This is a genomic window from Vibrio sp. 10N.261.46.E11 (assembly GCF_041472735.1).
Taxonomy (GTDB): Bacteria; Pseudomonadota; Gammaproteobacteria; order Enterobacterales; family Vibrionaceae; genus Vibrio.
In genome coordinates this window covers 1-48,310 of record NZ_JBFRQW010000028.1, presented here as the reverse complement: position 1 = coordinate 48,310, position 48,310 = coordinate 1, and the positions used below count along the sequence as shown (strand labels likewise).

Annotated in this window: 39 protein-coding genes, 1 other RNA gene and 1 pseudogene; 23 read left to right on the top strand and 18 right to left on the bottom strand. The window is 44.7% G+C overall.

Features of this window, described 5'->3' with window-relative positions:
• Positions 1-285 precede the first annotated feature (285 nt).
• Positions 286-652: a transfer-messenger RNA gene (ssrA, locus tag AB4407_RS09870) on the bottom strand.
• Between the two features lie 66 nt (positions 653-718).
• The gene (smpB, locus tag AB4407_RS09865; protein ID WP_004735156.1) at positions 719-1,204 is read right to left on the bottom strand and encodes an SsrA-binding protein SmpB; all 486 of its coding nucleotides are present in this window, start codon (positions 1,202-1,204) and stop codon (positions 719-721) included.
• 119 nt (positions 1,205-1,323) lie between these two features.
• Here smpB and AB4407_RS09860 point away from each other — a divergent pair, with 119 nt between their 5' ends.
• The gene (locus AB4407_RS09860; protein WP_004735157.1) at positions 1,324-1,752 is read left to right on the top strand and encodes an SRPBCC family protein; all 429 of its coding nucleotides are present in this window, start codon (positions 1,324-1,326) and stop codon (positions 1,750-1,752) included.
• Between the two features lie 3 nt (positions 1,753-1,755).
• Positions 1,756-2,067 carry an RnfH family protein gene (locus AB4407_RS09855; RefSeq protein ID WP_009848325.1) on the top strand — a complete coding sequence of 104 codons (312 nt, stop codon included), beginning with the start codon at positions 1,756-1,758 and terminating at the stop codon, positions 2,065-2,067.
• Between the two features lie 198 nt (positions 2,068-2,265).
• On the opposite strand, the gene bamE is transcribed toward AB4407_RS09855, so the two are convergent.
• The 3 genes from bamE to nadK form a co-directional block, all read right to left on the bottom strand.
• Positions 2,266-2,625, bottom strand: a complete 360-nt coding sequence (gene bamE, locus AB4407_RS09850; protein ID WP_009848326.1) for an outer membrane protein assembly factor BamE — start codon at positions 2,623-2,625, stop codon at positions 2,266-2,268.
• A 167-nt stretch (positions 2,626-2,792) separates the two neighbouring features.
• Positions 2,793-4,457 carry a DNA repair protein RecN gene (gene recN, locus AB4407_RS09845; RefSeq protein WP_372120429.1) on the bottom strand — a complete coding sequence of 555 codons (1,665 nt, stop codon included), beginning with the start codon at positions 4,455-4,457 and terminating at the stop codon, positions 2,793-2,795.
• A gap of 291 nt (positions 4,458-4,748) precedes the next feature.
• Positions 4,749-5,633, bottom strand: coding sequence for an NAD(+) kinase (gene nadK / locus AB4407_RS09840; protein ID WP_009848328.1), 885 nt, complete (start codon positions 5,631-5,633; stop codon positions 4,749-4,751).
• Between the two features lie 143 nt (positions 5,634-5,776).
• Here nadK and grpE point away from each other — a divergent pair, with 143 nt between their 5' ends.
• From grpE to dnaJ, 4 genes are all read left to right on the top strand, one after another.
• Positions 5,777-6,358, top strand: coding sequence for a nucleotide exchange factor GrpE (gene grpE, locus AB4407_RS09835; protein ID WP_009848329.1), 582 nt, complete (start codon positions 5,777-5,779; stop codon positions 6,356-6,358).
• Between the two features lie 388 nt (positions 6,359-6,746).
• The gene (locus AB4407_RS09830; protein WP_372120428.1) at positions 6,747-8,021 is read left to right on the top strand and encodes a dicarboxylate/amino acid:cation symporter; all 1,275 of its coding nucleotides are present in this window, start codon (positions 6,747-6,749) and stop codon (positions 8,019-8,021) included.
• Positions 8,022-8,479: 458 nt separating this feature from the next.
• Positions 8,480-10,393 carry a molecular chaperone DnaK gene (gene dnaK, locus AB4407_RS09825; RefSeq protein WP_372120427.1) on the top strand — a complete coding sequence of 638 codons (1,914 nt, stop codon included), beginning with the start codon at positions 8,480-8,482 and terminating at the stop codon, positions 10,391-10,393.
• Positions 10,394-10,677: 284 nt separating this feature from the next.
• Complete coding sequence (gene dnaJ, locus AB4407_RS09820; protein ID WP_372120426.1) at positions 10,678-11,823, top strand: molecular chaperone DnaJ; 1,146 nt, start codon at positions 10,678-10,680, stop codon at positions 11,821-11,823.
• Positions 11,824-12,129: 306 nt separating this feature from the next.
• Here the strand turns inward: dnaJ and AB4407_RS09815 are convergent, their stop codons facing one another.
• Positions 12,130-12,612 carry a type IV pilin protein gene (locus tag AB4407_RS09815; RefSeq protein ID WP_372120425.1) on the bottom strand — a complete coding sequence of 161 codons (483 nt, stop codon included), beginning with the start codon at positions 12,610-12,612 and terminating at the stop codon, positions 12,130-12,132.
• A gap of 51 nt (positions 12,613-12,663) precedes the next feature.
• Here AB4407_RS09815 and AB4407_RS09810 point away from each other — a divergent pair, with 51 nt between their 5' ends.
• The 7 genes and pseudogenes from AB4407_RS09810 to tadA all read left to right on the top strand — a co-directional run bounded on the left by AB4407_RS09810 (position 12,664) and on the right by tadA (position 18,913).
• Complete coding sequence (locus tag AB4407_RS09810; protein ID WP_372120424.1) at positions 12,664-13,170, top strand: GspH/FimT family pseudopilin; 507 nt, start codon at positions 12,664-12,666, stop codon at positions 13,168-13,170.
• Complete coding sequence (locus AB4407_RS09805) at positions 13,151-13,783, top strand: PilW family protein (protein ID WP_372120423.1); 633 nt, start codon at positions 13,151-13,153, stop codon at positions 13,781-13,783. The genes AB4407_RS09810 and AB4407_RS09805 overlap by 20 nt, the downstream gene beginning before the upstream one ends.
• Positions 13,780-15,090 carry a hypothetical protein gene (locus tag AB4407_RS09800; RefSeq protein ID WP_372120422.1) on the top strand — a complete coding sequence of 437 codons (1,311 nt, stop codon included), beginning with the start codon at positions 13,780-13,782 and terminating at the stop codon, positions 15,088-15,090. The genes AB4407_RS09805 and AB4407_RS09800 overlap by 4 nt, the downstream gene beginning before the upstream one ends.
• Positions 15,080-15,529, top strand: coding sequence for a prepilin-type N-terminal cleavage/methylation domain-containing protein (locus tag AB4407_RS09795; RefSeq protein WP_372120421.1), 450 nt, complete (start codon positions 15,080-15,082; stop codon positions 15,527-15,529). The genes AB4407_RS09800 and AB4407_RS09795 overlap by 11 nt, the downstream gene beginning before the upstream one ends.
• A gap of 296 nt (positions 15,530-15,825) precedes the next feature.
• Positions 15,826-17,388 carry an AbgT family transporter gene (locus AB4407_RS09790; RefSeq protein ID WP_012603342.1) on the top strand — a complete coding sequence of 521 codons (1,563 nt, stop codon included), beginning with the start codon at positions 15,826-15,828 and terminating at the stop codon, positions 17,386-17,388.
• Between the two features lie 220 nt (positions 17,389-17,608).
• Positions 17,609-18,219 (top strand): annotated as a pseudogene (locus tag AB4407_RS09785) (CNNM domain-containing protein).
• A gap of 73 nt (positions 18,220-18,292) precedes the next feature.
• Positions 18,293-18,913, top strand: coding sequence for a tRNA adenosine(34) deaminase TadA (tadA, locus tag AB4407_RS09780; RefSeq protein ID WP_372120420.1), 621 nt, complete (start codon positions 18,293-18,295; stop codon positions 18,911-18,913).
• A gap of 61 nt (positions 18,914-18,974) precedes the next feature.
• On the opposite strand, the gene AB4407_RS09775 is transcribed toward tadA, so the two are convergent.
• Together AB4407_RS09775 and mltF are read right to left on the bottom strand one after the other, a co-directional pair.
• Positions 18,975-19,109: a hypothetical protein gene (locus AB4407_RS09775; protein WP_372120419.1), complete on the bottom strand. Its 135-nt coding sequence runs from the start codon at positions 19,107-19,109 to the stop codon at positions 18,975-18,977.
• Between the two features lie 291 nt (positions 19,110-19,400).
• Positions 19,401-20,969 (bottom strand): membrane-bound lytic murein transglycosylase MltF, encoded by a 1,569-nt coding sequence (gene mltF / locus AB4407_RS09770; protein WP_372120418.1) that lies wholly within the window; start codon positions 20,967-20,969, stop codon positions 19,401-19,403.
• Between the two features lie 329 nt (positions 20,970-21,298).
• Between mltF and purL the strand changes: the two genes are divergently transcribed.
• Positions 21,299-25,243 (top strand): phosphoribosylformylglycinamidine synthase, encoded by a 3,945-nt coding sequence (gene purL / locus AB4407_RS09765; RefSeq protein ID WP_372120417.1) that lies wholly within the window; start codon positions 21,299-21,301, stop codon positions 25,241-25,243.
• Between the two features lie 269 nt (positions 25,244-25,512).
• Here purL and AB4407_RS09760 read toward each other — a convergent pair whose 3' ends face one another.
• The 6 genes from AB4407_RS09760 to AB4407_RS09735 form a co-directional block, all read right to left on the bottom strand.
• Positions 25,513-26,088, bottom strand: coding sequence for a hypothetical protein (locus AB4407_RS09760; protein WP_372120416.1), 576 nt, complete (start codon positions 26,086-26,088; stop codon positions 25,513-25,515).
• Positions 26,049-26,231 (bottom strand): hypothetical protein, encoded by a 183-nt coding sequence (locus AB4407_RS09755; protein ID WP_372120415.1) that lies wholly within the window; start codon positions 26,229-26,231, stop codon positions 26,049-26,051. Before AB4407_RS09755 ends, AB4407_RS09760 begins: the two co-directional genes overlap by 40 nt.
• A gap of 93 nt (positions 26,232-26,324) precedes the next feature.
• Entirely contained in the window at positions 26,325-26,573 is a 249-nt protein-coding gene (locus AB4407_RS09750) for a hypothetical protein (RefSeq protein ID WP_372120414.1), read from the bottom strand.
• A 253-nt stretch (positions 26,574-26,826) separates the two neighbouring features.
• The gene (gene dapD, locus AB4407_RS09745) at positions 26,827-27,858 is read right to left on the bottom strand and encodes a 2,3,4,5-tetrahydropyridine-2,6-dicarboxylate N-succinyltransferase (protein WP_017110231.1); all 1,032 of its coding nucleotides are present in this window, start codon (positions 27,856-27,858) and stop codon (positions 26,827-26,829) included.
• Positions 27,859-28,223: 365 nt separating this feature from the next.
• A complete protein-coding gene (locus AB4407_RS09740) occupies positions 28,224-28,517 on the bottom strand; it encodes a YebG family protein (RefSeq protein ID WP_004735185.1) in 294 nt (97 codons plus the stop codon).
• Between the two features lie 89 nt (positions 28,518-28,606).
• A complete protein-coding gene (locus tag AB4407_RS09735; RefSeq protein ID WP_372120413.1) occupies positions 28,607-29,503 on the bottom strand; it encodes a LysR family transcriptional regulator in 897 nt (298 codons plus the stop codon).
• A 206-nt stretch (positions 29,504-29,709) separates the two neighbouring features.
• On the opposite strand from AB4407_RS09735, the gene AB4407_RS09730 reads away from it, so the two are divergent.
• The 5 genes from AB4407_RS09730 to recD all read left to right on the top strand — a co-directional run bounded on the left by AB4407_RS09730 (position 29,710) and on the right by recD (position 40,607).
• Positions 29,710-30,660: a TDT family transporter gene (locus AB4407_RS09730; RefSeq protein ID WP_372120430.1), complete on the top strand. Its 951-nt coding sequence runs from the start codon at positions 29,710-29,712 to the stop codon at positions 30,658-30,660.
• 127 nt (positions 30,661-30,787) lie between these two features.
• Positions 30,788-34,264 carry an exodeoxyribonuclease V subunit gamma gene (gene recC, locus AB4407_RS09725; protein ID WP_372120412.1) on the top strand — a complete coding sequence of 1,159 codons (3,477 nt, stop codon included), beginning with the start codon at positions 30,788-30,790 and terminating at the stop codon, positions 34,262-34,264.
• Positions 34,265-34,447: a hypothetical protein gene (locus AB4407_RS09720; protein ID WP_372120411.1), complete on the top strand. Its 183-nt coding sequence runs from the start codon at positions 34,265-34,267 to the stop codon at positions 34,445-34,447.
• Between the two features lie 260 nt (positions 34,448-34,707).
• Positions 34,708-38,382, top strand: coding sequence for an exodeoxyribonuclease V subunit beta (gene recB / locus AB4407_RS09715; protein ID WP_372120410.1), 3,675 nt, complete (start codon positions 34,708-34,710; stop codon positions 38,380-38,382).
• The gene (recD, locus tag AB4407_RS09710) at positions 38,382-40,607 is read left to right on the top strand and encodes an exodeoxyribonuclease V subunit alpha (RefSeq protein ID WP_372120409.1); all 2,226 of its coding nucleotides are present in this window, start codon (positions 38,382-38,384) and stop codon (positions 40,605-40,607) included. The genes recB and recD overlap by 1 nt, the downstream gene beginning before the upstream one ends.
• A 101-nt stretch (positions 40,608-40,708) precedes the next feature.
• Here recD and AB4407_RS09705 read toward each other — a convergent pair whose 3' ends face one another.
• Positions 40,709-40,900: a hypothetical protein gene (locus AB4407_RS09705; RefSeq protein WP_009848356.1), complete on the bottom strand. Its 192-nt coding sequence runs from the start codon at positions 40,898-40,900 to the stop codon at positions 40,709-40,711.
• A gap of 281 nt (positions 40,901-41,181) precedes the next feature.
• A complete protein-coding gene (gene argA / locus AB4407_RS09700) occupies positions 41,182-42,519 on the bottom strand; it encodes an amino-acid N-acetyltransferase (protein WP_372120408.1) in 1,338 nt (445 codons plus the stop codon).
• A gap of 161 nt (positions 42,520-42,680) precedes the next feature.
• On the opposite strand from argA, the gene AB4407_RS09695 reads away from it, so the two are divergent.
• The 4 genes from AB4407_RS09695 to csdE all read left to right on the top strand — a co-directional run bounded on the left by AB4407_RS09695 (position 42,681) and on the right by csdE (position 45,936).
• Positions 42,681-43,154 (top strand): DUF2850 domain-containing protein, encoded by a 474-nt coding sequence (locus AB4407_RS09695; RefSeq protein ID WP_139684155.1) that lies wholly within the window; start codon positions 42,681-42,683, stop codon positions 43,152-43,154.
• Between the two features lie 244 nt (positions 43,155-43,398).
• Positions 43,399-44,511 carry a murein transglycosylase A gene (gene mltA / locus AB4407_RS09690; protein ID WP_009848359.1) on the top strand — a complete coding sequence of 371 codons (1,113 nt, stop codon included), beginning with the start codon at positions 43,399-43,401 and terminating at the stop codon, positions 44,509-44,511.
• 113 nt (positions 44,512-44,624) lie between these two features.
• Positions 44,625-45,434, top strand: coding sequence for a tRNA cyclic N6-threonylcarbamoyladenosine(37) synthase TcdA (gene tcdA / locus AB4407_RS09685; RefSeq protein WP_017059899.1), 810 nt, complete (start codon positions 44,625-44,627; stop codon positions 45,432-45,434).
• A gap of 73 nt (positions 45,435-45,507) precedes the next feature.
• The gene (gene csdE / locus AB4407_RS09680; protein WP_372120407.1) at positions 45,508-45,936 is read left to right on the top strand and encodes a cysteine desulfurase sulfur acceptor subunit CsdE; all 429 of its coding nucleotides are present in this window, start codon (positions 45,508-45,510) and stop codon (positions 45,934-45,936) included.
• A gap of 83 nt (positions 45,937-46,019) precedes the next feature.
• On the opposite strand, the gene csdA is transcribed toward csdE, so the two are convergent.
• Together csdA and panE are read right to left on the bottom strand one after the other, a co-directional pair.
• Complete coding sequence (gene csdA / locus AB4407_RS09675; RefSeq protein ID WP_372120406.1) at positions 46,020-47,231, bottom strand: cysteine desulfurase CsdA; 1,212 nt, start codon at positions 47,229-47,231, stop codon at positions 46,020-46,022.
• Positions 47,232-47,318: 87 nt separating this feature from the next.
• The gene (gene panE / locus AB4407_RS09670; protein ID WP_372120405.1) at positions 47,319-48,212 is read right to left on the bottom strand and encodes a 2-dehydropantoate 2-reductase; all 894 of its coding nucleotides are present in this window, start codon (positions 48,210-48,212) and stop codon (positions 47,319-47,321) included.
• Positions 48,213-48,310 lie beyond the last annotated feature (98 nt).

The following is a 48,310-nucleotide window of genomic DNA, read 5'->3' as shown; positions in this document are numbered from 1 at the left end:
AATACCAATTCCGTTAATTTTGTGATCTAATGTGATTTCTTAAAAGGAGTCCTTATGAAGCATGATTTTCCGAGTCTGATTAATTCCACATCCAATGCTCGACTTAGAATGCGTTATTTATCCGTTTCTCATTTTGTTGACGGTAAAAGCAGAGTCATCTCACTCCGCTTTAGAGATTGGCTAAGACTGATAAGCTAATTAACGGAATTGGTATAATAGCATAATTAATGATTATAAATACAAAAAGGGCGATAACTCAGTGAGTTACCGCCCTTTCCAAACGTTTGGTGGAGCTGGCGGGAGTTGAACCCGCGTCCAAAAATCATTCATCATTGGTACTACATGCTTAGTCGATCTTTAATTTCACCAGCAACCTGCGAACCGACACGCTAGTTAAAGGCTAACCTGAATTATAATTCGCGCTTTTCCTCTCAGGTGGGAGAAGCCACGCTAGCTAGTTTGGGTTTGATCTCTTATTGGTCCCCGTCTTACGAGCGGAAGCTAGGGTAAGAGAGCTCTGAGCAGGTTATTAAGCTGCTAGTGCGTAGTTTTCGTCGTTTGCGACTATTTTTTTGCGGCTTTTAACGTGGCCAACCGCCCCACGGCATGCACCTCAGACTTCAAAATTCCTGTCGAATCCTAAATCAGCCCCAAGTGTTATTTGCATAGTACCAGAAAAGCTTACCCTGTCTAGCACTGTGCGTTTAAGTGCTTAAAATTAACGCAAATTACTCTTCATAATTCGTGCTTTATCTCTCGCCCAATCTTTTTCTTTCATATCAGTACGTTTATCGTGCAGCTTTTTACCTTTCGCTACGCCAACTTTAATCTTCGCCCAAGAGCGAGACCAGTAAAGTGCGGTTGCGACAAGTGTCATGCCTTCACGGTTAATACGACCGATAAGGTTATCGAGTTCTTTTCTCGACATAAGGAGTTTACGAATACGTGTTGGGTTCGCCACGATATGAGTACTCGCTTGAGTTAGCGGAGTGATCGTCATACCACTGATGAATGCTTCGCCGTCTCGGATGTAGACGTAGCTTTCTGCGATATTGGTTTTGCCTTCACGTAGGGATTTTACTTCCCAGCCTTGTAGCTCAAGCCCCGCTTCTATCTCATCATCGATGAAATATTCGTGGCGAGCTTTCTTGTTAAGCGCAATGGTATTACTACCGGCTTTTGATTTTGATTTATTCTTTGCCATAATGGCCTCATTATACGGATTGCGCCCTAGTTGGGGAATCCTTTTTATTTGCGCTCTGGCCCAATACAATTAAAATTGCAGTTTGTGTTAATGTAACGCTGTCTTTAACAGGAGTCTATATGCCAAAGGTTACTCGTTCAGCATTAGTGTCGTTTAGTGCCGACCAGATGTTCAGCTTGGTCAATGATGTTGCTCGTTATCACGAGTTTTTGCCAGGGTGTTCTGGTTCACGTGTGATCGAATCTTCAGATTCAACTATGGTAGCTTCAGTTGATGTCTCTAAAGCGGGTATCAGCAAAACATTTACCACATCGAACCGCTTAGCGGATGGCGCTGAGATCTTGATGGAGCTGGTGGACGGCCCGTTCAAGAAGCTGCAGGGTGGTTGGTACTTTACTCCGCTTGATGAGCAAGCTTGTAAGGTTGAACTTAAGCTAGAGTTTGAGTTCTCTAGCCGAATGATTGAAATGGCATTTGGTAAGGTTTTCAATGAGCTGACGAGTAATATGGTCAGTGCTTTTACTCAGCGCGCGAAACAGGTCTACTAAGCCATGACTATTGAATCGGATATGATCCACGTAGAGGTTGTGTTTGCACTTCCGCATGAACAGCGTGTGTTTACCTTGGTAGTGAACAAGCACGCGACCGTTGAAGAGATCATTGCGCAGTCTGGTGTTTTGGAATTGTATCCAGAGATCGACTTAGCAAAAAACAAGGTTGGCGTATTTAGCCGCAATGTTAAGCTAGATGCGACGGTTCGCGATAAAGATCGTATCGAAATCTACCGAGCATTGTTAGCTGATCCAAAAGAGATCCGCCGTAAGCGTGCTGAGCAAGCGAAAGCAGCCGCAGCTAAATCGTAGTGCTAAAAAAATTCTACTAAGAAGAGAGCTCGCAATGTTGGCGAGCTTTTTTGTGCCGTTGGTTAGACACGCAGCTAATTTGTTAGCGAATATTAAAAAGCCTGCTCGTGTTAGCAGGCTTTTGCGATTCATACTTTGTCGACTGATAGCTTTGTCGACTGATAGCTTTATCGGCTGAGAGTTTTGTTGACTGGAAAGCTAGCGAAGGCTTTCGAAGAACTCATCACTGGCTTCAAAATCACCATTGATCGTGACTAGAGTGCCCGTAGCATCAAAGTTTACGACAAGGTTTTTCTGAATAGGGTCGTTGTGACCTTTCTGATGGTGGTAAATGTAGTACCACGTATCTGGGTAGCCATTTTCGATAAGCATAGGTGAGCCCATAACGTAACGAACTTGTGTTTTTGTCATGCCAAACTTGAGCTGGTCGACAGCTTCTTGTTCAACATAGTTACCCTGATTGATGTCAATTCGATAAACCAACTTCTCTAGTAGAGAGCAACCGGTCAACATTGTTAGTGCAAGTGGAACTGCAACTAACCACTTTTTAATTCGCATAGTTTGAGATCTTTCTTCGCTAAAATACTGCCTGATAATAAACAAGCTCCAGCAAGAAGTAAAAAGCTCCTTGCGCTTTGAGCTTGTTATGACTGGCAATTTTGAATTAAGTTGCAAAATTGCCAAGAATTTTCGGTAAAATATCAGAAAGTTGCTGAATATGTAACCTAAGCTGCGATTAATAGCTCTTTTGCGTTGGCAAGCGTCGATTCGGTAATTTGGCTGCCACCAAGCAGTCGAGCAAGCTCAGAGACGCGTTGTTGTTGATCCAAGGTATGCATCTGGGTCTCTGTTTTACCTGATTTCGTGTTCTTCGCTACAAACAGCTGTTGGTGACCGCAACCGGCAACTTGAGGTAAATGCGTCACACACATCACTTGCGTAGATTCGCCCAGTTTTCGAAGCATTTTTCCGACAACCGCAGCGGTTGGCCCACTGATACCCACATCGACTTCATCGAAAATCAGGCTTGGTGTATCCACTTTTTGTGCGGTGATCACCTGAATCGCTAATGAGATTCGTGATAACTCACCACCAGAGGCCACTTTAGCAATGGGCTGCATTGGTTGGCCTGGGTTGGTCGAAACAATGAAGGTCACGTTATCCATACCCAATGGAGAAGGGTGTGTGTTGGTGTTGTTCACTTCAATGGCAAATTGCGCTTTTTCCATGCTCAGTTCGTGCATGCTTTGCGTGATCAGCTTGTTGAGTTCTTTTGCGTAACGAGTTCGAGATTTATGAAGTTTCTCTGATTTAGCCACAAACGATTGGTATTGGTTTTCTACCTCGTTGGCTAATTCTTCCAACTTTTCATCAGAGCAATCCAGCGCTTCAACTTGTTGTAATAAGTCTTGATGGTGCTTATAAAGCTCTTCTGGCAACACGTGGTGTTTACGAGACATTGACATCACTTTTGAGAAGCGTTCTTCAACGTAAGCCATACGACCGGGATCAACATCAATGCTGTCTAGGTATGTTCTTAACTCGTTGTTGGTTTCTTCAATCTGAATAATGGCTTCAGAAAGCAAGTTTGGTAACTCAGCCAATCTTTCATCGAGCTCCGCTAACTGAATTAAGGAGTTATTGGCCGATTGCAGAATACCAAGCGCATTAACTTCTTCGCCTTCATAAATAAGCTCGATAGCTTGTTGGCAGGTTGTGGCCAGTTCTCCGCTATTGGAGAGGCGCTTATGCTCTTGTTCGAGGTCTTCATATTCTTCCTCCCCAATAGACAGCTCATTTAACTCTTTGATTTGGTATTCAAGAAGTTGTTTTTGAGCTTGGTTTTGCTGGCTATTTTCACGTAACTCTTTTAAGTGGTTATCGGCTTGTCGCCAGGCTTGGTAAGCATTACGTGTCGATTTCAATAGGTTCAAGTGACCTGCGTATTGATCAAGCATGGCCATTTGGTAATCGCTTTTCATCAACTGATGGTGCGCGTGTTGACCATGAATGTTGATCAATAGTTGCCCTAGCGATTTTAATTGTGAAAGAGGCACGGGACTGCCGTTGATGAATGCGCGAGAACGACCTTCTTTAGAGATGGTTCTGCGTAGGATGCATTCACCGCCATCAAGCAGTTCATTGTCTTCTAACCAGCGGGTAGCATGCAGATTGTTCTCAAGTAAAAAAGCGGCACTGACTTCGGTTTTTTCTTCACCTTGTCGAACCATTCCTGCATCAGATCTTCCTCCAAGACACAAGCCTAAAGCGTCGATAGCGATAGATTTACCTGCACCAGTTTCTCCGGTGATTGTTGTCATGCCTTTAGAGAGTTCTAGCTGTAAAGACTTAACAATAGCGAAATTATTAACACTTAGATGAGCCAGCATTTTTATTTACCTGTATAACTGAACAACACTGTATATAAGCTCAGTATATACTGTTTCTTTATACAGTAAAGTCAGCAGGTGAAAATTTTTTGTGACCGATCTCAGAATTGAGCGCGTCCGTAGATAACTGAAACCGCTATAGATTCCCAACTCGGTCGTTCTTCCCTATCGAGAGTGACGGTATAAGCAAATTGACAAGAAGCGAGAGCCGACGGGCTTTTTACTGGTAACAAAAAAGGCTGACGAATGTCGTCAGCCTTTCATAATTCGGTTATTACTAGAGTTGTTTGTCTAGAACAACTTACTCGACCAGCCTAGTTTGTTACGCAGAACATGGTAGTAGTTGTAGTCTTTAGGGTGGATAAGCTTGAGCACATTCGGGCTTTGGTAAATGTGGATCTCATCGCCAGGGGAAACCGGTAGCGAGATTTGACCATCGCAACTGACTTCCTGAGTTCCGCGGTTATCAGGCGATACAATCAGCTTGATACGACGCTTTCCATCCACCACAAGTGGGCGGCTTGAAAGGGTGTGCGGGAACATCGGTACTAATGAAATTGCATTTAAGCTTGATGACAGGATAGGGCCACCACCAGAAAGCGAATAGGCGGTTGAACCTGTCGGTGTTGAGACGATCAAGCCATCAGAACGCTGTGAGAAGGCGAAGCTGTCATCGATATACACTTCGAACTCGATCATATGTGCAACTTGACCTGGGTGAAGTACCGCTTCGTTGAGTGCGGCGTTGTGGCTTTTTATTTGGCCATGACGATGAATTTCAGTTTCAAGTAAGAAGCGCTCTTCTTCCATGAATTCACCCTTGAGTACATCAGTAAGCGCGCTCTGGAAGTTTTCAGGATTCAGATCGGTAAGGAAACCGAGATTACCTCGGTTTACGCCAATCACTGAAATATCGAAACGTGACAAGATTCTAGCGGCACCGAGCATATTTCCGTCGCCACCCACCACAATGGCGAGATCGGCGCGTTTACCTAATTCAATTAGGCTAGAAAAATGTTCTTGTGGGATATCGTCTAAAATTGTAGCGAGTCTGTCATCCACAAACACTTGATAACCCTCAGTACTTAACCACTGATAGAGCTCTCTATGAGTCTGAATTGCTTGCTGATCTCGAGGTTTACCAATAATGGCGATGACTTCAAATGGCTTTTTCATAACGTTTCCAAACGAATTAGGCTTGAATCAAAATTCTTCATCCCCATAATAAAGGCAAGTTGAACGTCTATGCGAGTGTTTTATATCAATTTGGGGTGCAAACACACCTGTCACTTGCATTGAAAACGAATTCTGGAGAGATCATGAGCAACGAAGAAAACAAAGTAACGGAAGAAGAGCTAGATCAAATCATTGCTGAAGCTGAGAAAGTTGAAGAAGCTGAATTAAATGAAGAGTCTGTTGATGAGCAAGAAGCAAAAATCGCTCAACTAGAAGCTGCACTACTTTCTAGCGAATCTAAAGTGAAAGAGCAGCAAGATTCTGTTCTTCGCGCAAAAGCTGAAGTTGAAAACATGCGTCGCCGTAGCGAGCAAGAAATTGATAAGGCGCGTAAATTCGCTTTGAACAAGTTTGCTGAAGGTCTACTTCCTGTCATCGACAACCTAGAGCGTGCAATGCAAGCGGCAGATGCTGAAAACGAAGTGGTTAAGCCACTGTTTGAAGGTGTTGAGCTAACGCACAAAACGTTCGTAGACACAGTTGCTAAGTTTGGTCTTAAAGAGATCAACCCTGAAGGTGAAGTGTTCAACCCTGAATTCCACCAAGCGATGTCTATCCAAGAAAGTCCAGATCACGAATCAAACACGGTTATGTTCGTAATGCAAAAAGGTTACGAGTTAAACGGTCGTGTGGTTCGTCCTGCGATGGTTATGGTTGCTAAGTAATGACGTGTTACTTAGCCAAGTGATTGAGTCGCGCATTGACTGAGCAAGTCGCGGCGACAAAATAAATCACTGGTTTACGAAAAATGAAAAGAGAGGCATATGCCTCTCTTTTTTTGTGCCTATAACTTGAGACCCCACGTAAATAGTCATCAAAACCGCATTAAGAATGTTGTTCCTTTTATATTACCCAGAACAATTATTTAGAGTTTTATATTATGAAACTGGTTGTTAATGAAGAAATGTTTTGATGTCACACTTGTAATTTTTTTGTAAATAAATGCTTTTAATTGTTATCTTTGTATGTAAAATCCACTGCGATATAGCGATTTGACTCGCATATATAACTATAAAAGTACAAATTTCAAACACAACAAACTGGAGAAGAACGATGGATAAATCGCTCTCAAGTAAGATTTTTGTAGGCTTGTTTGCCGGCCTACTTATTGGTACTGCTATTCAGTACCTATTCAACGGTATTGCAGTATTTGATACTTACCTGCTAGGTCTAGCAGAAGGTGTCGGTGGTATGTTTGTCTCTTTGATCAAACTATTGGTTGTTCCACTGGTATACGTATCTATCGTTTGCGGAATTGTTGAATTGAAAGACATTCGTTCTTTCGGTCGCCTAGGTGGTAAAACTTTTGCTCTTTACATTATCAACACCATCATCGCGATTTCTGCAGCCCTAACTGTTGGCCTTATTTTCCAACCGGGTGCTGGCGCAGATTTAGCCGGAACGATTTCTGAGACAGTTCAACTAACAACAACTGAAACTCCAGATATCTTCTCTCTTGTTGTGAACATCGTTCCTAGCAACCCTGTAGAAGCATTTGCAAGTGGCGATATGCTACAGATTATCTTCATGGCAATTTTGACTGGTCTTGCTATTCAGGCTCTTGATTCACGTGGCGGTCCAGCGATCAAAACGTTCAAGATGGCTAACGAAATCATGATGAAGCTTATCGGCCTAGTAATGAGCTTGGCGCCATTTGGTGTATTCGCTCTGATGATTCAATTAGGTGCGACACTGAACGCTGAGACACTGATGTCTGTAGCGGGCTACGTAGCGCTTGTTGTTGCAATGCTAGTGTTCTGGATTTTCTTCTTCTACCCAATGATGGTTGGTATTGCGACAGGTATTACGCCTAAGCAATTCCTACGCGCAACCCGTGAGCAAATCCTTTTCTCACTATCGACGGCAAGTTCGAACGCGACTATCCCAGTAACAATGCGCACTCTAACTGAAAAGCTTGGTGTATCAAGATCTGTGGCTGGTTTCGGTGTTCCACTGGGTGCGACAATGAACATGTCAGGTGTCTCTATCTACATCGCACTAGCGACAATGTTCGTAGCAAACGCATTCGGTCAACCAATCAACACGGCTGACATCTTTACTCTTGGTCTAACTATCTTGCTACTGTCTATCGGTGCTGGTGGTGTTCCTGGTGGTGGTGTTGTAATGGTCGGTGTTTTATTGCACCAACTAGGTTTACCACCAGAAGGTCTTGCAATCATTGCTGCTGTTGACCGTATCAACGATATGTTCTGTACTTCTTCTAACGTAGTGGGTGATACTGCGGTTAACACTATCGTTGCGAAGTCTGAAGGCGAAATCGGCGTTGAATCAAACGAAGAAGCTGAGCTGAAAAAAGCAGAAGCATAATCAGAGATTCTTTCCTCTATAGATAAAATCTAAGTTGAAAGCCTGAATTGATAAACGGAGCCCAAGCGGCTCCGTTTTTTATTGGGAAGGAGATTTTTTCATCTTGCTTTAACTGAGCGTTGATGGCTATTCGAGGGGGATTTTCCTAGCTAGCCTTCATAAAAAAACAGAAACAAGATTGTGCATAACGGTGGATCATCGAATATTGATAACCCCAATTATGAGGCTCATGTAAGGTAATGATATGTATTCGCACCTAATCATTCCTTTTATTAAAATAAATATAAAAAAATCCATTTTCACCCTTGAAAAGGCTTCTTGAGCCCTTATCTATGGTGCATACGAAAGCAAATTACATTTGCACTTTAATTTTGTGTATTAGGGTTGAATCCCTGATTCCCACCCCCACATATGTGGGTATAGCAAAAACTAAATAATATATATTCGGAGATGGCCTGATGGGTAAAATCATTGGTATTGATTTAGGTACTACTAACTCTTGTGTTGCTGTTCTTGACGGCGACAAACCACGCGTAATTGAAAATGCTGAAGGCGAACGCACAACTGCATCAGTAATCGCATACACAGAAGGCGAAACGCTAGTTGGTCAACCTGCGAAACGTCAAGCTGTTACTAACCCTCAAAACACACTATTCGCTATCAAGCGTCTAATCGGTCGTCGTTTTGAAGATGAAGAAGTTCAACGCGATATCGAAATCATGCCTTTCAACATCATTAAGGCTGACAACGGTGATGCATGGGTTGAAGCGCAAGGCCAAAAAATGGCTGCTCCTCAAGTATCTGCTGAAGTTCTTAAAAAGATGAAGAAAACAGCTGAAGACTTCCTAGGCGAAGAAGTAACTGGCGCAGTTGTAACTGTTCCTGCCTACTTCAACGATGCTCAACGTCAAGCAACGAAAGATGCTGGCCGTATCGCTGGTCTAGATGTTAAACGTATCATCAATGAACCTACTGCTGCTGCTCTGGCTTACGGCCTAGACAAGCAAGGTGGTGATCGCACTATCGCTGTATACGACCTTGGTGGTGGTACATTCGATATCTCTATCATCGAAATCGATGAAGTAGAAGGCGAGAAGACTTTCGAAGTTCTTTCAACTAACGGTGATACTCACCTTGGTGGTGAAGATTTCGATAACCGCATGATCAACTACCTAGTAGATGAGTTCAAGAAAGAGCAAGGTATCGACCTTAAAGCTGATCCACTAGCAATGCAGCGTGTTAAAGAAGCAGCAGAAAAAGCGAAAATCGAGCTTTCTTCTACTACTCAAACTGACGTAAACCTACCTTACGTTACTGCTGATGCGACTGGTCCTAAGCACATGAACATCAAAGTGACTCGTGCGAAGCTTGAGTCTCTAGTTGAAGACCTAGTTCAACGTTCTCTTGAGCCACTAAAAGTAGCTCTAGCTGACGCAGACCTATCTGTAGGCGAAATCACTGACGTTATCCTAGTGGGTGGTCAGACTCGTATGCCTATGGTTCAAGCTAAAGTAACTGAATTCTTCGGTAAAGAGCCACGTAAAGACGTGAACCCTGACGAAGCTGTTGCAATGGGTGCTGCTGTTCAAGGTGGTGTACTAGCTGGTGACGTTAAAGACGTTCTACTACTAGACGTTACTCCTCTATCTTTCGGTATCGAAACGATGGGCGGCGTGATGACTAAGCTTATCGAGAAAAACACAACTATCCCTACTAAAGCGGATCAAGTGTTCTCTACAGCTGAAGACAACCAAAACGCAGTAACTATCCACGTTCTTCAAGGTGAGCGTAAGCAAGCGACTTACAACAAGTCTCTTGGTCAGTTCAACCTAGAAGGTATCCAACCAGCACCACGTGGCATGCCACAAATCGAAGTAACATTCGACCTAGATGCTGATGGTATCCTGAACGTATCTGCTAAAGATAAAGCGACTGGTAAAGAGCAGAAGATCACTATCCAAGCATCAGGCGGCCTGTCTGAGGAAGAGATCGAAGCAATGGTACAAGAAGCAGAAGCTAACAAAGAAGCGGACAAAAAGTTCGAAGAGCTAGTAACTGCACGTAACCAAGCTGACCAAATGATTCACGGCACTAAGAAGCAAGTAGAAGAAGCTGGTGAAGCTCTACCTGCAGACGAGAAAGAGAAGATCGAAGCTGCTATCACGGCACTAGAAGAAGTTAAGTCTGGTAACGACAAAGAAGCTATCGACGCTAAAGTTCAAGAACTTATGCAAGCAGCTCAAAAGCTAATGGAAATCGCTCAACAACAAGCTCAAGCACAGCAAGCTGGAGCTGAAGCGGGTGAGCAACCTAAGCAAGACGACGATGTGGTAGACGCGGAGTTTGAAGAAGTTAAAGACGACAAAAAATAATTTCGTCGCAGAGTAGCCTGATTTCGTTGTCTGAAGTGCTCACCTACTAGCGTAGGCTCCGCGCTTCTTCCTAGAACTCAAGCTATCTGCTTAGAAATTTGTCTCGAAGACTTATTAATACGGGCGTCAGAGGTAACTCTCACGCCCGTAAATTTGTATTTAGACTTGTCGATCTAGATAATAGCTTTATTCGGCGTTTCAGCCGGCAGAACTTTTATCTAGATTGATACACAGACTACTGAAGTGATCATTCGGTAGTAGCAATTATTTTGGTGACCTAGAACATGTCAAAACGTGATTTTTACGAAGTATTAGGCGTAAGCCGCGATGCATCAGAGCGCGATATTAAGAAAGCGTACAAACGCTTAGCGATGAAATTCCACCCGGACCGTAACCAAGGTGACGCTGACGCTCCCGAAAAGTTTAAAGAAGTAAAAGTAGCGTACGAGATCCTAACCGATCCTCAAAAGAAAGCAGCGTACGATCAATACGGTCATGCAGCCTTTGAACAAGGTGGTATGGGCGGCGGCGGTGGTTTCGGCGGTGGTCAAGGTGACTTCGGCGATATCTTCGGTGACGTATTTGGTGACATCTTCGGCGGTGGTCGTCGTGGTGGCGGTCAAGCGCGTGCACAGCGTGGTTCTGATTTACGTTACAACATGGAGCTTTCTCTAGAAGAAGCGGTTCGTGGTGTATCTAAAGAGATTGAAGTACCAACACTGGTTGAATGTGATATTTGTGATGGTAGTGGTGCGAAGAAAGGTTCTTCGGCACAAACGTGTGGCACTTGTCATGGCCATGGCCAAGTACAAATGCGTCAAGGTTTCTTTGCGGTTCAACAGACTTGTCCTACTTGTAATGGTAAAGGCAAGATCATTAAAGACCCATGTAACTCATGCCACGGTCAAGGCCGTAAGCAGAAGACGAAAACACTTAACGTTAAAATCCCTGCAGGTGTTGATACTGGTGACCGTATTCGTCTATCTGGCGAAGGTGAAGCAGGGGAGCACGGTGCTCCAGCTGGCGACTTGTACGTACAAGTACACGTAAAAGAGCACAACATCTTTGAGCGTGACGGCAACAACCTTTACTGTGAAGTGCCAGTAAGTTTCTCTATGGCTGCTCTAGGCGGTGAAGTTGAAGTTCCAACACTGGATGGCCGTGTAAACCTTAAAGTGCCAGAAGAGACACAAACGGGCCGTATGTTCCGTATGCGTGGCAAAGGTGTGAAAGGCGTTCGTGGCGGCGGTGTAGGTGACCTAATCGTTAAGCTAGTGGTTGAAACACCGGTTAAGCTAAGCTCTCGTCAGAAAGAACTTCTGCGTGAATTCGAAGAAACATGTTGTGGTGAAGCGGCAAGCAAGCACAAGCCAAAATCTGAAGGTTTCTTCAGCGGCGTGAAAAACTTCTTCGATGATCTAACTAAGTAATCAGTACAGTTATTTGATAGCTTAAGTTACTAATAAAAAATAAAAACCTGCTCATGTAGCAGGTTTTTTGTGTCTGAAGATAGTGTTTTCAAAGTGATGTTAAACCTTTGGCTTCAGATTTTACGCGGCTTCTGATTTCTACATTATACCAATCGTAGTAAATAACTGGTCAGCCTAGCTAGTTAAAACACTCGATAACTGCGTTGTGATTTTTGATTGTAGAATAACTACTTATCAGAAAATCACGCCTTGTTCTCAAGCCTTTCTCCTGCGCTATTTCTGATCACTTACTTACTGTGATTGGTATTACTTCCAACACGCTTGAGGCACAGAAACTCCTGAGTGATGTAGCTCCAGAATATCAGTCGGTGAGTCTAAACAGCCATCATTTGTCTGTGGTCCATGTGGCTCTGCTTGAATGGAGTATGAGGTACTGCTAGCCGAAATTGTTAGTGTGTACCTGCTTGTATCGGTATCGCAAAACGCGCACGTTCCTCCTGAAACTATGTTTCCAGCAGCCGTGGCATAATTTCCGGCGTAAGCACTCTCAAGTTCAAGTTGAATTTTTGCCATATCTGCTATCGCTGTCATTCGATGCGATTTTAAAACATGGCTTGTGTAGCTTGGATAAGCTATTGCACTGAGTACCCCTACAATGGCAACAGCGATCAATAATTCGATCAGTGTCATTCCTTTCATACTTAAATTGTTGTTGTTACATCTTTTTATTCGAATCTTCACGAGTAGTTTCCTTTCATAACCCTGTCCATTTTTCTCGGGTGGTAGCATCGGTGCAAGATTAAATATGATTACGCACCTGATTACATAGGAATTTGGGAAATGACTCGCGGGTTTACTTTATTAGAGCTGTTAATAACGGTGTCGATACTGTCGATATTGGTAGCGACGGCTGCCCCGAGTTTTAGTTCAGTCACCCAAACAGTCAAGATACAGCGCCTTGCTGGAGAGTTGAATGGTTTCTTAGTACAGGCAAAGTCTGAGTCTGTGAAAAGAAATCAAAAACTCTGGGTACATTTCTCGACGGCTAAAAATGAAGAGCAATCTACGGGGGAGTGGACAGTATGGTTGAAGCCTACGGAAGATCTATCTGGTGATACATTGCTGATGTTGTCGGGAGAACCGTTTCGAGATTTATCGTTTTCTCATAACTATACAGGCTCAAAAATCAGCTTTGAAAGTGTAAGAGGGAGGCCTGCCAGAGGTTCGATTTACTTGGCTCCTAAAAGAGCTTCAACCGACCGGCTTTTGATTAAACTATCTAGCCCTCCGGGGCGAATTAAAGTGTGCGGCGAATCAGGCGCTCAGTATGGTTACTATGCTTGCTAAGGCCTGCAGCAGAAGCTTGCGAAAGCAAAAGGGTGCATCTCTCATTGAACTGATGGTCACCTCCGTTATTGGTGTATTTGCGATTGCTATTATCGGCAGCGTATTTATGACGGGGCACAGAATAGCTAGAGATAAAGGCATTGAGCTATTGCTGCTGCAAAACCTTACGAGCACGATGCAGGTAATGAAAGAAGATATTCAACGAGCAGGCTACGATGGTTCAAATGGTGAATCCCTGAAGCTGTTAGGTGCCGTTAACACGATTCATGTTAGCGGTGGTGTTGAGGTGGGGTTCGTCTATTTCAAAGAGGGATCAACTGACGGAAAAAACTACAGGAATATCGTGTATAAAAAGGAGGGGACTCGATTGAAAGTTTGTGAAAAGGGCGTTCTTACTCCAGGGAACATTTTAGCTCATGATCAAGTTACCTCATGCTACTCACTTTTCGACGATAGCATTATCTCCGTTGACGATTTATCAATATCCTCACAAGTGTTGAGCAAAAATGGGGTGAGCACTACGCTCACTGATTTGAATATTGTTGCGTCAATTCCGAGTGCAGGGATCTCTAAAGGCGTCGCTATAACCGTTAAGCAAAGGAATTGGCAATGACCTCGGTAAAGCAGCAAGCTGGAGTGGCTACGTTGTTAATCACATCTGTTTTAGTGTTGAGTGCTTTAATTGTTACGTTGGGCACCTATCGCAGTGTTTTTCATCAAATTAAGGTCGCGCAGAATGAAGTTCAAGTCCGCAAAGCTCATTGGAACGCCGAGGCTGGGTTGGAGTGTGGTTTTACCTATATAGCTGAAAATGATCTCACGGCTATTCCCAATGATTTAATGAATCACTGTCAGCTGTCGAAAGTCCTTACATTGAAATCAGATAACCTAACACCGAATATATTGGTGTCGAGTGCTCACTATTTATCTCTGAACAAAGAGATAAATTTTAACAATTCGTCGGGGCTAGGGGCGATGCAAACCAATTCGAGTTTGGAGTTTATTTCTGATCACAATATCGATATTACCCCAGATATTAGTCTTACCGCGGTCGGTGGTATTAACGAATGTGTGTCTGTTCGGTTCTTAGATAGCGTGATCTATAAAAACCAAGGCGGCGGGCGTTTGAAGACAATCACACCCACGGGCGGTCTCCCTCCTTTTCCTACCTTTGAGTCTTGCCAACCGACAACCGATATTAACCGCAATGCAACTATTGATTCAGTGGGGTCATTGCCTTCAAATGCTTTTCAATCAGATTTCAAATTTGACCCAGCCATCGATACTTTCTCAAATTACTTTGGGGTATCTAAAACGTCAGAAAATATTGACCAGATTAAGCGTGATTATCATGTGATTGACCTCATTGACAGGACTACATCTCCCCCCAAGCACACTGATTTAGTCAATGGAAAGTATCAAGGCAATAAGTGTAGCCAAGCGATTAATAATGCCTTTGCTAGTGGCAAAGATAAGGTATGGGTGATCGGTGATTGCGTGGTCTATCACCCGCCCATTAATGTGGTAGAACCTATCCCCGGTGTTATTACTCCGCGTTCGTTAGTGATTCAAGATGGCATCGTTGCGAACGGTAATGCAAGTGTGTTTGATGGTTCCTTTTATCACCTAAATGATATGAGTATATACGACGAACCAGCCTCCCCTGATGTAGATACCGACCTATTGAGCGGCTTATGGGCCAAAGTTCCAAATACGATACCTATCGCCGGCTTAGTGCAGAGCAATTCGGTTTATATTGGATTTGCTTCTTTTTTCCCCAAGGGAGGGATGTTCTTTGATTCAGTTGGCGGACTATCGACAATTCAAGGTTCGATTAACTTAGATTACACAGGCGAATACAACCCCCATAGTGTTCCTTTGAAAGCCGAATGGAAAAAGGGATCATGGAATGACTTATAAAAATTCAGGTTTTAGCTTGATAGAGGTTCTGATCTCTTTCCTATTGATCGGTATCGCTTCGCTAGGGCTGGTTAAACTACAGGTCTATGCAGAACAAAAATCGGATTACGCGCTGCACAGTGTAGAGGCGCTTCATTTTGCTGAAAGGCAGATGGAGTATTATCGAACTCGTGTATCGGATATGGGGGGAGCTGTAGGATTAATCCTTTTTACGGATCTCAATCAAGCGGACTACTGTCGCAATGCGACAAGTTCGGATCCTTTATCGGGTTTGTCGGGCTCTGGGTATACGATGACCTGTGAAGTGACAAATGCCAGTGGTTCCTTGTCTCATGCTCTGAAAAACATTACGGTGACTGTTGCTTGGCAAGACCGTATGAACCGTGCACAAAGCATTTACCTCGAAACTATGCTCTCCAAATACAGTGAGTTTGATTGATCTATTAAGCAAACGTTTACTGCATGCCAAGCCCTACGCTTCTCCCTTCTGATGGTTTGTCACTCCTCGGACATTGTTTACGTGCCAGTTAAAACTCTGCATATGGAATGATGTTTTTTTGTTTTTATATTGTTGCTGTTGTACGGCATTTTTGCAAAATATGTCTCCATTTATGGAAAATGATGTGGAACCTTGTGCTTTTTAACAGCGACTTTAATAGAATATGTGCTGTACCAATAGGCCATGGTCAAAACTTATATTAGGCCTAAACAAACAACATCACATATGGAGTTACCATGAGTAACCAAGCCGTAAAAAAAGCACCATCGACTGAGAAAATCAGTGGTATGGATCGCTTTCTAAACTTCATTGAACGCGCCGGCAACAAAATTCCAGATCCAGCAATTTTGTTCTTCTGGGCTCTAGTTATTGTATGGGTAGCATCTGCACTTTTGTCGAACCTTTCATTCGACCTAATCAACCCTCAAACGGGTGCTGCTCTAGAAGTTAACAACCTACTTACTGGTGAAGCGCTTGCTAGCTTCCTAGCGAATATGGTTACCACGTTCACAGGCTTCGCGCCGCTAGGCATCGTACTTGTTGCTATGCTAGGTGTTGGCGTTGCAGATTCTTCAGGCTTCATTACGACTGGCCTTAAGAAGATGCTTAACTTCACGCCAGCTAAGCTACTAACGCCAATGCTAATCCTTGTTGCTATCGTGTCTCACACAGCAGCAGATGCAGGTTACGTTCTAGTAATCCCTCTTGGCGGTATCATCTTCCACGCGGCGGGTCGTCATCCTCTAGCGGGTATTGCAGCAGCGTTTGCTGGTGTATCAGGTGGTTTCTCAGCGAACTTCATTCCTTCAGGTATTGACCCGCTACTAGCAGGGTTCACTCAAACAGCGGCAAACGTTCTTGACCCTGCATACGTGATCAACCCTCTAGCGAACATCTTCTTTACTGGTTTGTCTTCAATTCTAATTGTGGCAATTGGTTGGTACGTTACAGAGAAAATCATCGAGCCTCGTCTTGCTAACACTCCTGTTGATGAAGATGCAGAGCAAGCACCTGATTTAGGTACGTTCACAGCCATTGAATCTAAAGCATTCAAATTCGCTGGTTGGGCAATGGTTGCCGGTATTGGTCTGCTTATCGCGGCTCTAATGCCTGAAAACTCAGCACTTCGTTCACCTGAAGGCGAGCTAACGGCGTTCTCAGCACCAGTAATGAAGTCTATCGTTCCTCTGATCTTCATCCTGTTTATTATTCCGGGTATCGTTTACGGCCGTGTAGCGGGTACATTCAAGAATAGTAATGATGTTATCAAAGCAATGTCTGAGACGATGGCAACGATGGGCGCATACATTGTAATGTCGTTCTTCTGTGCTCAGTTCCTATCAGCATTTGCTCAATCAAACATCGGTACTATGCTGGCGCTTTACGGTGCTGAAGGCTTGAAAGCAATGGATCTTCCTGGTGAAGCAACGGTTGTTGGTATGATTCTACTAACGGCTTCAGTTAACCTTCTTGTAGGTTCGGCTTCAGCTAAGTGGGCTCTTATCGGTCCTATCCTAGTTCCAATGCTAATGGTTGTGGGTATCTCTCCTGAGCTATCTCAAGCGGCTTACCGTGTAGGTGACTCAGTGTCTAACATCATCTCTCCACTAATGGTGTTCTTCCCACTGGTTGTTGTTTACTGTCAACGCTACGTTAAGTCGACAGGTATCGGTACTCTAGCTTCTCTAATGATGCCATTCTCGATTGCTATGCTAATCGGTTGGTCTATCTTCTTGCTAGGTTACTGGGCTCTAGGTATCCCGCTAGGTATCCAAGCACCTTATACTTACACAATGTAAGCCAAGTACTAAAGCTAAAGTCAGTAAGATAAAATCATCGAAGCCCGCACCGAAATGTGCGGGTTTTTTTTCGCTATTTTTGTCTGTTTTTTCATACTCCAGACTTTTTATATAAAAACACTTCATATCAAAAGCTTTTTATATTAAAAATAAAGACACTCAGCTTATACTCCGGATTACGGCTAATTGTTGGCCGGTAAATTTAGGAAATCCAAACCACATGAAGATTCTGCTTTTAGTAGGGTTAATTGTTTTAAATGGTCTGTTTGCCATGTCAGAGATTGCATTGGTAGCAGCAAAGAATAGTCGGTTGAAACGCTTAGCCGAAAAACACCGTTCCGCTCAGGTTGCACTTGAGCTCAAAGAGAACCCAACCCGCTTCCTATCAACCATTCAAATCGGTATCACTGTAATCGGCCTGCTCAGCGGTATTGTGGGTGAGGCGACGCTGTCTGCTCCATTGGCCGTTCAACTTGAACTGTGGGGACTCGAACCAACACAAGCGAATATCCTGTCTACCGCGGTAGTTGTTGTGGGTATTACTTACTTCGCGATTGTTGTAGGTGAGTTAGTGCCAAAACGTTTTGCTAATCTCAAGCTGAAAACATTGCTGTGCTAGTCGCGCTAGAGCTGTCGGATTTTGAGGGAGAAAGCGAGAGCTTCCAAACATTGAATGGCCTTGTGACTTGGTTAATAGGGCGCTTACCTGACGCAGGTGAAGTTGTTCAATATCAGCAGTGGCAGTTCGAAATTATCTCTGTTGAGAACAATCGCATTGTGAGTGTTAAAGCGACGCAAACCGTTAATGATGTCGTTGAAGCGGCAAGCTAAATAGATAGCTAATCATTTAGATGGTGGCTATTGTTCATTATCTCTTTGTTGTTCATAGCCACCAAGATTAGGTATGCTTCACCGCATACCTTTTTTGTTTCTATCGTTTGTTTTTCTGGAGCTCCCTTTGTCAGACCATCAATTCAGCCCTCAAGATGAAATCTTCATGCGACGCGCCATCGAGGTAGCTAAGCAAGCAGAAAAAGAGGGAGAGGTTCCCGTTGGTGCTGTACTAGTGAAAGATGGGGAGGTTATATCTGAAGGATGGAACCGCTCGATTGGCTGCCACGATGCAACCGCACATGCAGAAATCGAAACCTTGCGTAAAGCAGGGCAAGCTCTGGAAAATTACCGTCTACTCGATACCACCTTATACGTCACGTTAGAGCCGTGCCCTATGTGTGCAGGAGCCTTGTTACATAGCCGAGTAAAACGCATTGTTTTTGGTGCGCCGGATCTAAAAGCAGGTGCGGCGGGCACTGTGTTGAACTTGTTTGAAAGCCAAGCCTCGTACCACTATGCCGATGTTGAGCATGGTTTGTTAGAGGAAGAGTGCCGTGAACAACTACAGGCGTTTTTTAAACGTCGTAGAAAAGAGATAAAAGAGAAGCGAAAGCTTGAGCGTTTGCAAGAAGAGCAGCGTTTAGAATCCGATAAGGCAAGTAACAAGAATAAGGTCTGTAACAAAAAATAGCAGCAAGCTTTCGGCACTCTCAATCATAAGAGTGCCAAGCAAACTTACTTGGTCATTACTTTTACTCAGCAATCATCTGCATGAAAGCACGGTTGCGCCAAATGATCTTCTTCTTATTATTTGAAAGCATACGCTTACGACGGTTGGCAGCAACGGTCTTATCAAGGCGTTTCGATTTCAGTTTGTTCCTCATCATTTCAACGATTTCCTATTTGTCGTCTAGCTTTGTAATTATGACTTCAGTTTTAATTGTAGTGGTTATTTTTTATAAGCTCTGCCACGAACTTAGCGTTAGCTTTCTGAACCACTATCGTGATGGCTAAGAGCTAAATGCAACCGAGCATGATGTCGCTTATGGTGTGACGTTATAAAGTTCTGTTGTTACTGCAATATGACACACTGGATATAGCAGGCGTTTTGTTTGTTTTGGTCATTTATCGTGATGCAATAAAAAAGAGCAATGCTAAATGGCATTGCTCTTTTTCTTTTATTTGGAAGACTCAGCGTCGTTCACCGCGGATTCAGCCTCACTGATTGTTGATTCAGCATCTGAAACCTCTAGAGGTGGGATAACTACCAAACCTTCAAGGCTCGCTTCTTCCGCTTTATTACGCTTATTTACATGGCCAATAATGCTCTGATAATAACGGCGAATGTTCTCAACGTAATTCCTTGCTTCATCACCACGCGCATACCCGTAACGAGTTTTGCTGTAGTACTTCTTCTGTCTTAGCAGAGGAAGCCTGTCTTTCACATCACCCCAAGCATCAGGATCACCGCCTTGTGCTTTGGTTAAGCGACGAGCATCCATCATGTGCCCGTAACCTACGTTATATGAGGCAAGCGCAAACCAGATCTTCTCGTGTTGGGTGATTGAATCTGGTACTCGATTCACGATACGACGCAGGTATTCAACACCGCCTTGTACCGACTGTTTCGGATCGAGACGATTGGTTACACCAACGCTCTTCGCAGTAGGCAGCGTCAACATCATCATGCCTCGAACACCGGTTGGAGAGCGTGCGACAGGATTCCAGTGTGACTCTTGGTATGCTAAAGCAGCAATCAAGCGCCAATCGAACTCTTGCGAATATTTCTGAAACAGTGGCGACCATTTTGGCAGCTTGCTATCTAATGCGCGGATAAAGGCACGAGTATCAACATAGTCAAAGGTGCCGATATGGCCGATGTATTTTTCTTCCAGTGAAGCCAGTTCACCAGACTGTTTTAGGTTACCAAAGAACTCAATCAGTAATGCATACAGGCTTTCATCTTCAGATTTCTGTAAGTACCAAGAGATAGGTTGGTCTTCTGTTAGCTCAAAAGCGAGAGCGATCTCTGGATACAAACGTTGCGCCAATGAAAGCTCAATTGAATCTGCAACGGTAAACAGTCGCTCTCCTGTCGATACTTCTTTTAGTAGGTCGTTGATGTCCGCATTACCGACCGCATCGTAGATAAAGTCGTCATGTGTGTTTTGTAGCTGTTTTAATGTTGGCTCGAAGTGTGAGTCTTTTACTACAACTAAAGAGGGGGTCAGTGTCTCGCTTGATGACGCCTCTTCTGATTCAGTTTGTGCTTTTTCAAACTCAGCCTGACGTTCATTCTCAAATTTGATCAGTTGTTGAAGGTTTCTTGGGCGCCACTGTCCTTTTTTGTACACGACTTGTTGGCTTACATAATAATAAGCTGGCGCAGCGCGATAAGCGCGTGTCAGGTTACTATTTTGCGTCAACCCAGTTGCGATAAGATCGATTTCGCCTTTCTGCAGGGCAGGGAATAGGCCGGATAAGCGGTAAGCGGGTTTAATCTCAAGCTGTACACCAAGCTCCTGCGCAAATTCACGAGCTAACTCGTAATCCAAACCAGCAGGGCCGTCGGGACCAATGTAATAAGAGAGTTGGTTATTTAGGGTGCCGACGCGAAGAACGCCTCGCTCTCGTATCTGCTCAAGGACACTTTTAGGTTCTGACTCAATCTGGCATCCAGCCAACCCAACTAGGGCAATGGCGAGTAGAAGGAACTTAGACGAAAAGATGAGCGTAAATTTAGGCATCAAAATGAAATCTCGAAAAGTGGAAGCCCCTTTATACCAAACCCCGCAAGGCTGGCAAAGCAGGTTTATTTAAACAGTTGAAAAAGTGCTGATAAATGCAGCAAAAGTACCATTTGCGCATGAAGATAAAAAAAATCACGCAAACGGTTGCTTTTGGTGTTACGTCACAAAAAGAAATGCTTTATAATGCGCTCGCATTGAAGAGGTGGAATCGGCATAGGTTTGGCAACCTTCGGGAATAGCTTCGAAGAAAACAGTTAGGTTGTTCCTATAACCCACTGAATTTATTCCAATACTACCTTAATCAACTGCATAAGAGACCTAAGCACATGAGAATTTTGCGTGGCTCCCCAGCTCTATCTGAGTTTCGTGTTAACAAGCTTTTAGAGCTTTGTCGTGAATTAAGCTTACCTGTAACAGGTATTTACGCTGAGTTTGCCCACTTTGCTGATCTAACGGCAGACCTAGACGAGTCTGAAGTTGAGAAGCTAGAAAAGCTACTGACTTACGGTCCAACGCTTTCTTGTAAAGAGAATGGTGAAGAGCATGAACCTGAAGGTTTATTGCTGCTTGCCACGCCACGTCCAGGCACTATCTCGCCTTGGTCTTCAAAATCAACTGATATCGCACACAACTGCGGGCTGGCTAAAGTGTCACGTCTAGAGCGCGGTACAGCTTTCTACATTGAAACTTCTTCTGAACTTTCTGAGCTTCAACTTGTTGAGCTGAAAGCGATTCTACACGATCGTATGATGGAAGTGGTTTTCACTGACTTCGAATCGGCAGCGGCACTATTCAAAGTCGCTGAGCCTGCTCCTTATGCGGAAGTTGACCTATTAACTGGCGGACGTAAAGCGCTTGAAGAAGCAAACGTTACCCTAGGTCTTGCACTTGCAGAAGATGAGATTGATTACCTTCTTGAAAGCTTCACTGAAAAGCTAGGTCGTAACCCGACTGACATCGAGCTAATGATGTTTGCACAAGCGAACTCAGAGCACTGTCGTCACAAAATCTTCAACGCTGATTGGACTATCGACGGCGTTAAGCAAGAAAAATCATTGTTCAAGATGATTAAGAATACGTTTGAAGTGACTCCTGACAACGTTCTGTCTGCTTACAAAGATAATGCGGCGGTAATGACTGGCTCTGAAGTAGGTCGCTTCTTCCCAGATCCAGAAACTCGTCAGTACAACTACCACCAAGAGAAAACACACATCTTGATGAAAGTTGAAACGCACAACCACCCAACGGCAATCTCTCCATGGCCGGGCGCATCAACAGGTTCAGGCGGTGAAATCCGTGATGAAGGCGCAACTGGTATTGGTGGTAAGCCAAAAGCGGGTCTGGTTGCTTTCTCTGTATCTAACCTTAAGATCCCGAACTTCGTTCAACCTTGGGAAACTGACTTTGGTAAGCCGAGCCGTATCGTTACTGCTTTGGATATCATGCTTGAAGGCCCTCTTGGTGGCGCAGCATTCAACAACGAATTTGGTCGTCCAAACCTACTAGGTTACTTCCGTACTTACGAAGAGAAAGTAAACTCTCACGCAGGTGAAGAAGTACGTGGTTACCACAAGCCAATCATGCTGGCTGGTGGTCTAGGTAACATTCGTGATGATCATGTTCAGAAGAAAGAGATCCCAGTAGGTGCAAGCCTAATCGTTCTTGGCGGTCCAGCAATGAACATCGGCCTTGGTGGCGGTGCTGCATCTTCAATGGATTCGGGTTCTTCTTCTGAAGACTTAGATTTTGCTTCTGTACAACGTGAAAACCCAGAGATGGAGCGTCGTTGTCAGGAAGTTATCGACCGTTGTTGGCAGCTAGGTGATGCGAATCCAATCGCATTCATCCACGATGTGGGCGCGGGCGGTATCTCGAATGCACTTCCTGAGCTAGTCGACGACGGCGAGCGTGGCGGTATCTTCAACCTACGTGACGTACCAAACGATGAGCCGGGTATGAGCCCACTTGAGATCTGGTGTAACGAATCTCAAGAGCGCTACGTAATGGCGGTTGCTGATAAAGACATGGCAACATTCGACGCGATTTGTAAGCGTGAGCGTGCACCATACGCAGTAGTTGGTAAAGCAACTGAAGAGCGCGATCTGAAATTAGAAGATTCACACTTCGACAACACGCCAATCGATATGCCTATGGACATCCTATTAGGTAAAACACCTAAGATGCACCGTGATGCGAAGACGCTAAAAGCAAATAACCCAGCGATTGACCGTTCTGGTATTGAACTAAACGAAGCGGTTGACCGTGTTCTTCGCCTACCGACAGTCGCTGAGAAAACATTCCTTATCACTATTGGTGACCGCTCGGTAACAGGCCTTGTGGCTCGAGACCAAATGGTTGGCCCTTGGCAGGTTCCTGTTGCTAACTGTGCTGTCACTGCAGCAAGTTACGACTCTTACCACGGTGAGGCGATGTCTCTTGGTGAGCGTACGCCAGTGGCACTACTAGACTTTGGCGCATCGGCTCGTCTAGCGGTTGGTGAAGCGATCACTAACATCGCAGCGACTAACATCGGCGATATCAAACACATTAAACTGTCAGCGAACTGGATGTCTCCAGCGGGTCACCCAGGTGAAGATGCAGGTCTTTACGAAGCGGTGAAAGCAGTCGGTGAAGAACTATGTCCAGCACTGGGTCTAACTATCCCTGTGGGTAAAGACTCAATGTCGATGAAGACGAAGTGGGAAGAGAACGGCGAGCAGAAAGAAGTCACGTCTCCGCTATCTCTTGTTATTACTGCGTTTGCTCGTGTTGAAGATGTTCGTAAGACGATTACGCCTCAGCTTCGCACTGACAAAGGTCATACAAGCCTAGTACTTATCGACCTAGGTAACGGCAAAAACCGTCTAGGTGCAACGGCACTGGCACAAGTTTACAAGCAGCTTGGTGATAAGCCAGCTGACGTAGACAACGCATCACAACTAAAAGGCTTCTATGAAGGCGTTCAAGCACTGGTTGCTAATGACCAAGTTGTTGCTTACCACGATAAAGGCGATGGCGGTCTATTCGTAACGCTAGCAGAAATGGCGTTCGCAGGTCACTGTGGTGTTAACGCTGATATTGCAGCGCTTTTATCTGCATCAGAGAATAGCGAAGATACACTAGCAGCACTATTCAACGAAGAGCTAGGTGCGGTAATCCAAGTTCGTAACGATGACCTAGACGCAGTACTTTCTACTCTTGCGGCAAACGGCCTAGAAGCATGTTCACACGTAATTGGTAGCGTTGTTGGTGAAGGGGAAGCATCTGATGAGCTAGTGATTAAGTCTGGCGCAGACGTTGTAATCCAGCGTAACCGTACTGAACTACGTACTATCTGGGCTGAGACGACGCACAAGATGCAAGGTCTACGTGATAACCCAGTATGTGCTGACCAAGAACACGAAGCAAAGAAAGACAACTCAGACCCAGGTCTGAACGTGAAACTAAGCTTCGATGTTAATGAAGATATTGCTGCTCCTTACATCAACACGGGCGCTAAGCCTAAGATGGCGATTCTGCGTGAGCAGGGTGTTAACTCTCACGTTGAAATGGCAGCAGCATTTGACCGCGCAGGCTTCGAAGCGACTGATATCCACATGAGCGACATCCTAACGGGTCAAGCGGTTCTAGAAGAGTACAACGGCCTTGTGGCATGTGGTGGCTTCTCTTACGGTGACGTATTAGGCGCTGGTGAAGGTTGGGCTAAGTCAGTTCTGTTTAACGACTCTACTCGTGACCAGTTTGAAAACTTCTTCAAGCGTGAAGATACCTTCTCTCTAGGTGTGTGTAACGGTTGTCAGATGCTGTCGAACCTACGTGAACTCATCCCTGGTGCAGAGTACTGGCCACGTTTCGTTCGTAACGAATCAGAACGTTTTGAAGCTCGTTTCAGCCTAGTTGAAGTTCAGAAGTCTGATTCTGTATTCTTCAACGGCATGGAAGGTTCTCGTATGCCAATCGCTGTTTCTCACGGTGAAGGCCGCGTAGAAGTACGTGATAACGACCACCTAAACGCGATTGAAAATTCAGGTACGGTTGCTCTACGTTACGTTGATAACAACGGTAACCAAACGCAGCAATACCCGAACAACCCGAACGGTTCGCCAAACGCTATCACTGGTTTAACAACGACTGATGGCCGTGTGACTATCATGATGCCTCACCCAGAGCGTGTATTCCGTACGGTTGCTAACTCTTGGTCTCCAGAAGGTTGGGGCGAGAATGGTGCTTGGATGCGTATGTTCCAAAACGCACGTAAGAACATAGGTTAATTAATAAAACACAGGGTTAATCTGAACTAAGATTAACCCTGACGAAAAACAAAAGCGCAGGCCAATAGGTCTGCGCTTTTTTTTTGTTTTTGTTGTTGTTTTTGTTGTTGTTGTTGTTGTTGTTGTTGTTGTTTAAATTTTATATGGTGCGGCCGGTAGTCAAACTTACTTTGGACAAAAGCTTCTTACAACTTCATGGCATTGGCTCACTTTCGGGTAAGGTTAGGTAGGGCAAAAGTGATGACCTGCCCCTATCTTTCCTTATAAGATTATCTCACTGTATACACAATCTCACCATCCTTCTCGCTGAAGGAGAGTAACTCTTTTGAGACAGCCCTTGAGCAAACCTTTTTAGCTCTCCAATTTCCCCACTGTAAATTTCGCTGAACTTTAGCCACAGTAAAAGATTTGTTCAATCTATTATCTTGGATAAGCTCTGAAAGCTGTAAGTCGTCCTTATTCTTAACCTTTTCAATTGAGTTCTGTACCAACTGATTGTTTAACGCATAACTATAACCGCCAGAAGAGGGATGATTCAGAAAACAAACTTCAATTCCTTCTGGGATTGCTGGCAAGTTATCAGCCAACTCCTTACCAAGAACTATGATGACTTGCGGTTCAAGCCTTTGAATTACCTCTTGAAATGCCAACTCTGACTTCTTCCACATTTCACCAGACGGTCTAATTCTTGCACCTTCACCTACAATAGCTTGTATATAGTTATAAAAACTAACGTTTTCCCACAAAGCATATCGCTCATGTTCATTAAGATAGTCTGAGCTATTATAGTTGAGCAATGTTTTAGCTATTTTTGTAAAAAAGCTAATCGGTTTTCCTGACCCCACATTTTCACAACATCAACAGTGTAATCTTCATATTCATCTTCTTGTGAACCGTAGTGAGATTCACCAAGAACTAAGACTCTTGCACCGAACTTGTTTGTCGTGTAATTGCGCCCAACCCACGGTTTAAAAACGATATTTCCCATTATATTTCCCTACAGATTTTAAAATACCCCCTATAGGGGTTGGGAAACTGGTCTGGGGCGGATGAAATTTTGACGTCAATCACACTGTTGAAACTATTCCCAAGGAATATTTCCGTGTTTATCTCTGAAAGTAAAAGCAATAGCGTGATAAATGACAGGATCTTTTAGTTCCCAATGACGGTATGAAGCAGCTACGCCAGATGCCAAACTTCTATTATTGCCATACGCAGCACCTTTATCATCTAAAATGGCATTTAACGCAGTAAGGCTAATCGTGATTTTCTTTGAGTAAAGAGCGATTGCCAGCTCACCAATAAAATCGTAAATCTCTGTTTTTGTCATTTTTATTCCTTTCAATATCTAAAAAGCCATTCTGTCGGTATTCTTCCTTTAGCGTAATTGAAACGGTGAGGCTTTTCGACAGTTTGTCTCCCAAACCTCATTACGTTTTTGTTTTCTAAACATGCTTTGGAGCAATAACGAGCACAAAACACTAAAAAGCCGCTGGATTAAACCCCGGCGGCTTCGTATTTTCTAGCATCTAGCATCTAGCATCTAGCATCTAGCATCTAGCATCTAGCATCTAGCGTTTAGATTAGTTGTTGCTGTGTAGCTCGCTGTTCAGTTCAACTGCTGACTTGTTCGCTAGACATTCGATTTGACCTGTGATCGAGTTGCGACGGAACAGAAGATCAGAAACACCAGCTAGGTCGCGAGCTTTAATGATTTCTACTTCGTTGCCTTCTTTATCTAGCATGCGAACTTTAGTACCTGCAGTTACGTAAAGACCAGACTCAACCGTACAACGGTCGCCCATTGGGAAGCCAAGACCTGCGTTTGCACCTAGTAGGCAGTTTTCGCCGATAGAGATAACCATAGTACCGCCACCAGACAGAGTACCCATGATAGAAGCGCCGCCGCCGATGTCTGAACCGTTACCCACAACAACACCCGCAGAGATACGACCTTCAACCATGCTTACGCCAGTAGTACCCGCATTGAAGTTGATGAAACCTTCGTGCATTACTGTTGTGCCTTCGCCTACGTGTGCACCAAGACGAACACGAGAAGTGTCAGCGATACGAATACCTGTTGGTACCACGTAATCCACCATTTTAGGGAACTTGTCTACGCAATCTACAGACAGAGCACGACCCGCTAGGCGAGCTTCGATTTGACGCTCTGCTAACTCAGGAAGATCGATAGGGCCTTCGTTTGTCCATGCTATGTTGTGCAGTAGACCGAAGATGCCGTCTAGTACCGTACCGTGTGGTTGAACTAGGCGGTTAGAGATAAGTTGTAGCTTTAGGAAGCCTTCAGCAACTGATGCTGGCTTCTCGTCAGCCGCAAGAACAACAAGAACAAGAGGTTGCTCAGATGCTGCTGCTTTTTCTGCGAAAGATGCGTTTGCTGCATCGTCGTTTGCTGCGAATGCTTTCGCTAGTTCTGCGCTTTGTGCAGCAGAGATTTCGATAGCTTGGTTGCCTTCAGTGTAACCTGCAACTTCAGCCACAGCGGCTACAAGAGCATCGCTTGGGTTTAGAAGTGGGTTAGGGAAGAACGCTTCAATGATTTTATTGTCGCGGTTTTTGGTTGCCGTACCGAAGGCTAGTGAAAAGTAAGCCATGTTTAATCTCCATGTGTTGAGTCTTGATTTTGCTATTCCATCACAACGGGTCGAATAACGAACGCTGCTGTTAGCAAAGTTAATTTAATTGTGTTCATCATAAAGAGAGCGCCCTCGTTATGAAAGGGCGCATCGGGATAAAGTCTGTAAAATGATATTGCTTGTCTTTTGAGAGATGTTTTTCTGCAATGAGAAAGTTGGTGTGGATACATGTTATTGTGATGACAGGCGCACGGAGGGGCTGTGTTCATCGCCTATGATCGTATCCTCTCGTAGAGAAAAATGAATCCGATAAGTATAAAAAAACGCCAATAACGGGCTCTGATTAGAGACATTATTGACGTTTTTTAGAAAACTTCAGCTAATTAAGCGGCATCTTCTTCTGCGTCTTCAACTGCTTCAAGCTTCTTTTCTTTTTTCGGAGCTGGTTTACGCTTAGCACCTAATGCGTAAAGAACTTCTTCTTTGTTCTTCGCTAGGTACATAGCAAGCTCTTCTTGCTTGCCTTCATCTTCAACTAAATCGCTTTTGCTTAATAGTTCAAAAAGCTCATCAGCCATATCCAGCATTTTGTCGTATGCGTCAGCTTCGGCTTTAGAGGTAAAAGTCATTTTCTCTTCTCCGTTGCGTTCGACCACGTACTTGACGATAACAGCCATGGTTAATCCTCTAAGTTTGATAAAATTTCACTGGCTTTTTATACAGTTTCTGATGTTAAAAGTCCAGTTGGAGCCCGAACAATGCGTCCTCAATCTTGATGTGTAGCCCAGTCTTCACAATAACTCATGAAAGATTTCAGCAGTGGGCTCTGGTATTTGTCCTTGTGAACCAGCATCCAGAAACGTCGTTTCATGTCGAGTGGGACATCGAGTGCTTTCACTCGGCCTGAGTCAATTGCTCGTTGCGCAGCCAGCCGTGATAAACACGCGAATCCAAGATTGGCAGAAACAGAATTGATGATCGCCTCAGTCGTGTTGAGCTCAAAGGATTCATACCAATGTTCGATGCGTGGTGCGACGGCACGCAGGAAAAACTCGCGAGTGCCTGAACCAGACTCACGTAAAATCCAATGACTATCTTCTAAATCGCTTAAAATCACTTTTTCTTTTGAATTGAGAGGGTGTTGATTACTAACAATAATACACATTTCATCGCTACTGAACTGACTAGAGATCAACTCCGGATGGAGTGTTTTTCCTTCAATTAACGCGATATCCAGTTCATAATCCACCAACTTTTGGCAGATCAGCGCACTGTTTGAAATGAATAAGCTCTGATCTTGATGCTGAGTTAGCTCGCGAAAGCCAGACAGAATAAACGGTGCTACCTGATTACCAATCGTGTCACTCGCGCCAACCTTTAAATTGCCACTTAATGGTTGGTCATCTCGGAATAAAACATCGATGCCTGCGGCTCTGTGAAGAATCTCGTCAGCCAAAGGAAGTAGCTTTTGTCCTTCTTGATTGAGAATTAATCGGTTGTTGACCCGGTCAAATAGAGAGTGACCTAACTGTTTCTCCATTTCGCCTAGCGCCATGCTGACCGCGGCTTTAGACAGAAATAGCGCTTCTGATGCGGCGGTAAGCGTCGAATGCTGGGTAATAGTGACAAACATTTTGAGTTGTTTGATTGAAATATTAGCCATCAGGTTCCTAGTTTTGCGCTGCTGGTGGAAAGATATCGTTCAGTATTAATGAACACTTGTTATATATAATTGGATATTATTTAACGAGGCGCAAGCGTATTATGGCTTCAACAAGCTGATGAGTTCACAAGTTTAGTGAATTAAGTTTAAGAGAGGCTGACATGATTCAACGTATTAAATATAGCTTAACAGGAGCTCCAACACCCATGGCAGGGTTAGCACTCGCAATTGCAAGTTTAGGCTGGTGTTGGGATGGTGTTTTAGTCGCACAAGGTATTTTGCACACACCGGGTTTGGTGCAGTGGGTCAGTGCTGGTATTGCGGCTGTATTGCTTCTTGTTTTAGCTGTGAAATTCTTGATTCACGGCCACTTATTACGTGAAGACCTTGCTCACCCTGTTGTCGGCAGTGTGGTACCAACATTTGCGATGGGGTGTATGGTGGTGTCTGCTTCGTTGGCGCCAATCTCTCAATTCTTACAAGAAGCGATATGGTTGGCTTCTGTGGCTCTACACGTTGTGTTTCTAGTGAGCTTTTTGTACCAAAGAGCTAAAAACTTTGAGATTCACCACATGGTGCCAAGTTGGTTTGTGCCACCAATCGGTATTATCGTGGCAGACGTTTCTTTTTCAGGTAACCCGATCTTAGAACCCGTTGCTCACGCGACTTTAGTCTTTGGCTTATTGGTGTATGCCGTAATGCTACCTCTCATGATTTACCGTTTGATCTTCTCTCATGAAGTGCCTGACGCAGCAAAACCAACCATTGCGATTATGGCGGCACCAGCAAGTCTATCTTTAGCTGGCTACCTAACGGTGACGGCAAATCCTTCTCCAGTGATCATTGGTGTGCTATTTGGTATCGCGGTGTTGATGACGTTTATTATCTACATCGCGTTTTTCAAACTACTTCGTCTGCCATTCAGCCCGGGCTATGCGGCGTTTACATTCCCAATCGTGATTGGTGCAACGGCGCTATTCAAATTGGCGGCTTGGATGCAAGCACAAGGTATTGAAGCGCATTACATAAATCAAGTATTCGGCCTAGCGTATCTAGAATTGATTGTGGCAACGTTTGTGGTGGGTTATGTGGCGGTTCGTTATTACATGAATTACAAACCTCACCGTGTTCTAAGCGCGGTAGGCAGTAAATTGTAAGAAGCAATAGTTCAAAAGATAAACGGACCTTAAGTTTTCAGTATTTCATAAGCTTATATTCCTAATCCAAACTCGGCACTTATGCTAATCTGGCTTTATATTGTGGCAAGATTAGCGTGAGTGCACTTTGTTTACTGTTTACCATTCCAATAAAGTCGATACTTTAAAAATCCTTCTCGTTCACTTAATCAAAAGTGATCCTTTAGCCAACCCTTTCGAAAAAGAGCAGATCTTGGTTCAGAGCCCAGGTATGTCTCAATGGCTTAAGATGGAACTCGCCAAAGAGTTTGGTGTAGCAGCAAATATAGACTTTCCTCTTCCTGCAACCTTCATTTGGGATATGTTTACCCAAGTGCTTCCTGATGTACCTAAACGCAGTGCTTTTAACAAAGAAGCGATGACGTGGAAGTTGATGAGTTTGCTACCCGCTAAGCTTGACCACCCTGATTTCTTACCCCTGCAACGCTATCTTGAAAACGACGAGGATGATTCGAAGCTGTATCAATTGGCAGAGAAAATTGCCGATATCTTCGATGGTTACTTGGTGTATCGACCAGAGTGGATGGCGATGTGGGAAGCGGGAGAGCCCGTTGCTGAATTGGTCGATGGTGAAGGGCAGCAAGAGCACCCTTGGCAGCCCATTTTGTGGCAAGCACTCTATGAGCAAACTCTGTCTCAAGGCCAATCGAAATATCACCGTGGTAACTTGTATCACGACTTCATTGAAGCGTTAGCCAATCAACAAGGTCAACTGCAGCACCTACCTAAACGCTTGTTCGTGTTTGGTATTTCTTCGTTGCCTCCTCGTTATATGGATGCGCTGAAGGCTCTCGGTGAGCAGATTGATGTTCACTTAATGTTTACCAACCCTTGTCAGCATTACTGGGGCGACATCCGCGACCGTAAATACTTGGCAAGAGTGGAAGCGCAGCGTCGCAAGCAGTTTGCATTGGTTGATGGCTTTCCTCAGCTAGAGGGTGAAGTATCACCATTGAAAGATGGTATTGAAGCCAATATTGAAGACGAACTGCATACCAGCCAAGCGGTCGGCAATAGCTTACTTGCGTCTATGGGGAAGCTAGGCAGAGACAATTTGTTCTTGCTGTCTCAATCAGACAGCGAAGAGCATGAATTCTTTATCGATGTTGAGAGGGATAACCTGCTTCATCAACTGCAAGCCGATATTCTCCAGTTAGAAGAACACCAAGATGATCACATCTTAGATTCCAGCAACCACAAACAAGTGGTTGAGCTGGGCGATCGCTCGTTGACGGTACACGCTTGTCACAGCCCAATGCGTGAGGTTGAAGTTCTTCATGATCAGCTGTTAGCAATGTTTGATGCCAACCCGACTCTGAAACCACGCGATATCATCGTTATGGTGTCTGACATTAATGCTTATAGCCCAGCGATTCAGGCGGTATTTGGTAATGCACCGGGTGAGCGTTATATCCCTTACTCGATCTCTGATAGAACCGCAGACCAAGAAAGCCCAATTCTGACCGCTTTCATGCAATTGGTCGCGCTACCGAACACGCGCTGTTTAGCCTCTGAGTTGCTAGAGCTGTTAGAAATCCCTGCGATGATGGCACGCTTTGGTATTGACGAGTTTCAATTCGAGCAAGCTAAGCAATGGGTTGAAGAAGCGGGTATTCGTTGGGGTGTCGATGCTTCAACGGCGACAGAATTTGATCTACCTGCGACCGAGCAAAACACTTGGCTATTTGGCATTCAGCGCATGTTATTAGGATATGCGATGTCGGGCTCTGCGGGTTTGTTTGAAACTGAACACTCTCCGATTGCCGCTTATAACGAAGTTCAAGGCATTAATGCCGAACTTGCAGGTAAGTTAGCTCACTTTATCGATCGTATTGCCCATTACCGTCAACGTTTAACTGAAACACAATCTATCAATATGTGGCGTGAAACCTTACTGCAAATGATTGATGATTTCTTTGCGGTTGAGCTGGAAGGCGAGGTGGTGCTCAAATCGATTCGCGATGCACTTTCGCAACTGAACGAACAGCTTGATGATGCCTTGTATGAACAAGAACTGTCACCAAGCATTATCTACCAGTACCTCAATAATAAGTTATCTGGCGCGCGTATTAGCCAGCGATTCTTAGCTGGCCAAGTTAACTTTTGTACCTTGATGCCGATGCGTTCTATTCCGTTCAAAACCGTCTGTTTGTTAGGTATGAATGATGGTGTTTACCCTCGCTCAATGCCGCCAGAAGGTTTTGATCTAATGAACGGACGCACACGACCTGGCGATCGTTCTCGTCGTGATGATGACCGCTATCTATTCTTAGAAGCGATGTTGTCGGCACAAGAGTGTTTGTACATCAGCTATGTCGGCCGCTCGATTCAAGATAATACCGAGCGAGTGCCGTCGGTATTGGTTTCAGAGTTGATTGAATACTGCCAACAGAACTACTGCTTAAGTGAAGACCAAGCGTTGCCAAGCGATGATTCTGGTATCAACCTGACTCAAGCGATCAGCTTTGAACACACCATGACACCGTTCAGCCCTGCGGCGTTTACTCAAGGTGATGCAAGCCATGTGCTGAGCTACGCCAAAGAGTGGCTTCCTGCGGCTAATCGTTCTGGTGAACGCAGTGGTGAATTTAATCGTGCCTTGGATGACTATTTGCTTGGTGCGACTTATCCATTGGAGCTTGACCTAGTTGAACTGCAGCGTTTCTGGCGCTTACCAGTGCAATACTTCTTTAATCGCCGTCTAAAAGTGGTGTTTGAGCCACCGCTTCCGGTAATGGAGGACGATGAGCCGTTCGTGCTTAATGGTTTAGAGAGTTTCCAACTTAAGGATGCTTTGCTGCAGGTGTTGCTGGATAACCCTGAAAGGGCGGATGAAGCGGTTCGCTTGTTTGTCTCTGAGCAAAAAGCCCAAGGTCGATTACCGGTTGGCGCTTTTGGCGACATTGAATTTGAAACCAACCGAGTTCAAGCAGAAGACTTAGCCAAAGAGATTCGATTTGTAAGTGGGCAGCCACAGCAAGACCTTGAGGTAAATATTGAGTTTGACGTATTAGGAGAAGGGAAACCTGTTCGTTTGATGGGTTGGCTTACTCAAAATTATCAATCAGGTCTAGTGCGTTTTCGTAGCGGTAAAATACGCTCTCAAGATTATTTGGCAGCGTGGATTGATCATCTATGTTGTGCTGTGGTTGGACACGGGAAAACGACCCATATTATTGGCTACGACAGAAAAGAGGGCGTTGTTCACCAAACGCTACAACCTATCGGCGATGCGCAGCAAGCGAAGAGCTTGTTGGCTGAGTTAGTACGACTGTTTTATCAAGGCATGACAGCACCGCTACCTTACTTCCCGAAAACCGCATTGGCTGGCGTTGAAGCGGGTTTTAGCCGTGGTAAATGGGTCGATGACGAAGAAAAGTCACTTAAGAAAATGGCCGATACTTTTAATGATAGCTTCGCCTTTACCGGTGAGGGCAGAGACACCTACATCTCTCGAATTTGGCCTAAGTGGGATGATGAACTGGCTGCTGAGTCGCGTATGTATTCAACGCTTGTATTACAGGCGGCAAGGTTGGCGGCTGCCGATCTGGAAGATCAGGAGTAGGTGGTTGTGATCGGTAAGATCAATAGCGTGCGCGCTAAATTAATGAAAGACCAAAGAGAGTGGCTGGTAAACATTTGGGACGCTTACTTTCCAGGTGAAGGGAATCAAGGTGAAGGGAATCAAGGTGAAGAAAAGCAAGGTACAGGAAATAAAGTGGCCGCCAGTAAATCATTATTAGTGTAGGGCGTTCGCTGTACGGCCACAGGTCAGAGGGACCATTATTCTGTGGTTCAAAGTAACGCCGTAAAGTACAAAACTCGTACGCGCCCCTGAATTCGTGGGCGCATAGTAGCGAGGCGATCTGAATTGATCCGTGAGAGAGATCGCACTAACTATTAACAAATTAGCGTAGGACGTAAATTGAATGACGTTTTCCACGCTAGGTCACATTTATAGCAATAGTCACATTTTTAACAGACTCATCTATCAAAAGGCAGTAAGGCATGACGACCACAAGCAGTGTTCAGGTAATCACTCCACAGACACTCGATACCATGACGTTTCCACTTCATGGCGCGCGTTTAATTGAAGCATCAGCGGGTACGGGTAAAACATTTACCATCGCTGGCTTGTACTTGCGCCTACTGCTCGGGCACGGCACGGCTGCACCACAAGGTGATCTGACGGAAGCTACCCGACACCACGAGCCGTTAACCGTAGACCAAATTCTGGTGGTGACCTTTACCGAAGCGGCAACTGCAGAGCTGCGCGATCGTATCCGTGCGCGAATCCATGACGCTCGGATTGCGTTTGCTCGCGGGCAAAGTGATGACCCAGTGATTGCTCCTTTGTTGCAAGAGATCGAAGACCACGCTGGTGCTGCAAAAACACTGCTCAATGCGGAAAGGCAAATGGATGAAGCAGCGGTATACACCATTCACGGCTTCTGTCAGCGAATGTTGACTCAAAATGCCTTCGAGTCAGGAAGCCGATTTGATAATGAATTTGTGACCGATGAAAGCCATCTGAAAGCGCAAGTGGTTGCCGATTATTGGCGTAAACAGTTCTACCCATTGCCAATTCAACTGGCTGGTGAGGTTCGTAATATCTGGGGCTCACCCGCTGCATTGTTAGCTGACGTAAATCGTTATCTGACGGGTTCTCCATTGAAGTTAACCGTAGAAGCGATGTCGGGCGACCTGCAAACTCTGCACAACCAGAACCTAGACAAAGTGAAGCAACTTAAGGCGTTGTGGTGTGAGTCTGAAGCGGACTTTTTGGCTTTGATCTCTGGCTCGGATGTGAATAAACGCAGTTACACCAAGAAGTCGCTGCCGACATGGTTAGAAGCGGTGACGGCATGGGCGCAGAGCGACACCCATGACTATCAATACCCAGACAAATTAGAGAAGTTCTCGCAAGCCACTTTAATCGAGAAAACACCGAAAGGCACCGCACCTCAGCATGCCGTTTTCGAAGCGATTGAAGATTTCTTAAATTCTCCAGCAGATCTAAAAGCTCCATTGTTGGCGCACGCGATTACCCATTGTCGAACCATGTTAGCTAAGGCTAAACAGCAGAAACAGTGGCTATCGTTTGATGACTTGCTGACTCAGTTATCTGCATCGATTGATGTGGATGATCAATCACTGCTGGTGGAGAGAATCCGCACCTTATACCCAGTGGCGATGATCGATGAATTCCAAGATACCGATCCGCTGCAATACAGTATTTTTAGCCGAATCTACCTCGATAACCCGCAGTGTGGCTTGTTTATGATCGGTGACCCGAAGCAGGCTATCTATGGCTTCCGCGGCGCAGATATCTTTACCTATATCAAAGCGAGAAACCAAGTTAGTGCTCACTACACCTTAGGCACCAACTGGCGTTCGAGTGCAGATATGGTCAGCGCGGTAAACCAAGTGTTTATGAATTCGGATAGCCCGTTTATCTACGATCAAGACATTCCATTCTTACCCGTTGCTGCTAGCCCATCGGCTGATAAACGCCAATGGGTGATGAACGGAGAAACCCAGCATGCACTGACCTTTTGGCTACAAGAAGCGGAAGATAAGCCATTGCCGAAAGGCGAATATCACAAAGCCATGGCCGAGGCGACAGCGAGTCAAATTCAAACCATTCTGACCGCTTCTCAAAACCAGCAAGCCTATTTTGATAACGGTAAAAAACAACATGCCGTGAATGCGGGTGACATTGCTGTTTTGGTTCGAACCGGTAGTGAAGGTCGTCTGATCAAGAACGCGTTGTCTGAACAAGGCATTGCGAGCGTGTACTTGTCTAACCGAGATAGCGTGTTCACCAGCTTGGTCGCGCAAGATATTCAACGCCTATTGCAAGCGGTGCTGACACCTGAAAACGATCGTGCATTGCGCGCGAGTTTAGCGTCGGAATTGTTTGCTTTGGATGCCGCATCATTGGATGAACTCAACAACGATGAAGTGGTTTGGGAAAACGTCGTTAACGAATTTCGAGAATATCGTAAGTTGTGGCTACAGCGTGGCGTGTTGCCAATGTTACGCAGCGTGATCAGCAAACGACATCTCGCGGAACGCTTACTGGAAGAAGAAAATGGTGAGCGCTCACTCACTGATTTAATGCACATTGGCGAATTGCTGCAACAAGCTAGGCAAGAACTCGACAGCGACTATGGATTGCTGCGTTGGTTGGCAGAAGCGATATCAGATGCGCAAAATGGTTTAGGTGGCAGTGAAGACGACATTCAACGCCTTGAATCAGAGAGAAACTTAGTTCAAATCGTCACTATTCATAAATCGAAAGGTTTGGAATATGACTTAGTATTCCTGCCGTTCGTAGCGAGTTACCGAGAAGCGAGCGAAGGCAAATTCTACGACCATGATTCAGACACCACAGTGCTTGATATTACGGGTAGCGACAGTGCCTTAGCGCAAGCCGACAAAGAGCGATTGGCGGAAGACTTACGTTTGATTTACGTGGCGCTTACTCGTGCCGTTTACGGTTGTTTCATTGGTATGGCACCGCTACGTAAAGGGCGTTCAACTAAAGAGCCAACTGGCGTTCACTTAAGTGCGATGGGCTACTTGGTTCAAAACGGACAAGAGCAAGGCATCGCCGAGTTACATCAAGCTCTGTCAGCGATTGAGGGTAAGAATTCAAGCGTATTGCTGTCTGAAACACCAACCGCTCACGAGCAAGTGTTTATACAAACAGAGCAAGTGAGTGAAGACTTACATGCTAATGAACTCAAGGCTTCAATTGACCGAGCTTGGCGAATCACCAGTTACTCGGGGTTAGTAAAACAAGGCAGTCACGGCGCGAGCCATGACGCTACCATTGAGGTGTCTGGCTTCGATATTGACTCGGCAGATGAACAAGACGAGTCGGAATTGATTGAACCTGAACGTTCTATATTCACGTTCCCTCGTGGCGCTCGCCCTGGTACTTTCTTGCACACCTTGTTTGAGGATGTTGAATTTACTGAGCCAGCAACCAGTGAACACAACACGCAAGTAATCACCCACTTATTAGAGTCGGAGCAATATGAACTTGAGTGGTTACCTGTGCTTCAACAGCTGGTCGATACCGTTCTTAACACAGCATTAGATGGTAAAAACTTAAAGCTAAGCGAGAAAGGTTCGACACAAAGGTTAGTTGAGATGGAGTTCTTATTGCCGATCGAAGTGTTGGCGGCATCTGAATTGAATCAAACCATTCAGTACCATGATCCGCTATCAGCAAAAGCTGGCGACCTTGGCTTCCAAACCGTGCAAGGCATGTTGAAAGGCTTTATCGATTTGGTCTTTGAGCATCAAGGTAAATACTATGTGCTCGACTGGAAATCGAATCACTTAGGTGATGATGTTGCTGTCTACCATGGTGAGGCGTTGAAATCGGCGATGGCTGATCACCGTTACGATCTGCAATATCAAATCTATGCATTGGCTCTACACCGATTCTTACGCAGTCGCGTTGCCAATTACAGCTATGAACAACATTTTGGTGGGGTTTATTACTTGTTTTTAAGAGGAATGGACGGTCAATCTCAACAAGGTATTTTCTCGGCTAAACCTACATTGGCTTTGCTCGATGAAATGCATCAATTGATTGACGGTAAAGTGATAGACAGACGTTCAGCACAATTGAATGACAATGAAACTGGACAGATGGGGCTTCTATAATGACAACAACGACCACTAATACCAGCATAGAAACAGCGAATTCTGTTAAGCCAGTTTCACTTATCCCTGAGCAACTCATGGATGTATTAAAGTTCCTCGCTGATAAGGGCTCAATTCGTCAGCTGGATTATCAGTTTGCCCGTTTTATTGCTCAGCAAGCGACGAGTCATTCTCAAGAGATCGGCTTTCTTGCTGGGGTGGTGAGCCACGAATTAGGCAAGGGGCATATTTGTACTCAGCTTATACAGCAACATAAGGCAGGCCCTGAACAAACGGCAGATCTCGCTCAGTTACTTGGGTTGTACAGTGAAACGGCACTGCAATTGAACCAAAAACTGTTGGGGATTGATTGGGTGACTGTTCTGCAATCATCTAACCTCGTTGGCACAACCAATGACTGCGTTAAGCCGTTAATGTTTGATGGACAGCGTGTCTACTTACAGCGTTATTGGAACTATGAAGTTGTGTTGGCTGAAACGTTAAACCGTTTAAGTAAGCCAGTCGAGTTCAACTCTGAGCAGAAAAAATCGCTAACCGAAACATTGAATCAGTTATTCGCACGCAGTTATCACTTTTTGTTTAATGCCTTAGCCAAGGCTGAAGCAAACCAACAAACCTCCCAGGTGTTGCGTCAGCAGTTAGTGTGTGACCATCTAGATATCGTCGATGAACAGGCTTTGGATTGGGGTTCTATCGATCAAGTGATTGTTCAAGCCAAACAAGTGACCGATTTAGATGTGCTGGATAGTCTAGTGCCGTTATCTGTCTGTTTGAATTGGCAAAAGGTCGCGGCTGCGGTGGCGTTAAGTCGTCGCTTCGCGGTGATTTCTGGTGGGCCGGGTACCGGTAAAACGACTACGGTAACCAAATTACTATCGGCTATGGTTGAGCAATCACTCAGCCAAGGTAAAACACCGACGATCAAGCTGGTGGCACCGACAGGTAAAGCGGCCGCGCGTTTAACAGAGTCGATTGGTAAAGCGATTGAACAACTGCCTCTAGCGCCAGAAGTTAAGGCGAATATACCGACTGAATCGAGTACCTTACACAGACTGCTCGGCGCGATTCCTAATCGAGCGGAGTTTAGACACAACCGACGTAACCCACTTCACCTTGATATCTTGGTGGTGGATGAAGCATCGATGGTCGACTTATCCATGATGTATAAGCTGGTGGATGCACTCCCTGAACACGCAAGGCTTATTTTGCTTGGAGATAAAGATCAGCTCGCTTCAGTCGAGGCAGGTGCTGTGCTCGGTGATATCTGTTCATTCAACTCTGCTGGTTACAGCAGCGGGCAAGGTAACTTGATTGCGGAAATGACAGGCTTTGATGCGATAGCTAAACCCAGACAGGTCAAAACAGGATCAGCTAATCCTCCTGCGATTGCAGATAGCTTGTGTATGCTGCAGAAGAGTTACCGTTTTGATGCACGTTCAGGTATCGGGCAGTTGGCAAAAGCAATCAATAACGGTTCTGCTAATCAGGTCGATCAAGTGTTTGCGAAAGGGTTTGCGGATATTGAAAATCACCCTCTGTCGAGTGACAGCTATAACTTGATGCTACGTACTTTAGTTAATGAGTATGGTGCGTATCTGAACCGAATGAATGTGCCATTGGAAGAGCTAGAGACTCAAGAAGCGCGAGCTAAATCGGTTCTCGACCTGTTTAGTCAGTGTCGATTGCTGTGTTCCATTCGTGAAGGTGACTTTGGTGTTAAAGGCCTCAACCACAGAATCGAAAGGGCACTTGCTGCAAGACGCTTGGTGAATCCGCACAACGATGAATTGTGGTATCACGGGCGACCAGTAATGGTAACGCGCAATGATCATGGCTTGGGCTTATACAATGGTGATATTGGTATCTGTATGCTCGAAGCCGATTCAACGACTTTAGAGTCAAATAGTGCGAATTCCGCACCTCGACTGAAGGTGTATTTTGAGTTGCCCGATGGCAGTGTGAAAGCCGTACTACCAAGCCGAGTCCCCGATCATGAAACCGCGTATGCGATGACGATACACAAATCTCAGGGCAGCGAATTTGATCTGACCTTGATGATCTTACCGCCAGACTTCAGCCCTATTTTAACGCGAGAGCTTATCTATACGGGTATCACGCGTGCTAAGAAACGACTGATGATGTTCAGTGATACCAATGTTTTGAAGCGTGGTATTAAGGTAAAAACAGAGCGAGTGAGTGGTTTAGGAAGTCGATTAACCAACTGACAGTCGGTGGTTTTAGTTAAGGTGCTGCTGGAAGTAAAACTATGAAATAGCAGGGTAAACCGTATACACAAAGCAACCATCCGTGGTTGCTCTGAACGTTATCAGGAATCAGTACCCAAAAACGCTCGAGTAAACGATATGTGGTTTATCTTGTATTTTGGTTGGCAATTCAAAATAAACTCTTTTAGATTTTCGCTCACAGGGAACACGCAGTGTACGTCTAACCCTTCTAAGAATTGGTTATCAGCCATATCCCAAAAACTTTGCAGCGAGTTACAAACAATGGTTCTCATATCAATGTTGCTCTTTTGCTGTTTATATTAACGAGCAGACTGATGACTACTAGCATGCTGATCGTTAACGGGTATAGCAATCCGTGCAGTGACCACCTGAATGTCATAGATTAAACATTCGGCGGCATTCCAATAAAAACGCTTGTCGATATTCATAAAGCGTGCAAATTCTATACAATTATAGCTGTGAATGAAAGTGCATATTTAATAAATATCACATTGAAAACGATTACATTTGCAATAGATTCTTTATTAAAGTGAGATTTTACTCCAAATTTAATTTATACATTTAACGCTAAAATCTTGGAGTTCCTTTGATAGTTGTACAAACCTTGCTTTTCCATTGGTAATTCATCAACCGTTATTTCGTAAAATCCTTGTTCACGGAACCAATGAAGGCTATGTGTCGTTAGGACAAAAATCTGGTTGATATCGCGAGATTTGGATTGATGACGCATGTAATCCAGCAATAACTGCCCACGATTTCCATCACGGTAATCAGGGTGGATAGCCACACACGCCATCTCTGCCATATGATCTTCCGGATACGCGTAGAGTGCCGCACAGCCGATAATCAGCCCGTCCTTCTCAATAATGGTAAAGCGGTGGATCTCTTGTTCTAACTGCTCTCTTGAGCGACGTACGAGAATGCCTTGTTCTTCAAGAGGACGAATGAGGTCAAAGATGCCACCAATATCATCAATTTGAGCTTGTCTTACTTGTTCGGCACTCGCCATCACCACTTGGGTTCCAATACCATCAAAAGAGAACAGTTCTTGGATCAATGCGCCATCGACTTTGTAGCTGATTAAGTGACAACGGGGCACGCCTGCTCGGCAAGCTGAGATCGCTCCTTTTAAGAAGCGCAGTGTTCCGGTACTCATGTCTTCGGCGGGGTTCTGAGATTCCGTTAAGCGTTCAAGAATTTGCTTAGCGTCTTTAGGGAAGAGTTCGGCGAGTACATTACCATTTTCGTCGGTTACCCCTTGCTCCGAACAAAAGCCAATCAGTTTGTCGGCTTTTAAACGGATAGCAACTTGTGTCGCAACCTCTTCCGAAAGCAGGTTGAAGCTTTCGCCGGTGACTGAACTGGCAATAGGCCCAAGAAGGACGATGGAACCTTGGTCAAGGGTGCGATTGATCCCTTCGATGTCTATTCGACGAATGCGTCCGCTGTGGCAGTAATCCGTGCCATCATCGACGCCTAAGGGTTGAGCGGTAATGAAGTTACCACTCATCACATTGAGTTGAGTTCCTGCCATCGGGGTGTTATTTAAACTCATTGAAAGGCGAGCGGTGATCGCAAGTTGTAGTTGCCCAGCCGCCTGCATCGCGACACCTAAAGAATATTCATCTGTGACTCTAATATTTTTATGGTAAGGCGTATGACAATCTTGTTTTTCTAACAGTTGATTGATCTGTGGTCTTGCCCCATGAACGAGAACAATCTTAACCCCAAGGCTATGAAGTAGGGCTATATCATTAATAATATTACCAAAGTTTCTATCGGCAACGGCTTCACCTCCCAACATAATGACCATGGTTTTCCCACGGTGAGCATTTACATAAGGGGTCGATTGCCTAAAGCCTTTGACTAGCGCCGTACTTCTTAATTTCACAGAATAAGTCTTCCTTGTTTATTTATTCGATAATTTAGCATTTAAATTCAAATCTGAACAACAACTTTTTGGAATGAAGCGCAAACTATTCTCATCTAGGCTTCGTTTTATAAACTGTCTCAGTGTACAATGCGTACAGCATCCTTATGAGTCGTAAACGAATGCAAAAAAATCCAGCAAGAAAGAGTAAGATTGATGAGATCGCTAGAGGTCTCTACAGTGGAGCAGAGCAGCGCAACAAACCTAAATTGAGACGGAAGGTCATTGAACGCAGTTTAATGGTTTTAGCTTTGGTGGGTTCGTTTGCCGTAGCTTCCTTGTTTGCCGATGTGTTTTATAGAGTGCAAGATGCGATAACGCCTAATAGTCAAATATATGGAACTTGGGTAGAGCAAGATGTCGCTCGTTATGCTGCGGATGAGTTTGTGCTGAGTGAAAATGGTGTGTCAGTGCGAGGCTCTGTTGTGTCGACTCATTTTGATTTCGATGGTAAGTACTTCGAATATAAGGCCGGCAATAAAACGTATCACTTCCGCATAACGAATTCTGATAAGACAGAAATGATGCTTGTATCGGATAATCACTATAATCCAGTCTTTCGTCTTAAAGGTCATATCGATAACTCAGTTCGATAGGTTATCTTATACCAATCGTAGTAAATAATTGGTCACCCTAGCTTGTTAAAAAACTCGATAACTTCGTTAGAATTTTTGATTGTAGAATAACTACTTATCAAAAAGATCTGCCTTGTTCTCAAGATTTTTTCCTACGCTATTTTTAATCACTTACTTACTGTGATTGGTATTATTGTAAACATTTACAATCTAAGATTGTGTTATCTGATCGTTTTTGTCATCCTCGATGCATAGAATATTTAGGATGACTCTTGTGATTAAAAAATGGCTTCCCCTTGTTGCTGCCTCTTTCTTATTTGGCTGTGCTCAACCCACTGATCTTGCCCAACAACACCTTGATGGTGAATTTCCCCGAACCTTAAATAAGGTCGATTTGGTTGAATCTAATAAACCAAGAGACTTCACCGCATTTGCAGAGCAAGCTGAGATGGTGGTTTCTAAATCCCCTTCGATGGCTAAAATCTATGAGCCGCTTTATCAGCAACTCAATGAATGGGCGGTGCTGAGTGGAGAGCCAAGCGAACTCGCTAATTTTGGCGTTCAAACAGCTCAATTAGGTGGTGGCGATAAGCAAGGCAATGTTTTGTTTACGGGGTACTTTTCTCCTGTAATGGAATTGCGACATGAAGCAAACGAAGAATATCGATTCCCTGTTTATGGGCTTCCAGAGTGTGATAAAGAGTGTCCTACACGCGAAGAGATCTACAACGGTGCATTAGAAGGCCAAGGTCTTGAGTTAGGTTACTCTGCAAACCGTATCGACCCATTTATGATGGAAGTACAGGGCAGCGGCTTTGTGCATTTCGGAGATGATGACACGCTGCAATATTTTGCATACGCGGGTAAGAACAACAAAGCTTACGTGAGTATCGGCCGTGTTTTGATCGAGCGAGGTTTAGTGCCACGCGAAAAAATGTCATTGAAAGCAATCAAAGAGTGGGTATTGGCAAATGATCCTGAAGTGGTAAAAGAGCTGCTTGAGCAAAACCCATCTTTCGTTTTCTTTAGCGCGAGAGATGATCTATCCGTAATGGGCAGCGCCGGTATTCCTCTATTACCGATGGCGGCAGTTGCGGGTGATCGTTCGATCTTACCTATGGGTACACCTATTTTGGCTGAGGTTCCATTGTTGAATGCCGATGGCACGTGGAGCGGCGCTCATCAACTAAGACTGTTACTGGTTTTGGATACGGGTGGTGCGGTTAAGCAAAACCATTTGGATCTCTATCATGGTATGGGCCCACGAGCAGGTACTGAAGCAGGCCATTACAAGCATTTTGGTCGGGTGTGGAAACTTGGCTTAGATGGCAGTGCGACTGAAGCGCCTTGGGCTTTACCACCTGAAAAGGTCGAGTAAGCGGCAATAAAATAGGGCATTGAAAGCGAATCGCTAATCCCCTAGACTTTTAATTCAAGAGTGCGTATAAAACGCACTCTTTTCTTTTTCTCAGAAATAAATTGGCGGCAACAATGCGTGAATTGACCACTCCAGCTTCAGAAAACTATGACCAACGATTTGGTGGCACTCGTCGCTTATATGGCAATAGTGAAGTCGACATACTTAGAGCGGCACACGTGTGTGTTATCGGTATTGGCGGTGTAGGTTCGTGGGCTGTTGAAGCGCTTGCTCGTACCGGTTTAGGTGAGCTGACTTTGATCGATATGGATGATGTGTGCGTGACTAACATCAACCGTCAGATCCATGCTATGTCTGGCACGGTTGGTAAGAGCAAAATCGAAGTGATGGCGGAGCGCGTCAAACTGATTAACCCTGAGTGTAAAGTGAACCTGATTGACGATTTTATTGGCCCTGATAATCAGGCTGAATATCTATCGAAAGAGTTCGATTTTGTGTTAGATGCGATTGATAGCATGAAAGCTAAGGCTTCATTGCTTGCGTATTGCCGTAGTAACAAAATCAAAGTGATCACTACCGGTGGTGCTGGTGGTCAAATCGATCCGACTCAAATCAAAGTGGCTGATCTGACCAAGACGATTCAAGATCCGCTCGCGAAGAAACTAAAAGACACTTTGCGTCGTCATCATAATTTCCCTAAGAACCCAGCGCGTAAGTTTGGTATCGATTGTGTGTTCTCGACTGAGCAACTGAAATACCCTCAAGCCGACGGCAGTGTATGTGCTGCGAAAGCAACAGCGGAAGGTCCAAAACGCATGGACTGTGCGACGGGTTTTGGTGCGGCAACGGTTGTAACGGCTACATTTGGTTTTGTGGCTGTTTCGCGTATTGTCGAAAAGTTGATTCAAAAGCACGCTAAGTAGTTCTCTATTATCTGCTTTACAGCACTAAACCTTTGTCACCTGTACATTTAGTCATAATCTATTGGATATTAAAATGATGTCATTCCCAAGCTCTCCATTTGGTACTGAAATTACCAGTGATGATATTGTCGCGAAAATGCAGACATTTAACGGTTGGGAAGATCGTTATCGCCAAGTGATTCAATGGGGTAAAAAACTGCCAACTATGCCTGATGAACTGAAAAGTGAGCAGGTGATTGTCTCTGGCTGTGAAAGCCAAGTGTGGTTAGTTTCTCAAAATATCGACGGTATTTGGCACTTTTGTGCGGATTCTGATGCGCGTATCGTGCGCGGTCTGATTGCATTAGTGATGGCTGCGTACGACGGTAAAACATCAGAGCAGGTTCAAGCATTTGATATTGATGGTTACTTTGAAAACATCGGTTTAATCACCCACCTAAGCCCATCTCGCGGTAATGGATTAAAAGCGATTGTTGCTCAAATCCAAGAGCTAAGTGCTTAATATCTCTTAGATACATAGAAACGAAAAGGGTTGACGCTACAGGTCAACCCTAAATAATTTCGCTACTCGTTATTCTTTACTATCTATAGCATATCAACGGCTTTTTCTATCGCCGCAATGAGCTTTTCAACATCATCCAGATTGTTATAAATACCAAATGAAATACGAACCGTTCCTTTCACATTAAGTGCATCCATTAATGGGTGAGCACAATGATGTCCTGCACGTACTGCGATACCTTGTTGATCCAACAGGGTTGCAATATCTTGGTGGTGAACGCCATCCATCACAAAAGTAATCACACTTGCGTTGGGTTGATACCCCAAAACCTGAATATCATCCAGCTGACTAAGTGCAAGGTAGGTCTCGTGCTGTAGTTGGTGGATATGATTTTCGACATCTTGCTGTGCAAAACCACTTAACCATTTTATTGCGGCGCTTAATGCTATGGCTCCTGCCACATTTGGCGTACCCGCTTCGAATTTCCCAGGCAGTTCAGAAAAAGTGGTGCCAGAGAAAGACACGCGTTCAACCATCTTGCCACCACCATGCCAAGGTGGCATCGCTTGGAGCAATTCTAGTTTGCCGTAAAGTACACCGATGCCTGCAGGGGCGTAGAGCTTGTGCCCTGAGAAAACGTAGAAATCCGCATCTAAAGCAGTAACATTTACAGATTCATGAACAATACCTTGCGCGCCATCGACCACAACAATCGCATTCATCTTGTGAGCTTTCTCGATCACTTCTTCAATCGGTTGACGAGAACCAGTCACATTAGTTATCTGAGCCAGAGCAACAATCTTGGTTCGCTCATTCAACAGAGCGTCAAAGGCTTCAAGATCAAACACGCAGTCCGATGTCATCGGTACTTTTACGACTTTCGCTCCGGTTTGTTCTGCCACAATTTGCCAAGGAACAATGTTAGCGTGATGCTCCATCTCACTGACTAATATCTCATCACCAGGTTGAAGCGTGCTTCTTGCGTACGTTTGAGCTATCAGGTTGAGAGCTTCGGTTGCACCACGAGTCCAAATGATCTCTTTTGAAGAAGCCGCGCCAATAAATTGAGCGACTTTGTCTCTGGCTGCTTCAAACTGACTGGTCGCGTTCGCGGTTAAGCTGTGGCTGCCTCGGTGAACATTGGCATTTTGTTTGGAGTAATATTGGCTAATAGCATCAATAACTACCTGAGGCTTTTGTGTCGTTGCCGCGCTGTCTAAATAAATCAACGACTGTTGATTGATGGTTTGTGATAGCGCAGGGAACTGCTCTCGGATGTGATTGATATCAAGCATCTATTCTTACCTAAAATCTTGGAAATTGGTGCTAGCGTTATGCTGAGCGGTATTGTTATTTTATCGCGACTTGTTAACCGTTGCTGACTAATCTTGATGATCCCAGCTATTTTCTCGCTCTTTAACCTGAGTAAACAGCTTTTGGTTAGCGGGAACTTTGATTTGATGCTTAAGTGCTGTCTTTATCAGGTGCCCGGTAATGAAGTCTATCTCTGTCTTGCGCTGGAAAAATATATCTTGCTTCATGGATGAGTTGTTCTGCGCCGTGGCTTGGATAACCTGTTTGACGCTTGCTTCCAATTCATCGGATGAACAAGCGATCCCTTCGGCTTGCATGACTTGCGTTAGCTCTTTAATGATAGAACTCAAAATATCCTCAAACCTTTTATCTGCAAGTTCGCCATTCTTGATTTGCTCCAGCCCAGTGAGTGGGTTGATAGCACAATTGATGGCGAGCTTAGTCCATAGTGCTGTTTTTATTTCTGAATTCCAACTCACGGCAGGTAAGGCATGTTCCAACACATCAACTAAAAAAGTGCACTGTTGACCCTTGAGGTTAAAAGCACCCAATTGAGTTTGGCCGATTCCTGTGTGGGATACATTGTTGCGATTGGGTTTAAATGCAGCCTGGGTGGTGGTCGCCAATATTACCGGGTGAGAGTCAATTTGAGCCGCTATCTGATCGACGGCTCCCATACCGTTGTGCATGAACATGAGGATGGTGTCAGAGTCTAGATATTGAAGTAACGGAGTGGTGGCTTCTTCTACTTGCCAAGCTTTGACCGTGAAAATAATCAAATCACTCGCTGATAGCTTTTCGATATTGTTGTTACTGAAGGAAAGTGAAGCTTGTCCATCAAGTGATAAGTCAATTGAGTGATCCGTGGAACGACTCCACAAAGCCACATTATGGCCAGATTGAAGTAGTTTTATCGCCCATAAAGAGCCGATAGCCCCTGGCCCAACAATAGTGATGTTCACAGCAATACCGAGATAAGAAAGTGGTGCTGCAAGGATAACGAGGCATTAAATGAAAGCAATAAAAAATGGCACCTGAGGGTTAATGCCGTTCACTTAAG

Excerpts from the sequence above, each read along its gene's own strand:
- recB (WP_372120410.1), top strand. The coding sequence starts at position 34,708 with ATGACGACCACAAGCAGTGTTCAGGTAATCACTCCACAGACACTCGAT.
- AB4407_RS09855 (WP_009848325.1), top strand. The coding sequence starts at position 1,756 with ATGACTATTGAATCGGATATGATCCACGTAGAGGTTGTGTTTGCACTT.
- AB4407_RS09775 (WP_372120419.1), bottom strand. The coding sequence starts at position 19,109 with ATGATGAGGAACAAACTGAAATCGAAACGCCTTGATAAGACCGTTGCT.
- csdE (WP_372120407.1), top strand. The coding sequence starts at position 45,508 with ATGATGTCATTCCCAAGCTCTCCATTTGGTACTGAAATTACCAGTGAT.
- AB4407_RS09830 (WP_372120428.1), top strand. The coding sequence starts at position 6,747 with ATGGATAAATCGCTCTCAAGTAAGATTTTTGTAGGCTTGTTTGCCGGC.
- AB4407_RS09705 (WP_009848356.1), bottom strand. The coding sequence starts at position 40,900 with ATGAGAACCATTGTTTGTAACTCGCTGCAAAGTTTTTGGGATATGGCT.
- tcdA (WP_017059899.1), top strand. The coding sequence starts at position 44,625 with ATGCGTGAATTGACCACTCCAGCTTCAGAAAACTATGACCAACGATTT.
- AB4407_RS09805 (WP_372120423.1), top strand. The coding sequence starts at position 13,151 with ATGGTTACTATGCTTGCTAAGGCCTGCAGCAGAAGCTTGCGAAAGCAA.
- AB4407_RS09810 (WP_372120424.1), top strand. The coding sequence starts at position 12,664 with ATGACTCGCGGGTTTACTTTATTAGAGCTGTTAATAACGGTGTCGATA.
- AB4407_RS09860 (WP_004735157.1), top strand. The coding sequence starts at position 1,324 with ATGCCAAAGGTTACTCGTTCAGCATTAGTGTCGTTTAGTGCCGACCAG.
- smpB (WP_004735156.1), bottom strand. The coding sequence starts at position 1,204 with ATGGCAAAGAATAAATCAAAATCAAAAGCCGGTAGTAATACCATTGCG.
- grpE (WP_009848329.1), top strand. The coding sequence starts at position 5,777 with ATGAGCAACGAAGAAAACAAAGTAACGGAAGAAGAGCTAGATCAAATC.
- AB4407_RS09730 (WP_372120430.1), top strand. The coding sequence starts at position 29,710 with ATGGCAGGGTTAGCACTCGCAATTGCAAGTTTAGGCTGGTGTTGGGAT.
- purL (WP_372120417.1), top strand. The coding sequence starts at position 21,299 with ATGAGAATTTTGCGTGGCTCCCCAGCTCTATCTGAGTTTCGTGTTAAC.
- csdA (WP_372120406.1), bottom strand. The coding sequence starts at position 47,231 with ATGCTTGATATCAATCACATCCGAGAGCAGTTCCCTGCGCTATCACAA.
- AB4407_RS09735 (WP_372120413.1), bottom strand. The coding sequence starts at position 29,503 with ATGGCTAATATTTCAATCAAACAACTCAAAATGTTTGTCACTATTACC.
- tadA (WP_372120420.1), top strand. The coding sequence starts at position 18,293 with ATGCTTCACCGCATACCTTTTTTGTTTCTATCGTTTGTTTTTCTGGAG.
- AB4407_RS09740 (WP_004735185.1), bottom strand. The coding sequence starts at position 28,517 with ATGGCTGTTATCGTCAAGTACGTGGTCGAACGCAACGGAGAAGAGAAA.
- dnaK (WP_372120427.1), top strand. The coding sequence starts at position 8,480 with ATGGGTAAAATCATTGGTATTGATTTAGGTACTACTAACTCTTGTGTT.
- nadK (WP_009848328.1), bottom strand. The coding sequence starts at position 5,633 with ATGAAAAAGCCATTTGAAGTCATCGCCATTATTGGTAAACCTCGAGAT.
- AB4407_RS09695 (WP_139684155.1), top strand. The coding sequence starts at position 42,681 with ATGCAAAAAAATCCAGCAAGAAAGAGTAAGATTGATGAGATCGCTAGA.
- recN (WP_372120429.1), bottom strand. The coding sequence starts at position 4,457 with ATGCTGGCTCATCTAAGTGTTAATAATTTCGCTATTGTTAAGTCTTTA.
- AB4407_RS09755 (WP_372120415.1), bottom strand. The coding sequence starts at position 26,231 with ATGGGAAATATCGTTTTTAAACCGTGGGTTGGGCGCAATTACACGACA.
- mltA (WP_009848359.1), top strand. The coding sequence starts at position 43,399 with ATGACTCTTGTGATTAAAAAATGGCTTCCCCTTGTTGCTGCCTCTTTC.
- recD (WP_372120409.1), top strand. The coding sequence starts at position 38,382 with ATGACAACAACGACCACTAATACCAGCATAGAAACAGCGAATTCTGTT.
- AB4407_RS09750 (WP_372120414.1), bottom strand. The coding sequence starts at position 26,573 with ATGACAAAAACAGAGATTTACGATTTTATTGGTGAGCTGGCAATCGCT.
- AB4407_RS09800 (WP_372120422.1), top strand. The coding sequence starts at position 13,780 with ATGACCTCGGTAAAGCAGCAAGCTGGAGTGGCTACGTTGTTAATCACA.
- bamE (WP_009848326.1), bottom strand. The coding sequence starts at position 2,625 with ATGCGAATTAAAAAGTGGTTAGTTGCAGTTCCACTTGCACTAACAATG.
- AB4407_RS09815 (WP_372120425.1), bottom strand. The coding sequence starts at position 12,612 with ATGCTACCACCCGAGAAAAATGGACAGGGTTATGAAAGGAAACTACTC.
- dnaJ (WP_372120426.1), top strand. The coding sequence starts at position 10,678 with ATGTCAAAACGTGATTTTTACGAAGTATTAGGCGTAAGCCGCGATGCA.
- mltF (WP_372120418.1), bottom strand. The coding sequence starts at position 20,969 with ATGCCTAAATTTACGCTCATCTTTTCGTCTAAGTTCCTTCTACTCGCC.
- AB4407_RS09795 (WP_372120421.1), top strand. The coding sequence starts at position 15,080 with ATGACTTATAAAAATTCAGGTTTTAGCTTGATAGAGGTTCTGATCTCT.
- AB4407_RS09790 (WP_012603342.1), top strand. The coding sequence starts at position 15,826 with ATGAGTAACCAAGCCGTAAAAAAAGCACCATCGACTGAGAAAATCAGT.
- dapD (WP_017110231.1), bottom strand. The coding sequence starts at position 27,858 with ATGGCTTACTTTTCACTAGCCTTCGGTACGGCAACCAAAAACCGCGAC.